This window comes from Bradyrhizobium sp. C-145 (genome assembly GCF_023375135.1).
In the GTDB taxonomy this organism is placed as follows: Bacteria; Pseudomonadota; Alphaproteobacteria; order Rhizobiales; family Xanthobacteraceae; genus Bradyrhizobium; species Bradyrhizobium zhanjiangense.
This window is the reverse complement of the sequence record NZ_CP088150.1, coordinates 5085754-5140766: the sequence shown is the minus strand read 5'-3', so window position 1 is coordinate 5140766 and position 55013 is coordinate 5085754. Positions and strand designations below refer to the sequence as shown.

Below are 55013 nucleotides of genomic sequence, written 5' to 3'. Positions count from 1 at the left end.
TCCGCCATCGGTCCGCCGGCATGGCTCTTGGCATTGCGGCCGCTTTGCAGATATTCGGTGATATCGTCGGCGCTCCACGACTTCAGCCCGGTGCGCGCGGCGCCGTCGAGCCTTGGTGCATACCAGCCGCCGATCTCGCTGCCGGATAGCGCCTGCGCCTGCTTGTCCACGCCAAAATAGTTCTTCGGCGTATGGCAGGCGCCGCAATGACCGAGACCGGTGACGAGATAGCCGCCTCTGCTCCACGCGGCACTCTGGCTCTGGTCGGGCTCGAACAGGCCGGGCTTGAAGTACAGATAGTTCCAGACCCGCATTAGGCCGCGATAGCCGAACGGCCAGCGCAGCTCCGGCGGCTTGTTGCGGTTAGCTAGGGGCGCCAGCGTTCCCAGGTAGGTGCGGATCGCCAGCGTGTCGTCCTTCGTCATCCGCGTGAAATAGGGATAGGGAAACGCCGGATAGTAGTTCGAACCATCAGGCGCGACGCCATAGCGCACGGCGCGCGTGAAGTCGGCATCGGTCCAGGCGCCGATCCCGGTGTCGCGGTCAGGTGTGAGGTTCGGCGCATAGATCGCACCGAAGGGCGTATCGATGCGCTTTCCGCCCGCGAACGGCTTGGCCGGATCGGCGGTGTGGCAGCCCGCGCAGCCACCGGCCTCGACCAGCGTTTTGCCGTAAGCGATCAGCTCCGGCGAGGGCTCGGCGGCGCGGGCCGCGCTTCCAACTGCACTGCACAACGCCAAACCCACGAGAGCCGAGCCAACCAGAATCGTCCGCATCGAAAGCCTCTCCTGCGACCAATCGCCCGCATCCGGCATGACGGGGCATCAATTCATTTCGCGACGGCGGGGGTATGGTGACACAAATTGAAAATGCCTAGCGTGTTTCAGGCCACGAAATTGCGATTTTTACCCCGCGCTTCGTTTGGCCGAGATTTGTGATGCGGAGCGTTAAATATCCGACATAAAGTGGCGGAGGTGGTCGGCGCGCCCTAGCTAAAAACGACGGGCAGGCAACGGCTTAAGTGGCCAAACGCCAAGAAGGGTGGAAGAGGACAGCATGGGCATCAACCAGGGTCCGATCAGTCTCGATCAGAAATATACCCAGCAAACTGGACACGTCTTCACCACCGGCATTCAGGCGCTGGTGCGCCTGCCCATGGCCCAGATTCGGCGCGATCGCGCCAATGGCCTCAACACCGCGGGCTTCATCTCGGGCTATCGCGGCTCGCCGCTCGGCGGTTATGACCAGCAGCTCTTCGCGGCGCGAAAGCATCTCGAACAGTACAACGTCAAGTTCCAGCCCGGCGTGAACGAGGACCTCGCGGCGACCGCCGTGTGGGGCTCGCAGCAGCTCAATCTCTCGCCCGGCGCCAAATATGATGGCGTCGTCGGCATCTGGTACGGCAAGGGCCCCGGCGTCGACCGCTGCGGTGACGTGTTCCGCCACGGCAATGCTGCCGGCTCGGCCAAGAACGGCGGCGTCTTGTGTCTTGCCGGCGACGACCACGGCGCAAAATCCTCAACCGTCCCGCATCAGTCCGACCATGCCTTCATCTCGGCGCTGATGCCGTATCTCTACCCCTCGAGCATTCACGAGATGATCGAGATGGGTCTACTCGGCATCGCGATGTCGCGCTACTCGGGTTGCTGGGTCGGCATGAAGGTGATCACGGAGACGGTGGAGACCACGGCCGAGATCGACCTCACCGACGAGATGAAGCCCTTCATCATCCCCTCCGATTTCGAGCTGCCGCCCGGTGGCCTCAATCTGCGCTGGCCCGACGACCGTTTCGAGCAGGATCGCCGCCTGCAGGACTACAAGGGCTTTGCCGCGATTGCCTTTGCGCGCGCCAACAGGGTCAACCGCGTCACCATGGATTCGCCGAACGCCCGCTTCGGCATCATGGCATCGGGCAAGAGCTATGAGGACGTACGGCAGGCGCTGCGCGAGCTCGGCATTACCGAGGAGGTCGCCGCCAAGATCGGCCTGCGCCTCTACAAGATCGGCATGCCCTGGCCGCTGGAGCCGGAGGGCGTTCGCAACTTCGCTGTGGGGCTCGAGGAGATCTTCATCGTCGAGGAACGCCGCGAGATCGTCGAGAACCAGGTCAAGCAGGAGCTGTTCAACTGGCGCGACGACGTCCGCCCGCGCATCGTCGGCAAGATGGACGAGCACGACAAGCGTTTCCTCACCTTCGCCGCCGAGCTCAGCGTCGCCTCGCTTGCGACCTCGCTCACAGAGCGGCTGCTTCGACTTAATCTCAACCCTGAAATTGCGGAGATGCTCCGCGTCAAGGCCGACTGGTTCAACGGCCGCCAGGCCACGCAGATGCAGGCGGTCGCGCCTGTCTCCCGCACCCCCTATTTCTGCTCCGGCTGCCCGCACAACACCTCGACGAAAGTCCCCGAAGGCAGCCGCGCGCTTGCCGGCATTGGCTGCCACTTCATGGCGCTGTGGATGGACCGCTCGACCGAGACCTTCACGCATATGGGCGGCGAGGGCGTGCCGTGGGTCGGCATCGCGCCGTTCACCAACGAGAACCACATCTTCGCGAATCTCGGTGACGGCACCTATTTCCATTCGGGCATTCTCGCCATCCGCCAGGCGATCGCCTCCAAGGCCAACATCACCTACAAGATCCTCTACAACGACGCCGTTGCCATGACCGGCGGTCAGCGCCATGACGGCGATCTCTCGCCGCAGCAGATCACCCAGCAGCTCTACGCCGAAGGCATCCGCGAGCTCTATCTGGTCTCGGAAAACCCCGACGCTTACCCGGCCGACACCATCGCCCCCGGCGTGAAGAAGCATCACCGCGACGAGCTCGACAACGTCATGAAGATGTGCCGCGAATACAAGGGCACGTCTGCGATCGTGTTCGTGCAGACCTGCGCGGCCGAGAAGCGTCGCCGCCGCAAGCGCGGCCTGATGGAAGATCCGGCGCGCCGGGTCATGATCAACCCGGCGGTCTGTGAAGGCTGCGGCGACTGCTCGGTGCAGTCGAACTGCATCTCGGTCGAGCCGCTGGAGACCGAGTTCGGCCGCAAGCGCGCCATCAACCAGTCCTCCTGCAACAAGGACTATTCCTGCCTGAAGGGCTTCTGCCCGTCCTTCGTCACGATCGACGGCGGTGCGCCGCGCCACCGTGCACCTAGCGAACTCGCTGATATCGGCGAGCTGCCCGAGCCGGCCTCGCGTCCGGCCCTCGACAAGCCCTATAACATCGCGGTCGGCGGTGTCGGCGGCACCGGCGTGCTCACTATCGGCGCGCTGCTCGGCATGGCCGCGCATATCGAGGGCAAGGCCTCGATGATCCTCGACATGTCGGGCCTCGCGCAGAAGGGCGGGGCGGTGCTCAGCCATGTGCGGCTATCAGATCATCCGGCCGAGGTGACCTGCTCGCGCATCGTCACCGGCACGGCCGATCTCGTGCTCGCAGCCGACGAGGTGGTCGCGGTTGCCAAGGATACGATCTCACTCTGTGACTCCAGCCGCACGCACGGCATCATCAACAGCCACGTCATCCCCACCGCCGACTTCATCCTCAACCGCGATTTCAACTTCCAGACCCGCAAGCTGAACGCGGTGCTGGAGACGGCGCTGCACAAGGACTCCGTATTCTTCGACTTCACCAGACCGGCCGAGCAGCTGCTCGGCGATGCCATCGCCACCAACATGATGATGATGGGCTACGCCTATCAGAAGGGGCTGTTCCCGCTGTCGGCGGAGTCGATCGAGCAAGCCATCGAAGTCAACGGCGTCTCGATCAAGATGAACAAGGAGGCCTTCCGCCTCGGACGCCTTGCAGTCGCCGACCCCAAGCGCCTTGCCGACATGCTGAAGGGGACGAACGAGGTCGTCGCGCCCAAGACGCTGGAGGCGATGACGCTGGACGAGGTCATCGAGCATCGCGCCAAGCACCTCACCGCCTACCAGAACAATCGTCTCGCCAAGCGTTATCGCAAGCTGGTCGACCAGGTTCGCGATGCCGCCAAGCAGGGCGGCTATGGCGATGCACTGCCGCGCGCGGTCGCGGTGAACTACGCCAAGCTCCTGGCCTACAAGGACGAATACGAAGTCGCACGCCTCTACAGCAATGGCGCCTTCGAGCAGCAGCTCCGCGACCAGTTCGAGGGCGACTTCAAGTTCAGCTTCAATCTGGCGCCGCCGATCCTCAGCAGCGGCGTCGACGCGCTGGGCCGTCCGAAGAAGCGCGCCTTCGGCCCGTGGATGCTGAACGTCTTCCGCGTGCTGGCAAAATTCAAATTCCTGCGCGGCACCCCGTTCGACATCTTCGGCCGCAGCGCCGACCGCAAGCTCGAGCGCGATTTGATCGCCGGCTACGAGAAGGACGTCTCAACCGTGCTCGGCCTTTTGTCGCCGGTCACGCACGACACCGCCGTCGAACTGCTCTCGCTGCCCGACCGTATCCGCGGCTACGGCCCGGTGAAGGAGAAGGTGGTGAACGACGCCAAGGCCCGCTACGCCCAGCTCGCCGCCGACCTCGCCAACCCACCGCCGGCGCCACGGCAGATCGCAGCCGAGTAGGCAGTCCTGTAGGGTGGGCAAAGCGAAGCGTGCCCACGTCTTCAGGATTGATCTCGGCGAGATGGTGGGCACGGCGCGTTGCGCCTTTGCCCACCCTACGGCACCACCCCTTGCGTTGCCCGTCGCGCAAAACACTCATGCCATGGGTCAATCCGCTAGCGGAAAAATATTCCACTTTACCGAAATTCGGGATTATCGTAGCTGTCGCTCACCTCATCCCAGTCACAGGGGCGTATCGCGATCGTCACGAAACGCGGGGTGAGCGGCGGTGGACGCGGGCTGCGTCGCACGGGGATTGTCTCGCGTGCACGACGGGCGCGGTCTCGCGTACGGCAAAATCGTGTGGTCCTGGCGCCCGGGGTCTGTGCGTCAAGTCTTGCGATCACTCGCAAGGCGACGGGGGCAATAGTGCATCGCTCCCCGGGGAGAGCGCGATATAAGCCGTAAAGCCACTGCGCAGGGAAGGCCGGATGTTTGGCTTCACCTGTATGCCGCTGTGCATCTGTTCTTCGCGCATTTCGCGCACAGCGGACCGTGGGTGCCCAGCCGGCACCGGGTCTTCCCTGCGCCCTCTGTTTTCCGGAGGGAGCAAGACGGGAGCAAAACTCGGGCGAACCCGCCGCGAGGATGCGGGCGTGTGTCTGCGATTTAGTTGTGAATGGAAAGAGCGACGTCGCTATCCGCGAACTCCGTCATTGCGAGCGCAGCGAAGCAATCCAGAATCCTTCCACGGAGGGACTCTGGATTGCTTCGTCGCAAGGGCTCCTCGCAATGACGACGCGGCAGGCAGGTTAGCTTCCTATCCGCGGCCGGGATTTCGGCTGGACTCCAGTTGCGCCCACCCGCTGCCCTCTCGCCCGACGGAATATTTCCGCGCTTGCCAATCAGGCCGGTGCGGTTCAGAAAAAAGAGCCAAGAAGAAACGCGAGCGGAGACCTGAAGTTTGACCATCAAGGGCAAGGCCTACATTGTCGGGATTTTTGAACACCCGACCCGGCATGCGCCGGACAAATCCACCGCGCAGCTCCACGCCGAGGTCGCCAAGGGTGCGATCGAGGATGCCGGGATCAGCAAGGACGATGTCGACGGCTATTTCTGCGCGGGTGATGCGCCAGGCGGCGCCTGGCCGATGGTCGACTATCTCGGCCTGAACACCAAGAAGCTTCGTCACGTCGATTCCACCGAGACCGGCGGCTGTTCCTACATCATCCATCTCGGCCATGCGGCCGAGGCGATCGCCGCGGGCAAGTGCTCGATCGCGCTGATCACGCTGGCCGGCAAGCCGCGCACCGGGGTGATGCCGCCGCGTGCGGCCGGCGCCGAGGTCGACTTCGAGTCCGCTTACGGTGCGACCACGCACAATGCCTATGGCATGTGTGCCATGCGCCACATGCACGACTATGGCACCACGAGCGAGCAGCTCGCCTGGATCAAGGTCGCGGCCTCGCACCACGCACAATACAATCCGCATGCGATGCTCAAGGACGTCGTCACCGTCGAGGACGTCCTGAACTCGCCAATGATCTCGGATCCCCTGCATCGCATGGATTGCTGCGTCGTCTCCGATGGCGGCGGCGCGCTGATCGTGACAACGCCGGAGATTGCGAAGAGCCTGAAGAAGCCGCTTGTGCGCCTGATCGGCCATGGCGAAGCCATGAAGGGCCCGCGCGGCGGCAAGGATCTCGACCTCACATACTCCGCGGGCGTCTGGTCCGGCCCGCGCGCGTTCGAGGAGGCCGGCATCACGCCGAAGGACATCAAATACGCCTCGATCTACGACAGCTTCACCATCACCGTCTTGATGCAGCTCGAAGACCTCGGCTTCTGCAAGAAGGGCGAGGGCGGCAAGTTCGTTGCCGACGGCAATCTGATCTCGGGCGTCGGCAAGCTGCCGTTCAACACCGACGGCGGCGGCCTGTGCAGCAACCATCCCGTCAACCGCGGCGGCATGACCAAGATCATCGAGGCCGTCAGGCAGTTGCGCGGCGAGGCGCATCCGAAGGTGCAGGTCAAGAACTGCGATCTCGCCATCGCCCACGGCACCGGCGGCCTTTTGGGTGTTCGCCACGCCGCCTCGACCGCCATTCTGGAGCGCGTGTGATGGTAGATGCAAAAAAATATCCGGCCCCGGTGACGAACCCGGAGACCGCGGCGTTCTGGAACGCAGCCAAGGAAGGCAAGTTCATGATCAAGCGCTGCACCGCTTGCGGCGAAGCGCATTACTTTCCGCGCTCGATCTGTCCGTTCTGCTACTCCGAGAAGACCGTGTGGGAGGAAGCATCGGGCGAGGGCACGATCTACACCTACAGCCTGATGCGGAAGTCGCCGACCGGTCCTTACGCGATTGGCTACGTCACGCTGAAGGAGGGGCCGTCGGTGCAGACCAATTTCGTCGACTGCGATCTCGAGACGCTGAAGATCGGCCAGAAGGTGAAGGTGGTGTTCAAGCCGACCGACGGCGCACCGCTGCCGTTTTTTACGCCGGCTTGATTACTTTCTTCCTTCTCCCCTTGTGGGAGAAGGTGGCGCGAAGCGCCGGATGAGGGGTCTGTCTCCGCGGAGAGAGATTTCAACGCGGAAGCAACCCCTCACCCAAATGCGTATGTGGCCGGCACCTCGTGGCCCTCTCCCACAAGGGGAGAGGGCACATTGATGAGCGCCGGTGAAATTCGGGAGGAAGACAAACAACATGTCCGCCAGATACGAAGAACTCAAAGCCCTCAAAAACCTCGGCCAGAAATATGCGTATACCGATCGCGAAGTCATGCTCTACGCCTACGGCATCGGCCTCGGCGCCGATCCCATGGACGAGAAGGAGCTCGCCTTCGTCAACGAGGGCACGCTAACGCCGCGGCCGCTGAAGGTGGTGCCTACCTTTGCTTCCGTCGCAGCATGGGGCTCCGGCCCCGGCGAGATGAACCTCAACCGCGTGATGGTGGTCGACGGCGAGCGCGACATCACCTTCCACCAGCCGCTGCCAGTCGTCGCGCACATTACCGCCGATTCCTCCGTGCTCGAGGTCTACGACAAGGGCAAGGACAAGGGCGTGGTGATCAGTCACCAGACCGTGCTGAAGAACGAGAAGGGCGAGAAGCTGGCTACTCTGGTGGCCTCGCGCTTCGCCCGCGGCGATGGCGGCTTTGGCGGGCCGAACCTGACCCAGCCAGATCCGCACAAGATTCCGTCGCGCAGCCCCGACAAGACCATCGACATCACGACGCGTCCCGACCAGGCGCTGGTCTATCGCCTCTGCGGCGACCGCAACCCGCTGCACTCCGATCCCGAGTTCGCCAAGAAGGCCGGCTTCCCGCGCCCGATCCTGCACGGCATGTGCACCTACGGCATCACCTGCCGCGGCGTGCTGCAGACCTATGCCGATTACGACGCTTCCGCCTTCCGCCAGCACGTCGCGCGGTTCTCTTCGCCGGTCTACCCCGGCGAGACCGTGACCATGGACCTCTGGAAGGACGGCAACGTGATCTCGTTCGAAGCCAAGGTGAAGTCGCGCGGTGTCACCGTGATCAAGAACGGCAAGACGGTGCTGGGTTAGGGACGCGGTACGGCCGCCGTCTCCCTAGCCCCGCTCTTGCGGGAGAGGGCGGGGTGAGGGGCTCTCACCACGAGAAGGGACGGTATTGAGACCTGTACCCCCTCACCCGGATCGCAAGGGCGATCCGACCTCTCCCCGCAAGCGGGCGATGTGGAAGAAAAAGCAAACAGGGAGAAGCCACCATGGGACTACTCGACGGCAAGGTTGCGCTGATCACCGGCGCGGGCGGGGGGCTCGGTGAGGCCTATGCAAAGCTGTTCGCGCGGGAAGGGGCGTCCGTCGTCGTCAACGACCTCGGCGGACCCCGCGACGGCTCCGGCGCTGACAAGTCCATGGCGCAGCTTGTGGTCGATGCGATCAAGGCGGAGGGCGGCAAGGCGGTCGCCAACGGCGCCGACATCTCCACCATGGAGGGCGGTCAGTCGGTGTTCGACGACGCCATCAAGCACTTTGGCCGCGCCGACATCCTCGTCAACAACGCCGGCATCCTGCGCGACCAGACCTTTCACAAGGCGTCTGAAGCCGACTGGGACAAGGTCATCAAGGTGCATCTGAAGGGCACTTTCTGTTGCACCATGCCGGTGTTTCGCTGGATGCGGGAAAACGGCGGCGGGGTCATCGTCAACACCTCCTCGACCTCGGGCCTGATCGGCAATTTCGGCCAGACCAATTACGGCGCGGCCAAGGGTGGCATCTGGGGCCTGTCCAACGTGCTGGCGATCGAAGGGCGGAAGTACAACATCCGGATCTGGACGCTGGCCCCGGGCGCGCTGACCCGCATGACCGCAGACCTGCCCCGCTATAAGGAGAACCCCTCGGCGGCGCTGGGGCCGGACGGCATCGCGCCGGCCGTGCTATACATGGTCAGCGATTTGTCGGGCGACCAGACCGGCAAGGTGCTGGGCGTGTCCGGGCCCCGCGGAGTGCGCGAAATGCGGATGATGGAAATGGAAGGCTGGAAACCGCCGCACACGGGCTGGAAGGCCCAGGACATCGTCGATCACGCCAAGGAGATCTTCTTCTCCGAGGAGCAGATCAAGATGGGGGCGCGGCGGTTTTAGCCATAGACAGAGAGAAACAAGGAAGACGATGAAACTCACCGCCGACGCCAAGGGCACTTTCGCAATCGCGCCGACGCCGTTCCACGACGACGGCCGCATCGACGAGCGCTCGATCGACCGCCTGACCGATTTCTACGAAGAGGTCGGCTGCGACGGCGTCACGGTGCTGGGAATCCTCGGCGAGGCGCCGAAGCTCGATGCCGCCGAGGCCGAGCAGGTCGCGGTGCGCTTCGTCAAGCGCGCCAAGAAGATGCAGGTGATCGTTGGCGTCTCCGCGCCGGGTTTTGCCACCATGCGCTCGCTGGCGAAGGCCTCGATGGATGCGGGCGCCGCCGGCGTCATGATCGCGCCGCCGCCGAGCTTGCGCACCGACGACCAGATCGTCGGCTATTTCAAGCAGGCCGCCGAAGCGATCGGCCCGGATGTGCCCTGGGTGCTCCAGGACTATCCGCTGACCCTCTCGGTGGTGTTCACCCCCGCCGTGATCCGCAAGATCGTCACGGACAATGCGAATTGCGTGATGCTCAAGCACGAGGACTGGCCGGGGTTGGAAAAGATCTCGACCCTGCGCAATTTCCAGAAGGACGGCTCGCTCCGTCCGCTCTCGATCCTCTGCGGCAATGGCGGGCTCTTTTTGGATTTCGAGATGGAGCGCGGCGCCGACGGTGCCATGACCGGCTATGCCTTCCCGGAACTCCTGATCGACGTCGTGCGCCTCTCCAAGGAGGGCAAGCGCGACGCCGCGCATGATCTGTTCGACGCGCATCTACCGCTGATCCGCTACGAGCAGCAGCCGGGCGCCGGTCTTGCCGTGCGCAAATACGTGCTGCAGAAGCGCGGCATCATCGCTTCCAGCGCGCAGCGCAAGCCTGGCGCGACCATCACCCCGGCGGCGAAGGCGGAGGTCGAGTATCTCCTCTCGCGCGTCGCCCGTGTCGACAAGCGCGCCAATCTCGGCCCGCAATCCAGCGCCGCAGGTTAGTCGCATGGCTGAAGCTGCCGCATCACGCCCTGCCTCGACCATTCTCCTGCTGCGCGACGGTGCGGGTGTCGACGGCAAGAGCCGCGACGAGATCGAAGTCTTCATGATGGTTCGCCATCATCAGATCGAGTTCAACTCGGGCGCGCTGGTGTTTCCCGGCGGCAGCGTCGATGCCGGCGACAAGGAGATCGTCGCTCGCGCCGATCTTTATTCGGGCGGCGAGGGCCTCAGCGAAGCGGACCGCGGCTTTCGGATTGCCGCGATCCGCGAGACCTTTGAAGAAAGCGGCATCCTGCTGGCGCGATCGAAGGATTCGGGCGCGCCGGTCGACGCCAAGCGTGCCGGCGAGATCGCGGATGCGCATCGCGTCGCGCTCAACGAGCATAATATTAGCTTCCTGAAAATCCTCGAAGATAACGGCCTCCAGCTCGCGCTCGACACGCTCGTGCCGTATGCGCACTGGATCACGCCGGAGGGCATGCCGAAGCGCTTCGACACCTGGTTCTTTCTTGCGGCAGCACCGCCCGATCAGCTCGGCGCCCATGATGGTCGCGAGTCCACGGATTCGATCTGGGTCTCGCCGCGCGAGGCGGTGGAGGGCGGGGAGAGCGGCCGCTTCAAGCTGCCGTTCCCGACCACGCGCAATCTGATCCGGCTCGCCAAGCAGCCAAACGTGAGTGCCGCACTGGAGCACGCCCTTGGGATGTCGATCGTCACGGTCATGCCTGTGATGACCAAGACTGAAACCGGCCGCCAGCTCCGCATTCCCCGCGAGGCCGGCTACGACGGCGAGGTGTTCGAGGTCGGGGCGCTCGGCTAGGATAGTTCGACACCAAACGAAGTATCGGCGGCTGCGGACGCGCTAGGTTCCGTTCATCGCGAATGGACGGGACGCAACGCATGAACAACCGGCAGGGTACCAACATCGCCGTCGAGCTGGCGTTGCTGGTCGCGTTAGCGACGCTCTGGGGCGGCTCCTACACCTTCATCAAGCTCGGCGTCGCCACCATCCCGCCGATCACGCTGATTGCGGCGCGCACCGCCATCGCGGGCCTGTTGCTGCTTGTCGTCATGCGGGCGCGCGGCATCGGGATGCCGACGGATGCGGCGACCTGGCAGCGCTTCGCGTTTCAGGCGGTGCTCAACAGCGTGATCCCCTGGACGCTGATCGCCTGGGGCGAGCGCCATGTCGATGCCGCGCTCGCCACCATCCTCAACTCGGCCGGGCCGATCTTCACGTTCCTGCTCACGGCGCTGATCACCCACCACGAGGCGACGACGCCGCGAAAGCTGTTCGGCGTGATCGCGGGCATGGCCGGCATCCTGCTGATCGTCGGCGTCGATGCCTTCCATGACATCGGCAGCGGCCTGCTGGCGGAGGCGGCGATCGTGGCCGCCACCGTCTGCTATGCCTGCGCCGCGATCTTAGGCCGCAGTTTCAAGGGACTCGATCCCATGGCGCCCGCCGCCGGCTCGCTGCTGGCGGGCGCGGCGGTGCTGATCCCGGCCTCGCTCGTCGTCGAGCAACCCTGGACGCTGTCGCCCTCGCTGGCGTCCGTGTTGGCTCTGCTGGCGCTCGCGGTGTTCTCGACCGCAGCAGCGTTTGCGATCTACTTCCGCTTGATCCAGACCCTAGGCTCGGTCGGGACCACCGCGCAGGCCTATCTGCGCGTCCCCATCGGGGTTGCCATCAGCGTCGCCTTCCTCGGCGAGACCTTGAGCCGGACCGCCTGGATCGGGCTGGCCTGCGTCGTCCTCGGCGTTGCCGCCATGACGATCCCGGCCCGGCGGCGGACAAGCCTCAAAGGCTCATAGTCCGAAACGGAGGAGGGGCGGCAGGCCCGATATTAAGGATATTCGGCGGCCAGAGGCATGTTCCCCCGGGGGCGCAATACGTCGTATATTGGACCTCCAATAGCCCGGTCCCCCAAACACCAATGTCCGCCGAATTGACGCCGACCCCTGAGAAAAAGCGAACTTTTTCGCTCTCCATCGGCCAGCTCACCTTCGGCAGCTTCCTGTTGGTGCTGGCGGTGATCATCGTCACCTCGACCGCGAGCGTGATCGCGATCCGGCATATCGACACCACGTTCGCCGAGCTGCAACGGCTCCAGAGCGTTGGTGACCTCGCCGAGGACATCGACCGCCGCATGAACGAATTGCGCCTTGCCGCGCGCGACTTCGTCACCGATCCCGGCGCCGGCATCCAGTTCCAGCAGGTCGGTGAGGCGGCTTCCGCCTTAAGTGACATCCTGAAGAAGACCCGCATCGAGCTCGCGCCCGAGCAGCAGGACATGATCGACGGGGTCACCGAGCGGCTGGCGACCTACCGGACCGGCCTGGAGCGGATCTCGACCCTGATCGACCGCCGCGCCCAGCTGCTCGCCGGCCTGCCGCCGCTGCGCGACCGGTTCGACGCGGCCGTCGCCGGCACTGCGGACCGCGAGCTGGCCTCCCGCCTGTCTGAGGCGCAGAGCCGCATCGCGCTCGGACTGCTGGCGCGCAACCCGTCCGCGGCCGAGCAGGCCGCGGAGGGAATGCGGGCGATGGACATCGCCGATGGCAAGCTGAGGTCGGCCGTCAACGATTACGCCGAGGCGATCATGGCGGTCGCCGTCCGCGAGCGGCAGATCGCCGACATCGACCGCGAGGTGCTGGGCACCGAGGGCCGGCTGATCGGCCGCGTCACCGAATTGCTGCGCGAGGTCAGCGCCCGGCGCGGCCACGTGCTGTCGCGCGATTTCGCCCGCACGCTGACCGAGGCGCGGTGGCAGAGCATCGTGCTCGGCACGGTCGGCGTGCTGATCGGCATCGGCGCCGCGCTGTTCGTGGTGCGCAGGACCGTCCGTCCGCTCGCCCAGATCGCGCGCTCCATTCGCGCGCTTGCGGCGGGCCAGAAAGACACGTCGATCCCGTCCGCCGACGTCGACAACGAGATCGGTGACATCGCACGGGCGGCCGAGGTGTTCCGCCGCGCGCTCGAGGAGGCCGACACCGCGCGCGAAGCGGCGGTGCGCGCGCTTACCGAGCAGCGCCTCGCCGAGGAGAGCTATCGCAAATTGTTCGAGGGATCGGTCGATGGCATCTACGTGACGACACCGGCCGGCGACCTCCTCAACGCCAATCCGGCGCTGGCGCGGATGATGGGCTATGACAGCCCGCAGCACCTCATCGACAGCATCAACGACATCGCCCATACGATCTACGTACACCCCGAGGCGCGTGCCGAATATCAGCGGCTGATGGCGCGCGACGGCATGGTGCGCGAGTTCGAATATCAGGTACGCCAGCGCAGCGGCAACATCCTGTGGCTCTCCGACAGCGCCACCGGCGTGCGGGACGAGCAGGGCAACATCGTCCGCTATGAGGGCACGCTGCGCGATATCACCGACCAGAAGCGGGCGGAAGACGCCATCGCCGAAGGCCGGCGCCTGCTCCAGCAGGTCATCGACACCGTGCCCGCGGTGATCAATGTCAAGGACCGCGACCTGCGCTACGTGCTGATGAACCGCTACATGGCCGGCATCTTCGGCATCGAGCCGGGCGACGCACTCGGCCGCACCACGGCCGACCTGATGTCGCGCTACGGCGCGGCCAAGTCCGACGAGAGCGACAAGCGCGTGCTCAAGTTCCGCAAGGGACTCGGCTTCTATGAGGAGGAGTACAAGGACGCCTCCGGCAACATGCGGCAATGGCTGGTCAACAAGCTGCCGCTGCTCGACGCCGAAGGCGAGATCGAGCGCATCGTGACCGTCGCGCTCGACATCGGCGAGCGCAAGCGCGGCGAGCAGGAGATGCGCAAAGCCAAGGAAGCCGCCGAGACCGCGCTGCGCAATCTGCGCGAGACTCAGGCCTCGCTGATCGAGGCGGAGAAGCTCGCCGCGCTCGGGCGCCTGGTCGCCGGCGTCGCGCACGAGGTCAACAACCCGGTCGGCATCAGCCTCACGGTCGCTTCCGCGCTGGAGCGCAAGACCGCGATGTTCACAGCTGAGGTCGAGCGCGGCGAACTCCGCCGCTCCACGCTCAACGACTTCCTCAACACCAGCCGCGATGCTTCCTCGCAGCTGGTCTCCAACCTCAACCGCGCCGCCGAGCTGATCCAGTCGTTCAAGCAGGTCGCGGCCGACCGCAACTATTCGGACCAGCGCAGCTTCGACCTCGGCGACCTCACCGAGCAGGTGGTGATGAGCCTGCGACCCGGCCTGCGCAAGCACAATCTGACGCTCAACGTCGAGTGTCAGCCGGACCTCACCATGAACAGCTATCCCGGCCCTTACGGCCAGGTGCTGACCAACCTGTTTCTCAATTCGGTGGCGCACGCTTTCCCGGACGGCCGGCCGGGGACCATCGACATCCAGGTGCGCGAGTCCGGCAAGGACAATGTCGAGATCATCTTCTCCGACAATGGCTGCGGCATGTCGCTCGACGTCCGCCGCCGCGCCTTCGATCCGTTCTTCACGACGCGACGCGACCAGGGCGGCACCGGCCTCGGCCTGCACATCGTCTACAGCATCGTCACCAACCGGCTCGGCGGCCGGCTCGATCTCGATTCCGAGCCGGGCGGCGGCACGCGCATCCAGATGATCCTGCCGCGCATAGCGCCGCTCGAACAGGCGGCGGAATAACCAGGTCGCGGACTCATTAGCGCGCGGCGCTTCGGCGATCGTTACCCGCGAACGAGAGCCGCGCCCAGGATGAGACACCCGGCGCCCAAAATGCGTGTCAACGTGATCGGATGGTGCGGCAGGCTGAACATCCCGATGTGGTCGAACGCCAACGAACCGAGCAACTGACCCACGACGATCAACGTCAATACCGTCGCCACGCCGAGGCGCGGCACCATGAGGATGCTGGTCGCGATGAAGATCGCGCCGAAGATTCCCCCGGTCCATGCGATCAAAGGAGCTCGTCCGACCAGGGCGGCAGCGGGTATCGGCTCGCGCACGGCGACCAGAACCAGCAGCAACGCGATTGTCCCGCCAAGATAACTCACGAACGCCGCCCACCTCGCTGATTGCATGGCGTTGCCAAGGCTGGCGTTCAGCACCTGCTGAAAGGCGAGGCTCAGGCCTGCGGACAGGACCACGAAAGGTGCCAGGAGGTTCATGCGCGGCTCGCAGTGGCATGGAGAGGTGGAGCCAGCTTAGCGCCCGAGGCCAATTCACGTCTGGAACGAAATCGACCGTCTCAATCCGCGAACGCTGAACGGTAGGCGGCAGGCGTTGCGCCGTAAGCGCGTCGAAACAGGCGACCCAGGTGGCTCTGGTCGGAGAACGAGCCGGCATAAGCCACGTCGGCGACGGTGTCGCCGCGCTTCAAACGCGAGCGTGCCCACGCCAGTCGCAGCGCAAGACGATAGGCGGCGGGGGTCATTCCAACCTCTCGCTTGAACAGCCGAATGAAGCCATCTGTCGATCGACCCTGCCGTGCCGCGATCGTGCGGATGGCGAGATCGTCGCACGAAACCAGCTCCGTCAGCGCGGCACATCGGGCCGGCCGCGTGAGACGTCTCGGGCACGAGCCGATCGCGTCGAGCATCTCGTCCGGCAAGGTTGCCCGCGAGTTGCGGATACAGAGCGGCCCAGAGATCCCTCTCACCGCCGCATGATCGCTCGATAGATAGAGATGGCTGACGATCGAGCCGGCGCCGCCGTGCGAGGCGTGCGGTACGTCCGCCGGGATGACGACGATATCGCCAGCGATGGCGCGGAACTCTCCGACCGTGGTCACGTACATGCGCCATCCTTCGCTGACGGCGGCAACCTGGACATCCGGATGTACGTGACAGGCGAGCGCGACTGACTGAGCCGCCGCGAGGTGGCCGAGCTCGATCGCCGCGTCACGTGCCCATGGGCGATATGTCCACGATCCAGGCATCCCTACTGCATACGATCTATTGCTCAGGATGTCAGGGGCTTGCTGCGGACTAGTTTTGGCCGTGCGTCGTGACTTATGGCGGCACGCCCTAATCGACGTCAGCGAGCCTGTGCAGCGTCGCGCCGAAGATCTGGCTCGCCTTGCCGACCAGCGCCGTGCCAGTCATCTCCCCGCGCGTCTCCGTGAAGGTGCCGCTGACGCCGATGCCGACGGGGGCGGGGCCGCCGAACAGCGGATTGTCGTCGCCGCGCGGCGAGGTGTGGCGCTGCACCAGGACCTCGCCTTTGAACGTGCTGTTGCCCTTCACCGTGTAGCTGCCGGTGTAATAAAGGTAGGCGTCGCCGCCAAGGATCTTGCCGTCGCGGAAGAGAATGACGCCACTGCCCTTGCCGACTCGACCGTCGAGCAAGGTCACGTGAATCGAATAGAGGCCGTTCTTCATAACGTCCCGCAGGTCGGCCGCCATCGCCCAATGGCGTAACCGGTAGAGCATTTATGCCAAAGCGCGTCCGCCGGCGCAACGCGTCACTTTTGCCGGTTAGCGGGAGCCTGCCGTCGCGACCGTAGTTGTCCCGGCTTGTGCGTGACGCCGTCATGACGGTCTGATGATGAGGCGAGGCCGAACGTTGCGAATCGGAGTTGGCCCGCGAAATGCATAACCATTGTTGCACTGGCCGCGGAGTGCTGGAGCAAGACGAACGTGAGCAACTGGATCGATTCCGGCGGCGATGAGCCGCGTCTGTACGGTGCGCGTCCCACGAATTGCAAAAGCGAACGACGGCGGATCGGCAGCGCGACACGCTGGCTAAGCGTGACAAGGCTGGCGTGCGCCTTGGGCCTGATTGCGCTCGCGGCTCCCTTCGGGCACGCGCGTGACCGTGGCCAGTTCGTCAACACCAATGCGGATTTGAAGGCCTGGTTCGACGGTCTGCGTAGCGGCAAGGGGCCGTGCTGCTCCGACGCCGACGGCTCGGCGCTCTCGGACTCCGACTGGGACAGCAAGGACGGGCACTATCGTGTCCGCGTCCCGCGCTATGGCTCCGCCATCGACGGCCAGCCGCAGGAACTCGTCTGGGTGGACGTGCCGGAGGAAGCCGTGATCTCGGAGCCGAACCGGGTCGGACGGACCATGGTCTGGCCGATCTACGGCTACATGGGCGTCACCATCCGCTGCTTTATGCCCGGTAGCATGACGTAGGCCCACCGGGGCAGCGCTTCGCCCGGAGGGCCGATGCCTGATGCCGTTCGGGCCGCGTCAGGTATACTTCTTGTCGCGCTCGAGCAGCTCGATGGAGATGCCTTCGGGGCCGCGGATGAAACAGATGCGTACGCCGGGCCTGATCGTCGTCGGCTCGCGCGTAAAGGTGACGCCCTTGGCCTTGATCTCGGCGGCGACGGCGTCGATGTCTTTTACCGTCAGACCAAAATGATCGAGGCCCTGATGCGGATGCGGGGGCGGTGGGCTTACGGCGGCGTCGCCCTCGAGCGGCGCGATGAAGACCCTGGCGCCGCCAAGGTTCACGTCGATCCGTCCCGGCGCGCGCACGATCTCGCCACCGAGGATGTCCCGCAGCCAGGCCGCCGTAGCCTCCGGATCGGGGCTGCGCAGATGGACGTGATCCCAAGTGACGACTGGCATTTCATTCTCTCCCAACGCGGTCTTTCGATGTTGCGCCGCATGTTTAACGGCCCCAGCCGGCGATCGCCACCGTCTTTGCTGATTCGCACCGGGCCGGGAACCTTAGTTCGTGTTCCCGATTAAGTGAAACGGTGGCTTAGTCCGTCGTAGGACGTGCTTCAGCCGCTGTCGGTGATGAAAACCATGAACGTTAGGCTTGACCGGTTCGGGTTGGGGCGTTTCGCCGGGACTGGCGAACGATTGGCGCGGGCCGTGACGGTTGCGAGCGTCTCGTTTGGCCGAAGCCTGCTGTGGCTGCTGGCAGCGATCATTGTCGGCTGCGGAATCTGGATGCTACTGCCTCTCTCCAAAGGCAATAGCGCGCAACCGGTGACCACCGGCCTGGCAGCCGTCGAGACGGCTCCTTCAGGCGATGCGGCAGCTGCGGGCTCGCCGTCTTCCGCAGCTCAGGCGCCGGCAATGGCAGAACTTGGTCGTCTCAGGATTTCATCGCAGACCTGGCGCCGCGGCGGCCTCGGCTCGAAGGCGCTGGTGACGTTCACGCTGCGAAACGACAATGACTATGCCGTAAAGGACGTCGAGATCGTCTGCGTGTTCGCGCGGCGCGACGGCAGTCATCTCACTGATCGCAGTCGTGTGCTGGCGGACGCTGTCAGCATGAAGAGCCGCAAGACCTATGCGCATATTCCCGTCGGCTTCGTCAATGTGAATGCCGACCAGGCGAAGTGTTCGCTGGTTGCAGCACGCCGCGCCTAAAGGGCGGCATTTTTCCGGATAGCGCAAAAGTTACCATCCGCAGGTCTTGGCCAAAATACTTGGCGTTGCCATTTGAACCAAAGGGGCAGGGCCAGGAACCAACTAGAGAATCGCCTGTTAAGGCGAAGAGCCCACGCGGGGATGCGGGGGGCGGAGCGCGGCCAATGCCCATCTTTCGGTATTTCATCTTTGTCGGTGGAGCTTTGCTCACACTGTTGTTTGCGGCGGATTTCATGCTGCCGGCAGCACCCGTGGCGCAAGCTGTTGCGACCGCGAGCAACGACCAGCCGCTGATCCGAATCCGGTCCGATCGCCATTTGCCTGAACGTGTCGTGCTCGACACCAGCCAGCCGACGATCGCCGCGCCTGCGATGAAGACCGCCGTCGTTGCGCCTCAGCCGCCAGTGCAGGCTGGCATGTCGCCCGCATTGGCCGAGATGTCGGCCAAGGTGCGGGTCCGCGAGACGTTCGCCCAGTTCACGCCGGGCCCGAAGGCCGATACCGCCGCCGCAGCCCGGAAGACCGAGGCCCAGGTTCAGGCTGCCGCGGCTTCTCCGGCCCAGGCTCAGCCCAAGCGCAAGGTCGTTAGGACGCATCGGGCGCCGCAACAGGCACAGCCGATGATGATGGCCCAGCAGCCGTATTTCGGCCTTTTCAACACGACCTGGTGAGGGCGCCTTCGACTCGTCTCGAACGGAGGCGGGTGGGGCTTTTTATTGGTCGGCCTCTCTGCTAATTCGAACCCATCCGAACGCCGTCTGCTGCGCGGAGTCGCCAGCAGTGGATAAGCGCGTCTCGGTTGCGGCCCAATGCTGGGCCAGGGCGCTCGTAGCTCAGCTGGATAGAGCATCGGATTTCGATTCCGAGGGTCGGAGGTTCGAATCCTTCCGAGCGCGCCACCCCTGTCGTTGTCCAGCCCGGACACATAGGTAACAGGTCGTACCTAAGACATGGGTGACAACCTCGTGCCGAACGGGTTGTCGAGGGGTTGCAGGGTCACTCACTCCAAGCATTCATGGCACAGCCGCATTGTTGCTCGGCACGCGCGTTCGCCGTCAACCCCGCGCGCCAAAGGCGCGCCCCTGCGGGCTGCGGGGGTTGACCGCTCAGCGCGGCCGAGCCAAGGGCTGCCGTGCCAAGAATGAGCAAGACTGCCTCTCGGTCAAAGCGAGGATGTCGTACCGGAGACATCGGTGACGGGCTTTGGGCCGAATGGGTTGTCGAGGGGCTGCAAGGTCTTTTGCTCCAGGTCGAAGTAGCCCAGATCGTAGTGCATGAAGCTGACGAGCCAAATGCCGTCGTCGACCTCCTTGATGCCGAGCTTTTGGCCGGCCAGCACGACGGAGATATTGATTTTCTTGCGGTGCAGGCAAAGGCGCCCACAGGATGTGATGACGACGTCGCGATCGTGGAAGGGATAGGTCAGTTCGGGCAGGCCATCGTAGCGGCGTGCTGAAGCTGTGTAGAGGTCTGCGGGACGCTTCATATCGAGAGCTTCGTGAGGGCGTTCCTCATTGAACTCGTGCCGGAAGCTATCAAAGCGATCCTGCTGCTGGAGGCTGTTGAACCCCGGCGGTCTGGTGGCTTCCCTTTTGAGCGTGAGATGCATGCGCTCATGACGGCCGTTCTGCTGCGGATGGCCTGGCTTAATGCGCTCGATCGCAATGCCGAGCCGGAGCCACCACACTGACAGCTTCGAGAGATTGAACAAAGCATTGGGACTGGCAAAGGGGACGCCATTGTCGGAGCGGATGGCAAACGGCAGGCCGCGCTCGCGGAACAGCTGCTCAAAGGCTGTGAGGGCAGCGTCTTCGCGCGTTGAGTCCAGCGCTTCGCAGAGCAGCAGAAAGCGCGAGGCATGGTCGGTAACGGTCAGTGGATAGCAGTATCGGCCATTGCCGAGCTTGAACTCGCCCTTGAAGTCGGCGCACCACAGATCATTGGGGAGCGTGCCCGGCGACAGCGGCGTGCCGTGCGCATGGTGGCGCGGCCCGCTGCTGCGCTTGACCAGACCGTGGCGGTCGAGCACCGCATGAATGGTGCTTTTGGCGGGAACCCTGATGTCGCCATCGAGCCGGCGTACCAGCAGTTCTCGGATCTTGCGGGCGCCCCAGTGCGGCTTCTCGGCCTTGAGCTGGACAATCAGGGTCTCGACCTGTTGCGGGAGCTGATTGGCGTAGCGTATGGGCCGCCTGGAGCGGTCGCTCAACGCCCCAAGCCCTTGCTCCTTGTAGCGGTCGAAAATCTTATAGCCGGTCTTGCGGGAGATGCCGAACTCGCGGCAGACCTCGGTCATGGCTTCCCCATCCAGAAGCCGGGCGACAAAGCGCAGGCGCTCTTCCATTACCGAACTCACTTTCCACGGCATCCACACCTCCCGCAGAACAAAAGCGGAAAGTGTAACCCATGTGTCCGGTACGTTCTGTCACCTATGTCTCGGGCCGCTCATCCTTCGTTCTAGATCTGTTCTGTATCAGCACTGATGCCGGTCACCATCGCTGGGGCTGGCGGCGTCAGCCTGCCGACACTCGGATTTGCCGGCCACGGGCCAGCGTGTCCGAGGGCGCCTCGTGGAAGGTCGCGCGGTATGCTGCGGCGAACTCACCGAGATGATGGAAACCCTGGGCGCGCGCGCATGTAGCGACGGTGGCGCCGCCGCCTTTGAGGAGGCGGGCGCGGGTCGCCCACAGTCTTTTGAGGCGAATGTACTGGTGCAGGCTCATGCCACGCACCTTGCTGACCGCCCCGCCGAGCGTCCGGATCGAGACGCCAAACTCGCTGGCAAGATCGGCCGTATAGATCGGAGCGGTCGGATAGGCTGCGACGTAATCGTCGATCTGCTGAACGAGTTTGATCGACCGCTCGCTGCGAACGGAGGTGCTCCGATCTGACAGGGGATCGATCCGAAACAGATCATCGAGCGCGAGCAGCAGGCCTTCCTGGAGATGGGCGGCGACCTCGGTAGTCTCGAACAGGCGCGGCTGCACCGATGCGGTTCGCAGAATGTCGAGCAGGAGCTGACGTGCGTGGAGCAGGGCCGGCCGGTTCGCGACCTGGGCCCGCAAATCGTCGGCACGATCGAACCAGCCCCGGTCTCGCAAGATAGGCGAGAGGATGATCATCGCGTGATGATTGGTCTGGGGTTCGACGTAGTGGCATTCATCGTTACCGCGCAGTGCAACGAAGAAGCGGGCGTCGAGATCCACACCCCTGAAATTGGCCCGAAGGTCGTCGGTCATCGCCAGGATCACCATCCCGCCCGGCATCCGATAGGCGGTGTCGAGGATGCGCGCGAACGACCTCATCACGACGATGCGGCATGCCGGCAGGGAGACGACGGCGCGGGCCGCCGCGAAGTTCGCAACGTCGAGCGGAATGCTCCTCGCGTCCTCCATCGACTCGATCGGCCGAAACGCATCGACGTCGGCAAAGCCGATCAGTTGGAGCGCGGAGGACGGGACGAGGGCGTCGAACAACATGCGTCTGGGCGGCTGCTGCAATGTGACAGCAAATGGATGTCGGTGCATCGCCATCAATGGCGAAACATCATGCTTCAGTAAATCGGATTTCGTGCCGTAGTATTGCGGACCTCATGCCATGAGCCACGGCAGATCAATGTCGCCGTCAACCTTCTCTGCTGATCGGTTGGCCGGAGGCGAGGTCGATGAAATGCAGGCGCGTGCACGCGGGACAGGCAAAGGACGCAAAGCTCCGACCCTCCTGTCTTTGCCCCTTCTCCAAATGCGTCTGCACATTCATGCCCGTCTGGGGGCATCGGAAAACGATCAAATCGGCCATCCCCGTACAATGACGAAGTGACGGATTTCATCTTTGATCTAGATCAGTTTTGGAATTGCTCCAGGCTAGCCGCGCAGGTGGTCGGGGCAAGCGGTCTACGGTCTCGCAAAAGCGAAGGGGCCCCGAGGGCCCCTTCGATATCACCAGCGGCGATAGCCGTAGCCATAATAGCGTGGGCCGTAGTAGCGCGGCGCATAATACCGGGGGCCGTAGTACGGCCGCGGTCCGTAATACCCATAATAGTTCGGACGCCACCAGCAGCGTCCCCAGGCGTTGCAGACCATGCGGACCTGCTCGACGTCGGAGACTTCTGGCGTTGCAGGTGCGGGCGCGATGGGCATGGCGGACGCCGCCGGCGATGCCGCGAGGGCACCGAACAGGGATGCGGCGACGAGGCCAATCTTGAGCTTCATGATGTCTTCCTCCGCTGACGCGATGCAGGATATCGATGAGGTTCTGATCAAATTGTGGCGGAACCGAAATGTAATGCTGATGAACAAATCTTCAGCGAGCCCGCCGCAGGCGTGACCTTAATGCGCCAGACTATTCCAGGTTCGAGCGTCTGACCAATGTTGCGCTGGCGCCGGCAGGTGCCGCACGACATGCCGCCATCCTTGATCCTGCGCAATTCGTCGGCGCGGCTTCATCCCTAGTCTTGCCGCACGGCCAGCCCTTCGAGGAATTCGAAGGGCAGGCCCATGGGTTGCTTGGAGCTGTGCAATGGACAAGATGAGACTGGACAAGGGTGACTGGCTGGTCGTGTGCGACGGGCGCAAGGCGCTCATTCTGGAAAATCTCGGCGACGAGATGTTTCCGAACCTTCACACCAGGGAAGTGCATGAGCAGCCCAACCCATCGACCGGCGCGCTAGGGACCGATGCGCCGGGCCGATTGCATGGGGCGGCCGGCGGGGCGCGCAGCTCCGTCGAACAAACCAATTGGCACGATGAGGCTGAGCGCGCCTTCCTGCGGAGCTTGGCCGGCCGTCTCGATGCCGCCGTCAGTGCGGGAGAGACCTCGGCACTGACTATGGTGGCCTCACCGCGTGCGCTGGGCATGATCCGCGCCGACTATTCCGACGTGGTGCGCAAGGCGCTTCAGTGCGAGGTCGGTAAAGACCTCGTCAAGCTGCCGGTCTACGAGATCGAGAAGCAATTGCTCTGGTCGGGCGCCGCGAGATAGGGGCGCCCGCGGGGAAGGACGCGCGGCGCCTCAGTAGCAGGGGTGCCGGCGGCCGTCCTGGCCGATATAGGCGGCCGCGCCCCGGTAGCAGTGGTTGGTCGACGGGCCGTCGTAATAGGCGAAGGTCCCGGGGGTGATGCCGGGCCCGTAATTGTGCAGATAGCTGATCGGATAGGGCAGCGGGTTGGCGTAGGAGCGGTGATACCGGTGATGTCCCCGCGCCTCCGCGAGGCCAGGGGCTAGGATTGCAGCCGACAGGGCAGCAACTGCGGCTACAAGCTTCAACTTGCTCATCTCGATTCTCCGGAACCCGCGAATAGGTCGGCCATTTATAGCAATTTCGGGTGGCCAGGACATCGGTTCGGAGGCGCGGAATCAGGCCCAACCCCGCAGATTTCCGGGTGGGTGTGACAGAATTGCCGGACATGCGGTCGAAAGCTGCCCATTTTTGGCCTTTTCGGGATGCTTAACGAATTCCCCACACAAGTATGACCAAAGACTATTCGGCTAAGAATCTTGCTGCCGGCCCTTGGGGGGCTCCTTCGAGGCCGGTCCATTCCTGAAGGCTTTCGCCGTCACGTCGCCATGCGCATCCCGCTTTTGAGCCTGCTGTCGCTCTGCCTCGCCGCCGCTACGCCGGCGCGCGCCGAGCTGCACATCACCCGCGACCACGGCGGCTATGTCGAGGAGTACAAGGCCAAGTACAAGCGCGTGCGTGAGAAGGGCGAGCGCGTCATCATCGACGGCATCTGCAATTCGGCCTGCACGCTCGTGCTCGGCATCGTGCCGATGAACAAGATCTGTGTGACGCCGCGCGCCAGCCTCGGCTTCCACCAGGCCTACTACGACAAGGCCTTCACCTTCGGCATCAAGGTCACCAGCGCCGAGGGCACCTCCGATCTGATGTCCTACTACCCCGACAAGGTGAAGGACTGGATCCGCCGCAATGGCGGGCTCACCACCGACATGAAGAAGATCAAGAACGGGGTCGAGCTCTGGAAAATCATCGATCCCTGTCCGGAAGAATGGTGAGCGGTTAAACCGCGGCTTCCGCTGCCCGTCGCAGCGCAGCATCGCTCGTCCGGAAATTCGTATTGCCGCATAGGGCCCCATCGGGCAATGAGGCGGCAATGAACCACAATCCGGAAGCCCTGACCGCCCGCGCGGCGCCGATCCTGTTCGTCCTGCTCTGGAGCACCGGATTCATCGGCACGAAATACGTCGTCAACAATGCCGATCCCTTGACCTATCTCGCCATCCGCATGGCGATCGTGGTTGGCCTGATGGCGATCATCGCAGGCATCGCGCGGCCGAAATGGCCTGATGGCACCGGCACTGCGCATAGCGCGGTCGCCGGCATTCTGGTCCACGGTTTCTATCTCGGCGGCACCGCGATCGCGATCGCGCATTCGATTCCGGCCGGCCTGTCCGCGCTGATTCCGGGCCTGCAGCCGATCCTGACCTCGACCATCGCCAATCGCTGGCTCGGCGAGAAGGTGACGCCGCTGCAATGGGCCGGTCTCGTGCTCGGCCTCGGCGGGGTCGTGCTGATCCTGCACAACCGCCCGATGACCGGCGAAGCCGGGCTCGGCTGGCTCGCCTCGGTGGTCTCGCTGATCAGCATCACGCTCGGCACGCTCTATCAGCGCCGCTACTGCAATCACATCGACTGGCGCGCCGGCAATCTCGTGCAATACGTGTCCGTCACAATTTTCTTCGCGATCGGAGCCTTTCTGTTCGAAGACCGCGTGGTGCACTGGACGCGGGAATTCGTGCTTGCGCTCGCCTGGCTGGCCGTGGCGCTCTCGATTGGATCGATCGGGCTGTTGTACTGGCTGATCCGCCACGCCGCGGCAACCTCGGTCGCGAGCCTGTTTTATCTGGTGCCGGCCGTGACGGCGCTGATGGCCTATCTGCTGTTCGGAGAAAAGCTGGACGCAATTGCCATTGTCGGCATGGCGCTCTGCGCCGCAGCGGTCTTTGTGGTCAATCGACGCTCTTAGCGATATCCAGCGCGCACAGCCCTGACGTGTGTCGACTGTTTTCGTGCTAGGGTGGGGCATTCAACCTATTTCTTTTTCAGCGCGGTGATGTCCATGAAGAAGGCGAGGCGTGCATATGGGGTCGCTTGAGGCGCCGTTCTCGATGACCGAGGGCGGCTACGTGATCAAGAAGTTCAACGGCAGGCGGGTGATCAAGCAGTTCGGCTCACCGGAAAAACGGCGGCGCTTCAACGCCGAGGACCGGCGCGGCCATCGCAGTGAATTCCGCGATCCCAAGGGCAAGCATCATCCTGGCCGGCGCGCAGCCAAACGGCGAGGGTAGGCTGGCGCTGGAGCTGTCTCCGGGCGCGCCCGCGCCCGGAGATCTGCTCTGAGTGCGATCAGCGCTTGGCCTTCTTGGCCTTCTTCTTCGACTTGGCGGCTTTCTTGGAGGCTTTCTTGGCGGCCTTTTTCGCGGCTTTCTTGGACGATTTCTTTGCGGCCTTCTTCGTGGTCTTCTTCGCAGCCTTCTTGGCAGTCTTCTTCGGCGCTACTTTCTTCGTAACCTTCTTGGCGGCTTTCTTCACCTGCTTGACGGCGGTGACCGCGGCGTCCTTGGTCGCTTCCACGGCGGTGGTGATCGTGCCCATCGCCTGCTCTGTGATCGGCTTATCGTCGTCCATGTCGTCCCCCATTGTTTGAACGAAGCGATGACGATAGCGGGTTTCAAAATTGTGTCAAAGCAACGCTCAACCTTTGCGGATCTTTGCGTAGGCGGCGAGCGCTCGCATCCCTTGGCATGATCGACGATCAGCTGCGGGCATGATGCCCGCGCTCGCAAGCTCGATCGGCGTTGCCTGCCACGGCGGGTGGATCAGCTTCGCCGGCCGGTCCTTCAGCTCCGGCACCCAGCGCTAGGCTTTCGATGGCATCGCTTGCGAGGTTCGGTGGAGGACGCAGCTCCTTCGATGCGGGCAGGGGGCGCCAGGCGCCAGCACGGGCGGCTGGTCAGGGGTGTCCTCGTTTACGATTTGGAAAGCATGCCGCGGGCCGCGGTGCGAACGGTCGTTAATGAGGCCGTAAGCCGATTGCACGAATATGCAGGAATTACGGGGGTCATTTCATCCATGTCCAACCTTCTCACGGCGAAGTTCCTGCCGCAGTTCAAGCTCGGCACCAAGGCCGTCCTGTGCGCGGTACTGCTGATCGCCATGAATACAGCGCTCGTGGTCGGCGCCGGCTATTGGTCGCTGACATCCGCCTTCAATGATCGAGCGCTCCGCGACATCGAGGTCAATCTGCGCACGCTGGCGCTGGCCTTTGCCGAGACCGTTCCAGACGTCAAGATCACGATCCGGGATGGCGCCGTCCAGCGCGCCGAGATTCCCAAGATGCCCGACCTCAGGGATCACGCCATCGTCGATCGCGCGGTGTCCTATGTCGGCGGCAATGCGACCCTGTTCGTGTTCGACGAGGCGAGCGGGCAATTCGTGCGACGCTCGACCAACGTGAAGAAGGAAAATGGCGACCGCGCCGTCGGCACCCAGCTTGCCGCCGATCATCCGGGGCAGGCGCCGCTGCGTCGTGGCGAGGCCTATAAGGGGCCGGCCACGCTGTTCGGTAAGACGTTCATGACCGCCTATTTCCCGATTCTGGACGCGACCGGCAAGGTCGCCGGCATCCTCTATGTCGGCATCCCCATGGCCCAGTTCGAGAGCATGCTGTCCCAGGCGATCGAGAGCATGGCCGCCGCCGCGGGTCTCGCCGCGCTCCTGGTCCTGATCCTCACCTTGGTGATCGTCCGCCGGGTCACGAAACCGCTCACCTCGGTCACGCATTCGCTCACGGCGCTTGCCAACGGCCAGAGCGACGTTGCGATCGAGTGCGAGGACCGCGCCGACGAGATCGGCGAGATCGCCCGCACGGTCGCGGTGTTCAAGAGCAATTCGCAGGAGCGGGCACGCTTGCGCAGCGAACAGGCGGCGGCAACGACCGCCGCGGCCGAGCAGCGCAAGGCGGAACTGCGCAACTTCGTCGAGGAGTTCCGCGGCAGTGTCGGCGGTATCCTCGACAAGGTGCTGACATCATCGGGCGAGTTCGAGCGCGTGGCTCGGCAGCTCACCGATGTCGCGCGCTCCACCGCCGATCTGTCGGCGCGATCCGCCGGAGCCTCCGAAAGCGCCTCCGAGCACGTGCGTTCGGCGGCCTCGGCCTCCGACGAGCTGTCTCAATCGATCTCCGAGATCACCCGCCGGGTGCAGGAATCCAACGAGATCTCCGCCGAGGCGGTGCGGCAGGCCTAGGCGACCGACCAGCGCATCGCGCAGCTCTCGGAAGCCGGCGCGCGCATCGGCGACGTCGTCAAGCTTGATCACCTCGATCGCCGAGCAGACCAACCTGTTGGCGCTGAATGCCACCATCGAGGCCGCGCGCGCGGGCGATGCCGGCCGCGGCTTCGCGGTGGTGGCCCAGGAGGTCAAGACGCTCGCCGGCCAGACCGCCAAGGCGACCGACGAGATCTCGAACCAGATCGAGAGCATGCAGCTCGCGACCGAGGAATCGGTCGCTGCCATCAAGGCGATCAGCCAGACCATCGAGCGCATCAGCGGCATCGCCGGCTCGATCTCGGCTGCGGTCGAGCAGCAGAAAAGCGCGACCCACAACATCGTGGCCAGCGTTCGCGCGGCGGTGTCGGGCACGGCCGATGTCGCCGTCAATGTCCGTCACGCCGCCAAGGGCGCGGGCGAGACGGGCGAGACCTCGAGCCGGATGTTTGCCTCCGCCCAGGCGTTGTCGGGCGAGAGCCTGCATCTCAAGGCCGAGGTCGACGGCTTCCTCGACCGCGTCCACGCGGCGTAGGGGCTGGCGTGTAACCTGACACCGTCATCCCGGGATGGTCCGAAGGACCAGACCTCAGGTGCGCAATTGCGCACCAGAGTTCGGTCCTGCGGACCGCCCCGGAATGACAGTTGAGTTATTTCGGCTGCGGCACGATGCGGATGTAGGGCTTCGGCTCCTTCCAGCCCTGCGGGTAGATCGTCTTGGCCTCGTCGTTGGAGACCGAGCCCGCGATGATGACGTCTTGCCCTTGCGTCCAGTCGGCCGGCGTCGCGACGCGATGCTTGGCGGTGAGCTGGAGCGAGTCGATGGCGCGCAGGATCTCCTGGAAGTTTCGCCCTGTGGTCATCGGGTAGACCAGCACCAGCTTGATCTTCTTGTCCGGCCCGATGACGAAGACGTTGCGGACGGTCTGGTTGTCGGCCGGCGTGCGGGTGAGGGGATCGCCCGAGGTCGAGGCCGGCAGCATCTCGTAGAGCTTGGAGACGTTGAAATCGGTGTCGCCGATCATCGGATAGTTCGGCGCAGCGCCTTGCGTCTCCTTGATGTCCTCCGACCATTTGGAATGGCGGTCGACCGGGTCGACCGAGAGGCCCATCAGCTTGACGCCGCGCTTGTCGAACTCCGGTTTCAACTTGGCGAGAGCGCCGAGCTCGGTCGTACAAACCGGCGTGAAGTCCTTCGGGTGCGAGAATAGCAGGGCCCAGCTGTTGCCGATCCAGTCGTGGAACTTGATCTTCCCTTCGGTGGTCTCGGCTTCGAAGTCGGGTGCGGTGGCGCCGATCGGAAGTGTCATGGTTCTACCTCATCTCATTGAATTTACTTTAGAATTCAGCTTTTGCCGTCATCGTCAGTATAGAATGCCGGAGAGGCCAAGTGAACCGGCTCAAGTAAAATGTGAATTCCTTCTTTGAAGAGCCGATTTTCTAGCACCTTTCTGTTACAGCGGCGCCTGCGGCGAAACATCTCCATCCGGGGTCACACGGTCGCGATTGCCCCGAGAATGCCTTTTATGACTTTCATCACGCTCGCCCGGCGCTTCCTAGAACCAGAATGGTCCTAACAGCGACCAATTGGCAACCATCTAGAAAAGTCGCGATCCCCGTATCGAATCGTTAACCACCCCTTTACGTCGGCATGAAAATGCTGGCCGATCAGAAGAAATCTGGAAGTGAACTATGTCTGCCGCTGCGCCTAAGCCTACCGACTCGCCGTCCCTCGAACCGTCCTGCCGCGATACCGCGGCCCATGCGCTGAGCATCGTGCGCGACGGCGTGATCACGGGGGAAGGCCCGACCACCAAGGGAAGGGTGCATTTCTCCCGTTCGCTCGATGCCGATGACACCGCCTGGTGCGTACGCATCCTGACCGCCACCGCCGTCAACGACCAGCCCGTGAGCCGCACCGAGGCCGAAGTGCTGTTCGAGATCAACGAGGCCGCGACCGAGCGCGCCGATGGTGGCCGGTTCGATGACCTGCTCGCCAAGGCCGTCGCCCATTATGCCGCCAGCGCCTCGGGCCTGAAGGTGCCGCCGCGCAGCGTCGCGCTGTCGGCCGACACCGAGATTGAGAGCTGGGCGCCGTCCTATGCCTCCAAGGTCAACAGCGAGATGCTGGAGTGGATCGCCGGCCAGATGCGCGGCAAGCGCCACAACAACCGTCGCCTGATGGCGATGGTGGCGACCTTCCTGGGCGCCACCGCGCTGCCTCTGGCAGGCCAATTGCCGAACGTGTTCGACATCGGCATGTAAGATTTGCGCTTGTAAATTTACGCGTCTCAATCGAGGACGCGATGAAGCGGCGGGGTTATTTCCCCGCCGTTTTTTGTTTGCCGCCCTCAACCTCGAGCCCGAGCGTGCGGCCGGGGAAGCCGGCGGCATCGAAATAGCGCTGGGTGCCGACGCGCTGGAAGTTCAGCACGGTCATCAGGCCACCTTCGGCCGGTTTGGACTTCAGCGTGCCGGCATAGGCCTTCGGCACCGTGCCGTTGGGCATGGCCTCCGACATCACGCGGCCGACGAGATCGCCATTCTGCGCGCCGCGCAGGTCCATGAGCCGGGCAGCGGTCATGCCGACGTCGGCATTGCTGACCGGGATCTCGTCGACATAGCCGGCTTTGAAGTCCGGACCGATGGCGGCCATGAAGTTCATGGTGTCGCCGCGGCTGAAGCTGCCATGCATGCCTTGGCCCTGGCGCAGCACGGTGTCTGCGACCTGCACCGAGCAGTTGGTCGGCGCCTCGCCGCAATCGCTGGCATAGGAGCGGAAGTTGACGACGATCGACGGCGTCGGCGTCGCCGACTTGCCGCGCAGATTGATGCTCGACAGCGGCAGGGTGCCGGGGAAGCGGCCGAGCGAATCCTCGACGAACAGGCCCGAGACGTAGTCCTGCTCGAGCAGCGCCTTGATCGTCTTCGCCGCCAGCTTCTTGTCCTTGCTCGGCAGATAGATCAGGTCGGAGCCGCCATTGGTGGCGACGACGAGATCGGGCTTGGTCGGATCTTTGCCGAGCACGCCGTTGCCGGCCTTGGGATGCTTGTTGCCCTCGATCTTCGCATTCTTGTCGTTGGGGTCGAACAGCGGCAGGTCGAGCGCTTTCGCAAGGTCGAGCGCCAGGAAGCCCATCGGCAAAAAGTCCTTCGGTGTGTCATCATAGCTGATCTTGGCCGAGGGGCTGGTCTTGCTCTCCTTGGAGATGGTCGAGAAGCCGTGGTCGGCCGAAACGATGATGTTGGTCGAGGCGGCTAGCCCGAGCTCGTCGAGCGCCTTGCGGAGCTGGGCGAGGTTGGTGTCGGCATTCTTGATGCCGGCCATCGAGGTGGGGCCGTTGATGCCGGGCTTGATCTGATTGAGGCTGTCGCCGGTATTGTGCTGGCTGCCGTCGGGGTCGCGCGACCAGAACACCAGCACGAATGGCTTGTTGCGTGCCTTGAACATGGGTAGCACCACCTTGGTGGCGACATCGGCGAAATAGGCCTGCTGCGCGACGTTGGCGACCGTGGTGCCAGGGGTTTTGGCATCGCCCGCCTTGGAATTGTCACCGCGCGGCGGCGTGGCGGTGGGCAGGCCGGCCTTGGTCAGCGCGTCCTTCACCTCGTCCGAGAGCGCCACGCCGATCTTGCCGCCGGTGGCGTCGTCGAACACGATCGAATGCAGACCGGCCTTCTCGGGCTTGTCGGTGTGATCGAACTGGTAGGTGGGACCATGTTTGCCCAGCGCGGCAGTGCTGAACCCCTTGTCCCGGGCCATCTTCAGGATGGTCTCTTCGTTCAGATAGTTGCCCTTGAAATGCTCGTCGATATCGCCGAGCACGGCGTCGTTCTCGATGAAGGGGACCACCGTGTCGCCGGCGGGGCCGGAGGTGTAGTTGGTCCAGATCGTGTTGGAGAACACGCCGGTATCGCCGAGATAGTGTCCGGTCGACATCGCCGAGCCGTTGGCCATGGTGAAGGTCGGGAAGAGCGAATGCGGGTTCTTGAAGTTGACGCCCTTGTCGCGGACCTCGGCCATTGCAGGCGCCGTCTCCGGTGTGACCTTCAGCGCGCGAAGACCGTCCGGAATGAACAGGATCAGGTTGCGTGGCGTGTTGTTCTGGGCGGAGGCAAGTCCGGTGGACAGGATGGTCAGTCCGGCGGACAGCAACACCAGTGAACGGCGCATCAAATCTCTCCCTGCGGTGAGGCGGCTCGGCCGCTGGCGGCGGCCCCGGCTTCGTTTAGTTTCGCTGCATGACCGTTTTGTTACAAGAGCGAGAAGCGTGCAAAGAAGGGCAGAGCACTCGCGCATCCCGGACGCGCTGCCAGGAGGGCGGCGCGTTTCGCTGTTGCATGGGCCCCGGCTCTGCAGCGCACCGCTAAGAAGCGCTGCGCTGCGTCCGGGGCACGAGAGCGGAGTTTGACGCGCAACTGCCTCAACATCGTCATTGCGAGCGCAGCGAAGCAATCCAGACTGCCACCGCGGAGGCAGTCTGGATTGCTTCGTCGCAAGAGCTCCTCGCAATGACGGAGTTTGAGGCGGCATGGTCGCTCATCAATCCCATTTCAATTGCAGACACACCTTCTCATCCTCGCGGCTTGTTCGCCCGAGCTTTGCTTCGATGCCTTGCCCTCAATGAAAGAGGGCGCAGGGAAGACCGGGAGCCGGTTGGCTCCTATGGACCGCCATGCCAAGAGCAGATTGCGTGTGCTTCAATGCATAGCGGGAAACAGGGCAACCGGAGACATCCCGGCCTTCCCTGCGCAGTGGTTGGAACGGCTTATGTCGCGCTCTCCTCGGGGAGCGATGCACTATTGCCCCCGTCGGCTTGCGGATGGCTGATGCGCGCGTCCGGTTGGACGACACACATCACCGCCAGACTTGGCGCACAGAACCCCGGGCGCCAGGACCACACGATTTGGCCGTACGCGAACCGCACCCGTCGTTGGCGAGACGCTTTCGCTCACGGTTGCCCGCCCTGCGAAGCCTTTCGCGCCGGTGTGGTCCATGTCCACCGCCGCCCGGCCCGCGTTCGTGACGATCGCGATACGCCCCTCTTCCTTGGGCCGGGTTGCGCGACACATACGTCATTTCCGAATTTCGGTAAAGCGGAATATTTTGGCCGCCGCGCATTGACCCATGGCTTGCGTGTTTTGCCCGACAGGCAACGCAAGGTCTTGTAGCCGGATGGAGCGCAAGCGTAATCCGGGATTCCATCCGTGCGGACCCAGCGGTCCCGGATTACGCTGCGCTCCATCCGGGCTACGGCCATTATCGCGCAGCCGGCGGCAACGGCGATTCTTCAGCTCACAATACGTAGGCCGCAAAAGAACAACCCGCCGCTCGATGAAGGCGACGGGTCGTGCAAATGAAGCCCTGTCGCTACCAGCGATAGCCGCCGGTCAGCGTGCCGTTGTTGTTGCCGTCAGGGCCGACGTCGCCCTGCGTCGAGCTCGGGGTCGGATGGCGGATGCCGTAGTACGCGCCATACGGTCCGGCGACGTCAGGATAGTACGCGCGCGGCTGAACCGGTTCGTAGGCGGGCGCGTCCCAACCCACGCGCGGTCCGTTCCAATCGTAATAGCCCTGCGCCGATGCGGCTGTAGCGCCTGCGACGAGCGATGCCGTGACCAGGCAGAGGAGTTTTGACTTGTTCTGCATTCGAGTGCTCCTTGCTTGTGTCGGGGCCCAACGGTTGCAATGCGGGAGCGTTCCGGACTTATGGGCCAGGAGCGATCAACTCCGATCAACTGGTTATGAATCGCGTGGCGCGGAACGAAGTCGCTCAAACGGGACGGGAAATCCGGACGTTCTGCCGCACCATGTTCCCCGTTAATCCCGTGTCTTAACCAATAATTAATTATACGTTTGCGGGCGGGCGACAGCCCGGCCTAGCGTGCGGTGGGGAGCCGCTACCTGCGAAGCCAAACGAGTTGGTGCGTATCATGATGTCGAGATCACAAGGGGCGCTATTCGCCTCGCTCAGCGCAGCCGCGCTGCTCCTTAGCGCCAGCGACAGTTTTGCCAGACCCGGCGGCGCCGCGCCGCATGGTGTCACCGCAGCTCCGTCAGGAGCAATGGCACGTGCGCCGATCGGGCCGGGAGCCCGGTTCCACCGGCGCAGCAATCCCTGGGTCTACTGGCCGGGCGGGGGCGGGTTCTTCTACGACGGCGCGACGTACAGCCAGCCTTTCGGCGAGGCGGCGCAGCCGCTCTCCAATGACGTGCGCTACACCTATACGTATGACGTTCCCTGGGATTGGGCGCATCGCTTCCCGCCGAACGTCGTGCCCTCCGACCGGCCCTATGTGCCGAGCTGCCCGACCGAGCAGGTGACGGTGCCCGGGCGCGGCGGCGGCGAGCACACCGTCAACATCATGCGCTGTTACTGAGCTAGCCCAGTTCGAAGCTGGTCACGCCGAAGACGCGGTCGATGCGCAACGGCGGGATCGGCCCGGTGTACATCCGCGCCGTCTCGAACACCGGCTTGAGCCCGAGCTCGCCCGCGAGCGCGATGGCCTCGCGATTGACGGCGGGGACATCGAGAAAGACCTCGCCGCCGTCTGCGTTCGACAGCAAAGCTTGCACGATCGCTTCCGCCGCCGCGCGATCGTGCGCGACGAGCGGGCCGATCTTGTGGCCCGTCCGGCACGGCCGGATCACGCCCCAGGCGGCGAGCTTGCCATCGCGCAGCAGCGCGCGGCCGACATGGCCCGATGTGTTGATCCAGGCGCGCAGGAAGGCGCTGCGCGGCGCAGGGAAGACGGTGGCGTCATCAGCTTCAACAAGTGCAAACGGGATCTTGTCGAGGGCGACGACCTCGGCGGGCGGTTTCGGTGGTGCGGTCACGATGCCGCCATAGCGGATATTGGCGTAGGCGAGCTGGAAGCCCGATTTCCTGTAATTGTCCTGCTGTGCGACCACGCCATCGAGCCCGATTACGCGGGCGCCCGCATGCGCGATCGCCGCGTTCCAGATGCGCAGGCCGTGGCCGCTGCCGCGAAAGTCTGCACGCACGATGTAGAAGCCGAGGAAGGCGAAGCGGTCATCGTAATTGACGCAGGAGACGGTCGCGACCGGCTCGCCGTCGATCTCGCCGACTAAGAAACCTTGCGCGTCAGGGATCGCGAAGCAGGCAGCATCGGCCAGGCCCGGATTCCAACCCTCCGCCGCGGCCCAGTCGATGGCGACGGCGATCTCCTCGGGACGCAAATTGCGGATCTGCAAATCACTCATGACGGATGCTCTCGACGGTGGACCTGACAGCGGGTCCGGCGGTAGAAGGCCTCATGATAGGCTGGGCCTGTGGCTCGCCTCAACGATATCACAGAGGATGAATCGCTCATGGCGGACAAGGTTGCACTCGTCACTGCGGGCGGCAGCGGCATGGGCGCGGGGGCCGCGCGGCGGCTGGCAGCGGACGGGTTTCGCGTCGCGATCCTGTCGTCCTCCGGCAAAGGCGAGGCCCTGGCTGCCGAGCTCGGCGGCTTCGGCGTCACCGGTTCGAACAAATCCAATGATGATCTGAAGCGTCTCGTCGACGGTGCGCTGGCCAAATGGGGACGCATCGACGTGCTCGTCAACAGCGCGGGCCATGGGCCGCGCGCGCCGATCACCGAGATCACCGACGAGCAATGGCATACCGGCCTCGATACGTATCTGCTCAACGTGATCCGTCCCACCCGGCTGGTCACGCCGGTGATGCAGGCGCAGAAGGGTGGCGCCATCATCAACATCTCGACCGCCTGGGCGTTCGAGCCGAGCGCGATGTTCCCGACCTCGGCGGTGTTCCGGGCGGGCCTTGCCGCCTTCACGAAAATCTTCACGGACACCTATGCCGCTGACAATGTCCGCATGAACAACGTGCTGCCGGGCTGGATCGACAGCCTGCCGCAGCTAGACGCGCGCCGCGACAACGTGCCGATGAAGCGCTACGGCAAGGTCGAGGAGATCGCGGCGACGGTCTCGTTCCTGGCATCCGACGGCGCGGCCTACATCACCGGCCAGAACATCCGCGTCGACGGCGGGCTGACGCGCTCGGTCTAGAGCATGATCGGTTCTGATTGGATCAGAACCGAAGCTCTAGATTCTTGTTTTGACGCGTTTTCTTCACGCGAACCGGTATCCACTTCGCTCGAAAACGCTCTAAAGGCGGCGCCTCAATGTGAGGCGACCAGCCGCGCCAGTTCCGGCAATATCTTGTAGCGCGCAACCTCGTGCGGATATTCGCCGCGATTGGCCAGCAGGACGATGCCGAGCCGCCGCGCCGGCACGAGGCCGATATAGCCGGAGGCGTTGTTGAGGCCGCCCGGCTTGTCCACGACGGTGACACCGGGCAGGCGTACGGTTTCCCAGGCCATGCCCTGTCCGAATTTCTCGTCGACGCGGAAGGCCTCATGCTGCGTCATCCGCAACGCCTCGCGCAGATGCGGATCGACCGAGCGGCCATCGACGCAGGCAGCAACGAAGCTCGCGAGATCCCGCACCGAGGAGAACATCTGGCCGGTGCCGGAAAAGTCAAAATAGCTCTGCTGGTTGCCGATCGGGCCGATCGCCATGCCCTGATCCGAATAGCCCTGGACCACGCGCCGCATCCAGGCCTCGTCCATGACGGCGCGGTTGTCTTCGGCGCGCTCGGGGACGCAGGTGGCGGCCATGCCGAGCGGCGCAAGGATGCGCTGTTCGAACAGGGCCGCGGTCGGAGCGCCGTAGCGGCGCTCGAGCACGAGCTGAAGCAGCACGTAGCCGGCATGGGTGTAGATGCGCTGCCGGCCGGGTGCGACGCCGGGCGGCGGCACGAAGGTGTTTAGCATGGCTACGAACTGGTCGCGCGTAAACTGCTCGTCCGGCCAGGGCGGATGATCGGTCGGCAGCAATAGCCCGGAGGTGTGCGTGGCGAGCTCACCGACGGTGACGCCGCGGATGTAGTCGCCGCTCAGCTCCGGCAGGTATGTCGGCAAATGGTCGTCGAGCCGCAGCTCGCCGCGCAGCGCGCCGAGCGCCACGAGGGTCGCCTCGAAGGGTTTGCGCAAGGAGGCGAGATTGAACAGCGTGTCCGGCGTCACCGGCCGTTTGGCGGCATCATCGGCAAGACCGTAGGTGAAGAACTCGACATGGCGGCCGGCATAAAGGGCGGCGGCAAGCCCGCCTGAATAGTCCGGCGTCGCGGTCGGCGCCAGCTCGTTCGCGACGATGTCGCGCATCTGCGCGATCATGTCGGAATCCGCCAAGGCGCGGCGGGACCAGGCAAGGGCGAGCGGAGCGAGCGCTGCCCGGCAAAGCGCCCGCCGGGTGAGGTGTGATGAGGTGACAACGGACGGCACGGCTCTGACGCAAGATGCGATGTGCCCCCGAGCCCCTCTTAACGTGAACGAGCGCGCGCCCCAATTCACGATTGCGCGTTGTGGGTTCCCCCGTGTGGGGCTCGCGACAGATTCACTTAGCCCGTGAGCTAACAATTGTTGACGCCGGATGGCGGCCGCGCTATAGTTAGCTTCATGGCTAACCAATTGTCCCGGCTCGACCAGGTTTTTTCCGCGCTCGCCGATCCCACGCGGCGGGCGATCGTGATGCGGCTCTGCGCGGGCGAGGCGTCAGTCGGCGAGCTCGCCGATCCCTTCGACATGGCGCTGCCGAGCTTCATGAAACACATCCATGTGCTGGAGACGAGCGGGCTCGTGCTGTCGGAGAAATCCGGCCGCGTGCGCACCTGCCGCCTCAGCCCGAATGCGCTTCTCAGCGCGGAAGACTGGTTCCAGCAGCAGCGTGCGATCTGGGAGGCGCGGCTCGATCGGTTCGAAGCCTATGTGATGAAGCTCAAGAAAGAGAAGGAGAGGGCGGCCGCCAAGCGTCCGTCCCGAACAACCAAACGGAAAGGTTCCGAGTGATGACGAATTCTGCCAATGCTGCCTTGTCGCAATGGTCCCTCGACCGCGAGATCGTGATGTCGCGCGTGATCGACGCGCCGCGCGATCTCGTGTTCGAGGCCTGGTCCGACCCGAAGCATCTGCCGCAATGGTTCGGGCCGAAAGGGTTCAAGGTCGAAACGTTCGAGATCGACGTGCGCGTCGGCGGCGTCTGGCGCTTCAACATGATCGGCCCCGACGGCACAGTCTATCCGAACCGCATGCGCTTCCGGCGCATCGAGCGGCCGTCTCTGATGGAGATGGATCACGGCGTCGACCAGGACGAGGATCCCGGCATGTTCCGCTTCACCGTCACCTTTGCCGAGCAGAGCAACGGCAAGACCGTGCTGATGATGCGGCAGCTGGCCTCGAGCACCGAGCAGCGCGATGGCATGATCGGATTCGGCGCGGTCGAATACGGTTACCAGACGCTGGACAAGCTGGCGGCGTATGTGGCGGGGATGAAGCGGTGAGATCGCGTTCGCAAAGATTTCTCGCGGCCACTTGAACGTGTCTTAAGTTCATCGCTCAGCCGTTCAAAAAAACGAATGCGGCTCCGGCGCAGAGGACGCGCCGAGGCCGCACTCATGCGCGCCACTTGGTCGTGTCGATTTTCGAAGGGGCCTGATCATTGCTCCCGCTAACGACGCGGGGGGCCGCCGGACGATGGGGTCGTCTCGTTGCGCATGCCTTTAGGACTGGAGGCGCCTTGTCCGCCACGCTCCACATGCGTGATACCGCCGCCGCCATCCGCACTGCTGGCGCCTCCGCTGCCTCCATCGCCCGAGCCTGCGCCTGCTCCGGCACCTGCGGCGCCAGCGCCACCACCGGCTCCGCCGCCAGCGCCTCCAGCACCGGCGCCGCCGCCGCCCGCACCTTGTGCGAATGCTGCGCCGATTAAAGCGCCGGCCAGCATCGCGGCCGTGAAGATCGTCAGAATCGTCTTACGCATGTTGTTGCTCCCAAAGATTTACGAGGGGACCAATCACGCGCGTTGCCAACCGTTCCTACGCTCATCGATGTGAAGGCGCGGCGATCTCGTCGCATCGTCCGGTCCGAAAATCGGAACACCGGATCGTGCACCAGGCCGGTAGGAACGATAGTGGCCCTCCGGCTTTGGCAGTGATGACGCACATTATCTTCAGCGATTACCGCAATCCCGCCGCCGAGCAGGCCTTCGAGATCGCCTGGGACTTTCTCGCGCGCACGGACGCCATCAGCGACGAATTCGAAGCCTGCGTGTTCCTGGCGCAACGTATCGCCGTGATGGTGGAGGAGGGACAGACGAACCGGATCCGCATGGCCAATCGCGCGATCTCCGAATATCAGCACCACGTCGACGAACGCGACGACTTCATCCGCAGCGGCGGCCGCCGCGCCGGAGGGCACTGAGCGCCGCATCGATCGTCATTCGCCCTTGAGGCCGGCGTCGCGGATCAGCTTGGTCCATTTCTGCGTTTCGTTGTCGATGAATTGGCCAAACTCCGCCGCGGTGCCGGGCCGCACTTCGAGGCCCTGCGCGGTCAGCTTGTCCTTGATTGCGGGTTCGGCGAGTGCGCGCAGCACCTCGGCCTGAAGCTTGTCGACAATCATGCGTGGTGTCGTCGATGGCGCCATGAAGCCGTACCAGCCGGCGGCGGCCACGTTCGGAAAACCCTGCTCGCGCAAGGTCGGCGCCTGCGGGTAGAGCGCGCTGCGCTCGGGCGAGGCGACGCCGAGCACGATGAACTTGCCGCTCTGGATGTAGGGCAGGGCGGTCGGCAGCGCGGTCAGCGTGGCGTCGACGCGGCCGGCGAGCAGCTCGGTGTAGGAAGCGGCGTCGCCGCGGAACGGGATGTTGAGGCCCTTGACGCCAGCATCCCGGAACAGGAGCTCGCCGGCAAGGTGCGGCTGCGAGCCGGCGCCGGGCGAAGCGAAGGTGAGGCCGTCGGGCTTCGATTTGCCATAGGCGATCATTTCGGGGAGCGTCTTGAACGGCGCGTCGGCACTGATGATCAAGAACAGCGGCGCGATCACCGCCATCGCGACGGGTTGCAGATCCTTTCGCTCGTAGGTCAGCTTGCCGAACAGCGCTTCGGCGGTGGCATAGGGAGCTGCGACATAGAGAAAGGTGTAGCCGTCGCCCGGCGCGTGCGCGACCATATCGTTGGCGATGCGCGTGCCGGCGCCCGGCTTGTTCTCGACGATGAACTGCTGATGCAGGCTGCGGCCGAACTCCTCCGCCAGGAGGCGCAGCGAGATGTCGTTGGAGCCGCCGGGTCCATAGGGTGAGATCAGCCGCACCAGGCGTGACGGCCAGGCCTCCTCAGCGCGTGCGCAAAATGGCGGGCTCGACAGGGATGCGGCAAGGGCGCCCAGCAATGTTCGGCGTGTGATGGTCATGATGGCCTCCCGGACGTGGGGCGCCAGCTTGCTTGTTCATGTCCGGGCGCCCTTCTTGTTTTGCTTGCGTGTCGCGGCTGCCGGCTCCGCCGCCCTGACGATGGCGCGGATGCTGTCGGCGAGCGCGGCGATGCGCGGGCCGATCTCGCCCTCCAGCTGGCCCGGTTGCAGCCGGAACGCGGGGATGCCGCAATTGATCGAGAACGACTGCTTCGCTTCGCGCGCGTGAAACAACGGCGCGGCGACGGCATGGATCGAGGCGATGTACTCGCCCCAGCAGGTGCAGAAGCCGCGGCTTGTGCATTGCGCGATTCCGGCCCGGTATGTGTCGCGGAAGGCGGACCACAGCGCGGCGTCTTCGGCCGCGATCTGCCGTTCGAGCCGGTCCGCATCCGCCGGCGGCAAGGTTGCCGCCGCGGCGCGGCCCATCGCGGTCATCACAACAGGGATTGGCATGCCGATGTCGGGAACGTGCGGGCCGACGTCGCCGGAGCGCGCGGTCTCGACATAGATCATCGAGGTCGCATCGAGCAGGCCGATCGACACCGTGCCGCGGACACTCTGCGCGAGCTCCTGCATCATGGGCCGCGCCACCTGACGAAATTGCATGTCGGCGAGCAGCGGATGCACCATGCGCAGCGCCCGCGCACCGACGCGATATTTCGCGCGCTCGGCGTCGTAGCGGAGATAGCCGAGCTCGGCCAGCGTGTGCGTCAACCGCGCCACCGTCGGCCGCGGAATCCCGGTCAGCGTCGACAGCTCCATGTTGCCGAGCAACGTCGTCCCGGCCTTGAAAGCCTCGAGCACCACGAGACCTTTCGCCAGCGTCGTCGCGAACGCGGCATCGTCGGTGCTCGAAGCCAGCACCGCGGCGGCGGTCGAGGAGGTGAGGGACGGTTTGGAGACGGCTCGGGCCATCCGGGTTTCATGAACCCGAAGGGACCTGTTGTCCAATAGATTCAGAGAATGTGCAGTTATCGTCCACTACGCGGACGCGATGACCCGGGCCAAAGCTGCGCGGAAAGCGCCCCCGCACACAGATTTTTGTCGTGATTCCATGGCGTCTTGTGACAGGATTATTACGAATACATGTCACATCGATTACAGCGGAGCGATTCATGTTGCAGTGGCAGGCACGGTCAAATCCCCTCGCGTGGTGGTGGGGGTCCCTGACGCTGGTCAGCGCTGCCAACATCCTCGTTTGGTTCATGCTGTACCGCGAGTTCTACCCGACCGTTGCGGGCAGTGTCAGTGGCGGCTCGGATATCGGCCTGATGTTCCTGCTGTGCGCGGCCTATGTGTTCGGCTGCGCCTTCCGCTCGGTGCTGCCGCGCGCCGATGTGCAGCGCATCTGCCTGTTCGACACCTGGCTGTCGAGCGTGTTCGTCGGCCGTACGGTCGCGACCGTCGCCGAAGTCTGCTTTGCCGCGCAATGGGCGATCATCCTGCATCAGCTCGGGAACATGACCGGTGCGGAGACCGCGGTGAACATCGCGCTCGTGATCGTGCCGATCATCATCATCGCGGAGTGCTTCTCCTGGTACGCGGTGGTGACAACCAACTTCCTCTACAATGCGATCGAGAACTCGCTGTGGGCGGTGACCTTCTTCCTCGCCGGCATCGCGCTGTGCCGGCTGATGCCGCAATTCCAGGGCGTGGTGCGCTGGGCGTTGATCGCCGGAATCGTCGGCATCGCCTGCTTCCTCGCCTTCCTCGTCACCGTCGACGTGCCGATGTATCTCAGCCGCTGGCGGGCAGGGCACGCCGAGGGCGGCAGGTTCTTGGGCTTCCTCGAAGGCCTGCACGACGTCGCGACGCGCTGGGTCGTGACCCACGACATCGCGCACTGGAAGGGCGAGCTGACCTGGATGTTCCTGTATTTCAGCGCCGCGGTGTGGTCGAGCCTCGCGCTCTGCGCGCTCTACGCCATGGAAGGCTATCTCACGCGCTATCTCGCCTGACGGTTACTTGCCGACCAGGCCGCACTTGCTGCGGTCGAGCGGACGGAAGGCCTGGTCCGGCGGGATCGTTGCGACCAGCTTGACGAAATCCCAGGGACCCCTGGATTCCTCCGGCGTCTTGACCTGCACCAGATAGAGGTCGTGCACCATGCGCTGGTCCTCGCGGATACGGCCGTTGGGGGTGTAGGCATCCGATACCGGAGTTGCCTTCATCTTGGCCATCACGGCGGCGCTGTCGTCCGAGCCGGTGTCTTTCACGGCCTGCAGATAGTGGCGTACGGCAGAATAGACGCCGGCCTGGATCTGCGAGGGCATTGCTTTCCTGCGCGCATAGAACGCATCGGAGAACTTCCGGGCGGCGGGCGAGACGTCCTCGAAGAAGGAGGTGACGATGAGATCGCCGCGCGTGGCCTTGAGCCCGACCGCCTCGATGTCGACGTTCTGAAACGACATCGGCACGATCTTCATGCCTTGGCTGGCGAGCCCGAATTCCTCGGCCTGCTTGATCGCGGTGGCGTTGTCGCCGGCGACGTTGATCGCGAGGATCTTTGCGCCCGACGACTGCGCCTGCAGCAGGAACGAGCTGTAGTCGGGCGTGCCGAGCTGCGCCTTGACGCTGCCGGCGACCCTGCCGCCGAGCGCGGCAATGCGCTCGCGCGCGGTCGCCTCGATCGAGTGGCCAAAAGCGTAGTCGCCGGTGATGAAGAACCACGGTTCCTTGCTGGTCTGCATGATACCGGAGACCACCGCGGTCGCCGTGGAATAGGCGTCCTGGGTCCATTGCACGCTGGTCGGCGCGCAGGCTTCATCGGTCAGCTGGTTGGCGCCGGCGCCGGAGACGAGAAAGATCTTGCCGTTGCCGCGCACCGCGAGTGCGGCGCCGGAACTGCCACCGTCGGCGATCGCCTGCACGCCGTCGCTGAACCACTTTCGCGCGAGGGAGGCGGCGAGATCCGGCTTGTTCTGGTGATCGGCCTGCAAAATCTCGATCGGCTTGCCGTTGATCTTGCCACCGAACTCCTCCACGGCCATCCGCGCCGCCTCGACCGAGCCGGGACCCATGGCGGTTGCGAAGACGCCGTTCATGTCAGTGAGGACGCCGATGCGGATCGCATCGCCTTTGATCTCGGCGCGCGCAGTTGCGCCTGCAAGCGCCAGCGCGGACAGCAGGATGGCGGTGGACGTTGTGCGGATTGTGGCCATGGCGTTTCCCGATTTTATCGTTGATCGATGGTGCTGGCGGTCAGGCCGGTTCGGCGATGACCTTGTTGCGCAAAGTACCGATGCCGGAGATCTCGACCTCGACGGTGTCGCCGGGGCGCATCCACAGTGGCGGCGTGCGCTTGGCTCCGACGCCACCGGGCGTGCCCGTGACGATGACGTCGCCGGGCACGAGCGGGCAGATCGTCGAGATGTAGGCGATCAGTTCGGGGATGGCGGTGATCAGAAGATCGGTGGTGGTGTCCTGCACGACATTACCGTTCAGCCGCGTCTGCAAGGAGAGCTTCGACGGATCGGGGATCTCGTCCGCAGTCACCAGCCAAGGCCCAAAACTGCCGCTCTCGGCAAAGGTCTTGCCAGAGAGGAACTGGCTGGTGTGGCGCTGCCAGTCGCGGACGCTGCCTTCGTTGTAGCAGGAATAGCCCGCGATATGGTCGAGCGCGCTGCTCGCCCGGATGTGGCGGCCTTTTTTGCCGATGACGAGCGCGAGCTCACCTTCATAGTCGAAATCGTCGCTGACCTTCGGCTTCACAAGGGGCTGGAGATGGCCGACCTGGCTACAGGGAAATCGGACGAACAGTGCCGGCTTCTCGGTGACGGTGCGGCCGGTCTCGGCGACGTGGTCACGATAGTTCAGGCCGACGCAGATGATCTTGCCGGGATCGGGGATGACGGGTGCGAAGGTGATCTTATCGAGCGCGTGATCCGGCCTGGCGGAGCCGGCGAGATTCGCGGCCTCCGCGAGATGGCCCTTTTCGACCAGCCGGCGCAGCGTGGTGCAGTCGTCGCCGGCCATGCGCGCACCGAGATCGACGACGCCGCCATCCTTGACGGCACCGAAGGAGGCGCGACCATCGGCGAAAAATGAAAGCAGCTTCATGAGGTATCCTTTGAAAAGTTCGGTCAGGCCGCGGACGGCACGTGGGTTGAAGGCGTGATGGCGGCGATAAGCCGGTCGAGCTCGGCATCGTTGCGGGCGGTGCCGCGCACGTAACGGTCGGGCCGAACGAGCGCGGCGATGATGCCGTGCTCGCGAAGCCAGTGGCCGACACCTTCGGCATCGTCGCTGGACAGGATCTTGATCCCTGCCTGTGAAGGATTGAGAGATGACGACAACGTGGCCGCGCTCGCGACGAGGAGCACATGGCTGTAGCCGATCTGGTCGTCACTACGGCCACCGTCGCTCAAGATGAATTGCGGCGCGAGATGTCCGGCGAGAGGCAGGTCGCTGAGCGCAAGGCCCGGGCCGAGCAGGGGCTTATTCACCTCGAGCCTGACCGGCGCATTCTCGCGCGCTTTGCCTGCGGCAAGGCCGGCTTCGATCGCCTTGGTGTTGATGACCCCGCCGAGGCGAATGGCGAGCTCAATGAACTCGCGCACATGCGGCTGGCGTTCGCTCTGATAGGTGTCGAGGAGGTCAGCTGCAGCGTCGCCACGGATGATCGCGCTGAGCTTCCAGGCGAGGTTTGCAGCATCGCGGATTCCGGCGCACATGCCCTGGCCCAGGAAGGGCGGTGTCTGATGCGCGGAATCGCCGGCGAGCAGCAGTCGAGCGCTGCGCCATCGCTGCGCGATGATGGAATGAAACATGTAGACCGCGGCGCGCTCGATCGCGGCATCATCCGGCGTGATCCAGCGCGACAGCAGCTCCCAGACCTTGGCAGGTTGCGCTACCTCCTGAGAGTCCTCATCGGCAAGAACCGTGATCTCCCAGCGCCGTCGTGTGCCGGTGCCGCGCACGTAAGTTGCGGGCCGCCGCGGATCGCAATGCTGGAGGCTGTAGTCGCCGAGGTCGTCGCGCTCGCGCTTGAGCAGGACGTCGATCACCAGCCAGCGCTCGTGGAAGCCGAGATCGTCCATCCCCGAGCCGATGAAGCGTCGCACCAAGGAGCGGGCGCCGTCGCAGCCGATTACGTAGCCGGCGCGGACCTCGCTGAGCCTCCCGTTGGAGAGGTCCTCGTAGCGGATGCGCACGCCATGCTGATCCTGGTCCAGTGCGAATACATCGCAACGATTGCGCAAGGTTACGTGCGGCCATCGCGCGAGGCCGCCGATCAGCGCGTCCTCCAGATCGGGCTGATGGAAGCGATAGCTCAGATTCCAGCCCATCGGGGTGAGCGTCTGCGGCCGCGACCAGTCCAACAGCATGCGGCCATCGACGTCGAGGAAGAGCATCCCAGGGCTGAGGATGGTTTGCGGCAGGATCGCCTCGGCAAGGCCAATGGTCTGGAACACGCGCATGCATTCGTCGTCGAAATGCACCGCGCGCGGCAAATGATAAGTCCGTGCCTCGCGCTCGAGCACCAGCGTGCGCACGCCGCGCAGGCCGAGCAGGTTGGCGAGCGTGGCGCCGACCGGACCACGGCCGACGATGACGACGTCGAATTCTTCGGGGGCGGATTTATCTTGCATGGGGCTATCTCTTCCCCAAGCAATGCCATCCCTTCAACGCCGCCGCGCCAAGTGTCCGCCCAGCGGACGGCGGCTAGACCTCGACAGGAATGGCTGACGCGGTCTGCTGAAGCTGGCCCGCGAACTGCGCCACCCCTTCCTCGATGCCCAGCGCGGAGCGAATCCAAATGATTGAGATGCAGCCAAATACGGCGCCGTTCCGCACGATGGGGACGGCAATCGAAGCCGTCTTGGGATTGTATTCACCCTCGCTGCGGATCGCGTAACCACGCGCGGCGGTCTCGGCGATCATGCGATCGAGCCGGCCTTGGTCGAGGAAGGGGCGGTCGTCGGCGTCGTCGATGCGGCGCAGATGGGCCACGATCAGATCGCGCTCGCGCGCGGGGCAGGCGGCGAGATAGGCGCGGCCGGCTGAGGTGCGCAGCATCGGCAGGCGCTTGCCGATCATGCCGCGGTCGATCGAGAGGGGACTGCGCGAATGGGTCGTTTCCTGCACCACCATCGCGGCGTTCTCGTAGGTGGAGAGATCGACCGGCCAGACCAGGGTCTTGCTGAGTTCGGCGAGATAAGGCGCTGCCGCCTGGCAGATCACCACGCCGGGATCATAGCCGTCACCGAGGCTCAGCGCCCGCCGGGTCACACGAAAACGGTCGTCGCTGGCGCTGCGCGCGACATAGCCGAGTTCCTCCAGCGTTTCGAGCAGGCGATAGACGGTGGGGCGGGGCAGGTCGAGCGCGCGCGCAACGTCGCCGGCGCGGATGCCGCCGGAGCGGTTGACCTCCTGCAGCACGTCCAGCCCGCGCTTGAAGGCACGAACGCCTTCCGACTGACGGGGCTGGCCGTTCCGCGTCCGCTCCTTGGACACTTCGTATTTCCTCCCTTGTGGCGCACGGTCGCGCGATTATCGTCGTTGCGAACGCGAAGCGATAGCGGGACTCCACCGTAGGATCGCGCGCGGCCGGTATCAAGTTCGCCGCACTGCGGCACATGCGATGCCTTCGGGAGGACGTCGATGGAAATCACCGCGCTCGGCTATATCGGGATCAATTCATCCCAACTCGACTCGTGGAGCCGGATGGCGACCAGGCTGCTCGGCATGCAGCAGGTCGACCGCGGCGGCAAGATGCGCGCCTTCCGCATGGACGACCGCAAGCAGCGCCTGATCGTCGATGGCAGCAGCGATGCCGGACTTGCGGTGATGGGCTGGGAAGTTCACTCGGCCGCCGAACTGGACCAGCTCGCTGGCAGGCTTGAAGGGCAGGGCGTCAAGGTCGTCCGCGGGTCACGCGCACTGGCTGACGAGCGGCATGTCACCGAGCTGATCACGTTCGCCGATCCAGCCGGCAACCGGTTGGAGGCGTTCTGCAAGCCGGAGCTTGCAACCGAACCGTTTAGGCCCGGCCGACCGATCTCGGGTTTCCGCACCGGCGCGCTCGGCATGGGACACGTCGTGCTCAATGTCGAGGACGTCGAACCGCTGTTGCCGTTCTATCGCGACGTGCTCGGTTTCCATGTCTCGGACTTCGGCCTCAAGCCCTACGGGCTCTATTTCTTCCACGTCAACGGCCGCCACCACTCCTTTGCGATGGTCGGCTCCGGGCGCAAGGCGCTGCACCATTTCATGGTCGAGCTCGGCAGTCTCGACGATGTCGGGCAGGGCTATGATCTCGCGCAGATGGACGACGGCAGCGTTGCCTATACGCTGGGGCGGCACACCAACGATCACATGACCTCGTTTTATGTGAACACCCCGTCCGGCTTCTTCATCGAATATGGCTGGGGCGGGCGCGTGATCGATGCCGAGACCTGGCAGCCGCACGAGACCTTTGACGGCCCGTCGCTGTGGGGTCACGAGCGGCTCCATATGCCCGAAGAGCAGCGCAAGCGGCTGCGCGACATGCGACTCGATGCGGCGGCGCGTGGCGTGCGCGTCGCCGACCCGCGCGTGCCGCCGCTCAACTGCGCGTGGCTGGATTCGCTGATCGCACGCGAATGATCCGCGGCCACGCAGCGTCAGGCCTCGCCGAGATCGACCTCCGTCAAGAGTCCCTGGCGTAGCGCCAGCCGCACCAGCTCGATGTCGGAGCCGACGCCGAGCTTGTCCTTGATCAGCGAGTGCAGGTTTGCCACCGTCTTCGGGCTGACATGCAGGGTCTCGGCGATTTCCTCCGTCGTGTTCTCGGCGAGCAGCAGCCGCAGCACCTCGAATTCGCGCGGTGTGAGCACGTCGGCGGCCGAACTCTCGCCGCTGATACGGCTGAGCGCAAGTTCGTGGTCGATGTCGGGGCTGATGGCGATCTTGCCGGCGAGCACGTCCTTCACCGCGCGCACCAGCGTCTCGGGCGGATTGGTCTTGGTGACGTAACCCCTCGCACCGGCGCGGATCGCCTGCACGGCAAAGCCGGCATTCTCGTGCATGGTGAAGACCAGGATCCGTGCGCCCTTGTCCCATTGCCTGATCCGCCTGACGGCCTCGATGCCGCCGATGCCGGGCATGCTGAGGTCCATGATGACGAGGTCGGGCGCCTCGGATTTGTACAGGCGGTAGGCTTCCGCACCGTCGGCCGCCTCGGCGACGACGCGTAAGCCCGGCTGCTTCTGGAGCACGGAGCGATAGCCCTCGCGGACGACGGAATGATCGTCGACCAGCAAGATGGTCGCATCAGTCCCGCTCATGCCGCGTGCTCCAGCGCCTGCCCATCGGCGGCCGCGAGCGGAATGACCACGCGCAATGCCGAGCCATGGGGACCGGTTTCGAAGCTCAGCCGGCCGCGAAGCGCGGCGACGCGCTCGCGCATGCCGAGCAGGCCCATGCCCGATTTGACGGCCGCCTCGTTCGGCCGGCCGTCGTCCTCGATCGCGAGCGCGATCTCACTTTCGGCCATCGTCAGACGCAGGCTGACCTTCGTTGCGTCGGCGTGCTTGGCCGCGTTGGTGAGCGCCTCCTGCACGATGCGATAGAGATTGGCGCTGACGGAGGCGGGCACGCTCTCGAAGGCGCCCTCGAACCGGATTTCGAAGCGGGTCTGGCCGCGGCTGCGGCCGTTCCAACCCGAGACCAGGCCTTCGAGGCTCGCGACGAGGCCGAGCTCGTCGACATCGGGTGGCCGCAACCGGAACAGCGCGCCACGCAGCGTCTCCATCATGCCGGTCGCGGTGCGGGCAATGCTGTCGCACTCTCCCAGCAATCCGGGGCAGTCCTGCGCCGCAGTCTGGCGGGCGGACGCGGCAAGCGCGCGGATTGCGGCGAGCGACTGGCCGAACTCGTCATGCAGCTCGCGCGCGAGATGGCGCCGCTCCTCGTCCTGGAGCGCGATCAGCTTCCGCGTCAGCTCGCTGCGCTCGGCAAGCGCGGTGTCGAGGCTTTCGGCAAGGTGGTTGAAGACATCGCGGATGGCGGAAAGCTCGGCGAGGTCGAAGGGCGGCAGCCGTGTGGTGAGGTCACCAGCGGCGATCCGCTCGAGGCCGTTGCCGATCATGCCGGTGGGGCGCAGGGCGCGGGCGAGTGCGGCATAGACCAGCGCGCAGAGCAGCGGCAGCGCAATCGCAAGCGCGATCATCAGGCGGCCAGCCTCGTGCCAGGCCTCCGCCGTCTGCACCGCCGGATCGACCGAGACTACGGTCTCGCCGAGCTTCGTTCCGCGCACAATCACGGGCCGCGCCGCCTCGCGGCCGGGGTCGAACAGGCTGCGATAGAAGGCGGCGAAGGCTTGCGGCGGCGGGTTCGCCGGGGCAGGCGCGCCACTGCAGAAACGCTGGAGCATGTCGCCGCTCGCGCTCCGGAATCCAAGACACAGGCCGGGCGTCATCACATGGGCCGAAACCGGGTCAAGGTTCGGAAAGTCGGAGCGCGGGCTGGCCACCCACTGGATCTTGCCCTGTTGCAGCTCCAATGTCTTCGCCACGATGGCAGCGATACCGTCGATGCGCGCGTGCGCGGCGCTGTCGGCGGTAACAAGGAAATAGGCGGAGATCGCGGCGAAGCAGGCGGCCGATACGGCGGCCACGCGCAACGTCAGACGGACCTTGAGATCGAACCTCGGGCGATTCCACATCGGCGGGTACCTGGTGCAAACGGATTTGTCGCTCCCGCATTAAACGGCAGAACGCAAGCGGCGGGAAGCGTTCCCGCCGTACCGCAGTGCAACGTCGTGAAATTTTCCCGGCGCTCGTCGGGACAGCCACGGCTGCATGGTCTCAGGCGACCCGTCCAGATTTGCGGGGCCGCTCCATCCCACGAGGCCCGTTCATGCACCGCTCCCGGTTGATTCTGTCTGCTTTTCTCCTCTTCGTCCTTTCTTCGCGAGCCGATGCCGAGCCTGCCATTGGCGTTGCCATGGACGATTTTAGCTATACCGACACGTCGGCCGAGCCGGCCAACCAGACCGCCGCCCACGAGCAGCGGCTATCGGCGTTCATGGCCGCGCTTAGACGGGATATCGGCGCGGACCGGCGCTATCGGCTGGTGCCGTCCGCCCAGGACGGTGCGGCGTTCAAGGTCATCGGCGGCATCCAGAAGACCAGCACGCTGGTGCAATGGGCCAAGGTCGCTGTGATCGACGTCGGCGCCAAGAAGCTGGTGATGGACAAGCTCTACACGTTCCGCGGCGACAATGATGAATCTTGGGAGCGCGCCGAAATTTTTGTCTCGCGCGAGGTCATGGCTGCGCTCGCAACGCCTGCGCCGGTCGCGCTGGCGGTGTTCGATTTCGAGCTCGAGGACATGACGGCTGCTTCCGCGACCGCCTCGGCCGCTTCGGACGCCTCGTACCTCGCCGAGGTCACTCGCGGTGTGCGCGAGGCGCTCGGCCAATCCGGTCGCTATCGCATCGTTGATGTCGGCGGCGAGGCGGCGAAGGCGCGCGCCTTGCGCGACTGCGGAGGCTGCGAGGCGGCGATCGCGCAGAAGCTCGGCGCGGATCAGTCGCTGATCGGCGTGGTGCGGCGTGTCAGCCGCACCGAATACACGCTCGGCTTCCAGGTTCGCGATGCCAGGACCGGCGCGGTGGTGGCCCGCGGCGACAGCGGCTTGCGCCTCGGCGCGGACTATTCGTGGAAGCGCGGCGCCGTGCGGCTGGTCAGCGATCGGCTGATCGAGAGCCAGCAGGCCACCGACGCACCTAAAGCGCGATGAGATGAGGACGAATCGTCATCGCGCTTTAGGCTATTGTTTGAGCATGATCTTGTCGGAAAGCCGCTGCCCACTTTTCCGGATCATGCTCTAGAAGGTAAGCTGCACCTTCATCGACTGTGCGCGGTCGCTGGCGAGCTCGAAGGCGGCGACCGCGTTCTCGAACGGCATGGTGGCCGTGATCAGCGGCTTGACGTCGATCAGGCCTTCACCCATCAGCCGCACCGCGAGCTCGAACTCGGGATCGAAGCGGAAGGTGCCGCGGAGCTGCAATTCCTTGGCGACGATGCTGTTGATCGGCAGCGTCATCTCACCGCCGAGGCCGAGCTGAACCAGCGTTGCGCCTGGCCGCAGCACGTCGAGCGCGGTGCGGAGTGCGGCCTGGTTGCCCGAGGCTTCGAACAGGGTGTCGAACACGCCCTTGCCGGCGCGCCAGGGATCGAGCGCAGTGGCGTTGGTCGCGACATTGATGGCGTGGGTGGCGCCGAGCTTCTTCGCAACCGCGAGCGGTGCGTCCGCGACATCGGTCACCACGATCTCGGCGGCACCGCCGAAGCGCGCGACCAGCATCATCAGCGCACCGATCGGGCCGCAGCCGGTGATCAGCACGCGCTTGCCGAGGAGGGGGCCGGCCTGCTTGCCGGCATGCAGGCACACCGCCAGTGGTTCGGCCACCGCGGCTTCCGCCAGCGACAGCTTGTCGGCGATCGGCACGGCCTGCGTCGCATCGACCGTGATGAATTCGCGAAAGCCGCCTTGCACATGGGGAAAGCGCATCGCGCTGCCGAGGAAGCGCATGTCGAGGCACTGGTTGCGCATGCCTTCCTGGCAATGCAGGCACTGGCCGCACGGCTTGCTCGGATTGACCGCAACGCGCGTTCCCGGCTTGACGCCGGTGATGCCATCACCGACGCAAGCGACCACCCCGGCGATCTCATGCCCCAGCGCCATCGGCTGCTGGATGCGGACCACGCCGAAGCCGCCGTGATGGTAGTAGTGCAGATCGGAGCCGCAGATGCCGCCATTGGCGATCTTGACGCGGACCTCGCCCGGGCCGGGCTCCGCATCGGGATAGCTATCGATCCGCAGGTCTTTCGGGGCGTGGATGACGACGGCGCGCATGAGCTTCTTCCTTCGGCGGTTCGCGGATCACATCGCGGCGATCATGCCGCCATCGACATAGATGATCTGGCCATTGACGTAAGTCGAAGCGTCGGAGGCCAGGAAGATCGCCGCGCCGACCAGCTCATCCGGCTTACCCCAGCGTTTCGACGGGATGCGGCCCATCAGCCAATTGTTGAAATCGGTGTTGTTGACCAGCGCCTCGTTCATGTCGGTCAGCATGTAGCCGGGGCCGATCGCGTTGGCCTGAATGCCGTGCTGGGCCCATTCCACTGCCATCGAGCGGGTCAGATTCTTGATGCCGCCCTTGGCGGCGGTGTAGGGCGCGATGGTCGGGCGCGCGAGCTCGCTGCCGAGCGAGCCGATATTGATGATCTTGCCGTGCCTGCGCGGGATCATGCGCTTGGCCGCCTCGCGGCCGATCACGAAGGCGCTGGTGAGGTTGGTCTCGATCACCTTGCGCCACTCGTCGGTCGTGAACTCCACCAGCGGCTTGCGGTGCTGAATGCCGGCGTTGTTGACGACGATGTCGACGGCGAGAGCCTTTTTGTCGAAATCGTTGAAGGCAGCGACGATCGCGGGCTCGTCGGTGACGTTGAACGCGGCGCCTTCGGCCTGGTGACCGGCGGCGCGAAAATCGGCGACGGCCTGCTCGACGCGCTTGGGATCGACGCCGTTGACGATGATTTTGGCGCCGGCCTTGGCCATGCCTTCGGCAATGGCGCGGCCGAGGCCGCGGGAGGAGCCGGTCACGAGCGCGGTGCGGCCGGAAAGGTCGAAGAGGGCGGTGCTCATCTCAGGAATCCTTAGACGTTGGAGCGGCGCACGGTCAGATCGGAGCGGTCGAATACGGCGGGCAGAAGATCGACGCCGAGGCCGGGGCCTTCCATCGGATAGACAAAACCGTCCTTGATCGTGGGCATGGTGGTGACGAGCTCATTGTACCAGCCCTTGTAGAAGGCGCGCACCGATTCCTGGATCAGCGTGTTGGGCTGGCTGAACGACATGTGGATGGCGGCGATGAAGCCGATCGGTCCGATGCAGTCATGCGGTGCAAAGGGCCGGTGGTAGGTCTCGGCCATCGCGGCGATCTTGCGGCCCTCGGTAAGGCCGCCGGTCCAGCACAAATCCGCCATCACCACGTGCATGGCGTCGCGGTCGAGCATGTCCTTGTAGGGGAAGCGCGAGCCCAGCGTCTCGCTGGCGCAGACCCAGACATCGGTCGAGCGCGCATATTCAGCCAGCGCCTGCGGCGAGTTCATGCGGATCGGGTCCTCGTACCAGGTCGGCTTGTATGGCTCGAGCGCACGCGCGATCTGCTTGGCGGTCGGCAGATTCCACAGCGAGTGGAGCTCGACCATGATCTCCATCTTGTCGCCGACCGCTTTGCGGATCTTCTCGAACGGTTCGATCGCCTGCTTCATCTGGGCGGCGGTGATGTAGAGACCCTTGTTCTCCTGGGCCGCCGGATCGAACGGCCAGATCTTCATCGCGGAGATGCCGCTTTCCAGAAGGCTTTCGGCGAGCGCATCGGCGCGATGCATGAAGCCGTCGAGATCCTCGTAAGGCCCCTTGGAGGCGCCGAGATTCCAGTTCGCGACCGGGCTGATATTGGTCGAGCGGACATATTGCGTGCCGGCGCAGGTGTTGTAGATGCGCTGCTTGTCACGGCAGAGGCCGCCGAGCATCTGGTGCACCGGCTGGCCGCAGACCTTGCCGAACAGATCCCACAGCGCGATGTCGATCGCGGAGGCCGCGCGATATTCGACGCCGGTGGATGACTGCGCCATCGGCAGGTTCAGCATGTCGCGGTGGATGGCTTCGATGTGCAGGGGATTGCGGCCGAGCAGGCGGCCGGCAAAGGTGTCGTGGATCTGTGCCTCGACCGCGCCCGCGCCATAGAAGGTCTCGCCGAGCCCGATCATGCCCGTATCGGTGTGGATGCGTACCCAGATGACGTTGGAGAACTCCTCGGTGCGCAGGGTCTCGATCGACGTGATCTTCACGGCAACAATCCTCCCGTCGGGCCCATAGCGCCCGTTTTGTTTGTCATTTCTGCGCCGCCATCCGACGGGCAGGTCCAGTCTTACGCCCGCTTGTAATATATCACAACATGTTTTAAGGATATCACAAACAAGACGCCGCCTCGCATCGCGAGCGCTGGCTGACGGGAGGACGACATGGCACGGCGCAAGCGCGCGCTCGAGGTGGTGAGAAACGACGATGACGGCGAGGGCAGGCCCTCCCGGCGCAATCGCCTCAACTTCTTCGAGCTGGCCTATCAGAAGATCGAAGAGCTGCTCGTTCATTGCGAGCTCAAACCCGGCCAGTTCATGACCATGCTGGAATTGCAGCAGATCACCGGGTTCGGCCGCACGCCGGTTCATCATGCCGTCAATCGTCTCTCGGCCGACACGCTCATCATCATTCGTCCGCGGCACGGCCTGCATATCGCGCCGATTGATCTGGCGCGTGAGCGCATGCTGCTGGGTTTGCGCCGCGACATGGAGCGCTTCGTGATCCGCCTTGCGGCCGATCGCGCCAGCCTGTCGCATCGCAATCAGGCACTGCACATCGAACGCCTGCTGCGCGAGCGCCGCGCCAGCCTGACCCTCGACGAATTCAACAGCATCGACCGTCGCATCGACGCGCTGGTGCTGGAGGCCGCCGGCGAGCCTTTCCTCGCCCACACGCTGCGGCCGCTGCACACCCTGTATCGCCGCATCGGCTTCATCCACCATCGTTTCATGCCGGGACAGACCGAGCTGTCGGGCACGATCGATTGCCATCTCGCCATCCTCGCTGCGGTCGCCAATCGCCGCGTCGAGGATGCCGTGAAGGCAAGCGATGCGCTGATCGACTACATGGACGCGATATTCACCGGCATGGAGGCGGGCATCGACCCGCGCCTGCTCGATTGCAGCATCGAGCCGCTGCTCGGCACGTAGAGAGTTTTGAAGAGAGGACCAAGCATGTCAACGATGGCGATGCCACAACCGATCGCGAGCGAAGCCGCGGTCCGCTACCTCATCACGAACTACAGTCCCAAGGGCAACAAGGTCGGCTGGCTGATGATGGCCTCGATCCTGGTCGAAGCCTGGGATCTCTATTCGATCGCCTTCGTGCTGATCTTCATCAAGGAGCAGTACAACCCCGATCCGCTGATGCTGGGCCTTGCCGCGGCCGGCACG

Annotated in this window: 53 protein-coding genes, 1 tRNA gene and 3 pseudogenes (2 of these 57 only partly in view); 29 read left to right on the top strand and 28 right to left on the bottom strand. The window is 64.5% G+C overall.

All coding sequences use genetic code 11. The annotated features are described in order from the left end of the window. Window positions 1-776, bottom strand: the 5' portion of a protein-coding gene (locus tag LRP30_RS24095; RefSeq protein ID WP_249756519.1) for a c-type cytochrome. The gene continues 451 nt to the left of window position 1, outside the view; the window shows 776 of its 1227 coding nt (coding positions 1-776); its start codon is at window positions 774-776; the stop codon falls past the left edge of the window. Between the two features lie 280 nt (window positions 777-1056). Here LRP30_RS24095 and LRP30_RS24090 point away from each other — a divergent pair, with 280 nt between their 5' ends. The 9 genes from LRP30_RS24090 to LRP30_RS24050 all read left to right on the top strand — a co-directional run bounded on the left by LRP30_RS24090 (window position 1057) and on the right by LRP30_RS24050 (window position 14766). Continuing rightward, the gene (locus LRP30_RS24090) at window positions 1057-4548 is read left to right on the top strand and encodes an indolepyruvate ferredoxin oxidoreductase family protein (protein WP_249756518.1); all 3492 of its coding nucleotides are present in this window, start codon (window positions 1057-1059) and stop codon (window positions 4546-4548) included. Between the two features lie 943 nt (window positions 4549-5491). After that, window positions 5492-6649, top strand: a complete 1158-nt coding sequence (locus LRP30_RS24085) for a thiolase domain-containing protein (RefSeq protein ID WP_249756517.1) — start codon at window positions 5492-5494, stop codon at window positions 6647-6649. Next, a complete protein-coding gene (locus LRP30_RS24080; RefSeq protein WP_249756516.1) occupies window positions 6649-7038 on the top strand; it encodes an OB-fold domain-containing protein in 390 nt (129 codons plus the stop codon). The genes LRP30_RS24085 and LRP30_RS24080 overlap by 1 nt, the downstream gene beginning before the upstream one ends. 199 nt (window positions 7039-7237) lie before the next feature. Continuing rightward, a complete protein-coding gene (locus tag LRP30_RS24075) occupies window positions 7238-8098 on the top strand; it encodes a MaoC family dehydratase (RefSeq protein ID WP_249756515.1) in 861 nt (286 codons plus the stop codon). A 182-nt stretch (window positions 8099-8280) separates the two neighbouring features. Next, on the top strand, window positions 8281-9159 hold the full coding sequence (locus LRP30_RS24070) for an SDR family oxidoreductase (RefSeq protein WP_128933170.1): 879 nt from the start codon (window positions 8281-8283) through the stop codon (window positions 9157-9159). Window positions 9160-9187: 28 nt separating this feature from the next. Continuing rightward, window positions 9188-10141 (top strand): dihydrodipicolinate synthase family protein, encoded by a 954-nt coding sequence (locus LRP30_RS24065; protein ID WP_128941202.1) that lies wholly within the window; start codon window positions 9188-9190, stop codon window positions 10139-10141. A gap of 4 nt (window positions 10142-10145) precedes the next feature. Beyond that, window positions 10146-10961, top strand: a complete 816-nt coding sequence (locus tag LRP30_RS24060; protein ID WP_249756514.1) for an NUDIX hydrolase — start codon at window positions 10146-10148, stop codon at window positions 10959-10961. Between the two features lie 80 nt (window positions 10962-11041). Next, complete coding sequence (locus LRP30_RS24055) at window positions 11042-11956, top strand: EamA family transporter (protein ID WP_249756513.1); 915 nt, start codon at window positions 11042-11044, stop codon at window positions 11954-11956. A 122-nt stretch (window positions 11957-12078) separates the two neighbouring features. After that, window positions 12079-14766, top strand: coding sequence for a PAS domain S-box protein (locus LRP30_RS24050; protein ID WP_091889788.1), 2688 nt, complete (start codon window positions 12079-12081; stop codon window positions 14764-14766). A gap of 41 nt (window positions 14767-14807) precedes the next feature. On the opposite strand, the gene LRP30_RS24045 is transcribed toward LRP30_RS24050, so the two are convergent. The 3 genes from LRP30_RS24045 to LRP30_RS24035 form a co-directional block, all read right to left on the bottom strand. After that, complete coding sequence (locus tag LRP30_RS24045; protein WP_249756512.1) at window positions 14808-15248, bottom strand: DMT family transporter; 441 nt, start codon at window positions 15246-15248, stop codon at window positions 14808-14810. A gap of 80 nt (window positions 15249-15328) precedes the next feature. Next, entirely contained in the window at window positions 15329-16018 is a 690-nt protein-coding gene (locus LRP30_RS24040; protein ID WP_249756511.1) for an AraC family transcriptional regulator, read from the bottom strand. A gap of 88 nt (window positions 16019-16106) precedes the next feature. Then, the gene (locus LRP30_RS24035; protein ID WP_249761820.1) at window positions 16107-16460 is read right to left on the bottom strand and encodes a GrlR family regulatory protein; all 354 of its coding nucleotides are present in this window, start codon (window positions 16458-16460) and stop codon (window positions 16107-16109) included. A 258-nt stretch (window positions 16461-16718) separates the two neighbouring features. Here LRP30_RS24035 and LRP30_RS24030 point away from each other — a divergent pair, with 258 nt between their 5' ends. Next, window positions 16719-17216, top strand: coding sequence for a hypothetical protein (locus LRP30_RS24030; RefSeq protein ID WP_128933178.1), 498 nt, complete (start codon window positions 16719-16721; stop codon window positions 17214-17216). A gap of 57 nt (window positions 17217-17273) precedes the next feature. Here the strand turns inward: LRP30_RS24030 and LRP30_RS24025 are convergent, their stop codons facing one another. Further along, on the bottom strand, window positions 17274-17657 hold the full coding sequence (locus LRP30_RS24025; RefSeq protein ID WP_128933180.1) for a VOC family protein: 384 nt from the start codon (window positions 17655-17657) through the stop codon (window positions 17274-17276). 183 nt (window positions 17658-17840) lie between these two features. Between LRP30_RS24025 and LRP30_RS24020 the strand changes: the two genes are divergently transcribed. The 3 genes from LRP30_RS24020 (at window position 17841) to LRP30_RS24010 (ending at window position 19312) form a co-directional block, all read left to right on the top strand. After that, a complete protein-coding gene (locus LRP30_RS24020) occupies window positions 17841-18413 on the top strand; it encodes a hypothetical protein (protein WP_249756510.1) in 573 nt (190 codons plus the stop codon). Between the two features lie 164 nt (window positions 18414-18577). After that, window positions 18578-19084: a hypothetical protein gene (locus tag LRP30_RS24015; RefSeq protein ID WP_249756509.1), complete on the top strand. Its 507-nt coding sequence runs from the start codon at window positions 18578-18580 to the stop codon at window positions 19082-19084. A gap of 151 nt (window positions 19085-19235) precedes the next feature. Further along, window positions 19236-19312 (top strand) — tRNA-Arg (locus tag LRP30_RS24010). A gap of 263 nt (window positions 19313-19575) precedes the next feature. Here the strand turns inward: LRP30_RS24010 and LRP30_RS24005 are convergent. From LRP30_RS24005 to LRP30_RS23995, 3 genes are all read right to left on the bottom strand, one after another. Then, the gene (locus LRP30_RS24005; RefSeq protein ID WP_249756508.1) at window positions 19576-20781 is read right to left on the bottom strand and encodes an integrase core domain-containing protein; all 1206 of its coding nucleotides are present in this window, start codon (window positions 20779-20781) and stop codon (window positions 19576-19578) included. Between the two features lie 145 nt (window positions 20782-20926). Next, entirely contained in the window at window positions 20927-21892 is a 966-nt protein-coding gene (locus LRP30_RS24000) for an AraC family transcriptional regulator (RefSeq protein WP_249756507.1), read from the bottom strand. Between the two features lie 459 nt (window positions 21893-22351). Further along, a complete protein-coding gene (locus LRP30_RS23995; RefSeq protein WP_128933186.1) occupies window positions 22352-22624 on the bottom strand; it encodes a hypothetical protein in 273 nt (90 codons plus the stop codon). Between the two features lie 307 nt (window positions 22625-22931). On the opposite strand from LRP30_RS23995, the gene LRP30_RS23990 reads away from it, so the two are divergent. Then, window positions 22932-23393, top strand: coding sequence for a host attachment protein (locus tag LRP30_RS23990; protein ID WP_249756506.1), 462 nt, complete (start codon window positions 22932-22934; stop codon window positions 23391-23393). A gap of 30 nt (window positions 23394-23423) precedes the next feature. On the opposite strand, the gene LRP30_RS23985 is transcribed toward LRP30_RS23990, so the two are convergent. Then, a complete protein-coding gene (locus LRP30_RS23985) occupies window positions 23424-23687 on the bottom strand; it encodes a hypothetical protein (RefSeq protein WP_128933188.1) in 264 nt (87 codons plus the stop codon). Between the two features lie 291 nt (window positions 23688-23978). On the opposite strand from LRP30_RS23985, the gene LRP30_RS23980 reads away from it, so the two are divergent. The 3 genes and pseudogenes from LRP30_RS23980 to LRP30_RS23970 form a co-directional block, all read left to right on the top strand. Beyond that, window positions 23979-24425, top strand: coding sequence for a hypothetical protein (locus tag LRP30_RS23980; RefSeq protein WP_091889766.1), 447 nt, complete (start codon window positions 23979-23981; stop codon window positions 24423-24425). A gap of 98 nt (window positions 24426-24523) precedes the next feature. Beyond that, entirely contained in the window at window positions 24524-25396 is an 873-nt protein-coding gene (locus LRP30_RS23975; RefSeq protein ID WP_249756505.1) for a DMT family transporter, read from the top strand. Window positions 25397-25508: 112 nt separating this feature from the next. Further along, window positions 25509-25718: pseudogene (locus LRP30_RS23970) on the top strand (hypothetical protein); the annotation flags it as partial. A 58-nt stretch (window positions 25719-25776) separates the two neighbouring features. Here the strand turns inward: LRP30_RS23970 and LRP30_RS23965 are convergent. Continuing rightward, window positions 25777-26058: a histone gene (locus LRP30_RS23965; RefSeq protein WP_164939110.1), complete on the bottom strand. Its 282-nt coding sequence runs from the start codon at window positions 26056-26058 to the stop codon at window positions 25777-25779. Between the two features lie 66 nt (window positions 26059-26124). Beyond that, window positions 26125-26289: pseudogene (locus LRP30_RS23960) on the bottom strand (deoxyribodipyrimidine photo-lyase); the annotation flags it as partial. A 213-nt stretch (window positions 26290-26502) separates the two neighbouring features. On the opposite strand from LRP30_RS23960, the pseudogene LRP30_RS23955 reads away from it, so the two are divergent. After that, window positions 26503-28234 (top strand): annotated as a pseudogene (locus LRP30_RS23955) (Cache 3/Cache 2 fusion domain-containing protein). A 115-nt stretch (window positions 28235-28349) separates the two neighbouring features. On the opposite strand, the gene LRP30_RS23945 reads toward LRP30_RS23955, so the two are convergent. Beyond that, the gene (locus tag LRP30_RS23945) at window positions 28350-29009 is read right to left on the bottom strand and encodes a peroxiredoxin (protein WP_091889756.1); all 660 of its coding nucleotides are present in this window, start codon (window positions 29007-29009) and stop codon (window positions 28350-28352) included. 382 nt (window positions 29010-29391) lie between these two features. On the opposite strand from LRP30_RS23945, the gene LRP30_RS23940 reads away from it, so the two are divergent. After that, entirely contained in the window at window positions 29392-29964 is a 573-nt protein-coding gene (locus LRP30_RS23940) for a hypothetical protein (protein ID WP_164934933.1), read from the top strand. A gap of 55 nt (window positions 29965-30019) precedes the next feature. Here LRP30_RS23940 and LRP30_RS23935 read toward each other — a convergent pair whose 3' ends face one another. Together LRP30_RS23935 and LRP30_RS23930 are read right to left on the bottom strand one after the other, a co-directional pair. Continuing rightward, the gene (locus LRP30_RS23935) at window positions 30020-31873 is read right to left on the bottom strand and encodes a nucleotide pyrophosphatase/phosphodiesterase family protein (protein ID WP_249756503.1); all 1854 of its coding nucleotides are present in this window, start codon (window positions 31871-31873) and stop codon (window positions 30020-30022) included. 1197 nt (window positions 31874-33070) lie between these two features. Next, a complete protein-coding gene (locus LRP30_RS23930; RefSeq protein ID WP_128943283.1) occupies window positions 33071-33349 on the bottom strand; it encodes a hypothetical protein in 279 nt (92 codons plus the stop codon). Between the two features lie 284 nt (window positions 33350-33633). Between LRP30_RS23930 and LRP30_RS23925 the strand changes: the two genes are divergently transcribed. Next, window positions 33634-34080 (top strand): hypothetical protein, encoded by a 447-nt coding sequence (locus LRP30_RS23925; RefSeq protein ID WP_249756502.1) that lies wholly within the window; start codon window positions 33634-33636, stop codon window positions 34078-34080. Window position 34081: 1 nt separating this feature from the next. Here LRP30_RS23925 and LRP30_RS23920 read toward each other — a convergent pair whose 3' ends face one another. Next, entirely contained in the window at window positions 34082-34924 is an 843-nt protein-coding gene (locus LRP30_RS23920; RefSeq protein WP_128941219.1) for a GNAT family N-acetyltransferase, read from the bottom strand. 108 nt (window positions 34925-35032) lie between these two features. Here LRP30_RS23920 and LRP30_RS23915 point away from each other — a divergent pair, with 108 nt between their 5' ends. Beyond that, window positions 35033-35734, top strand: coding sequence for an SDR family oxidoreductase (locus LRP30_RS23915; protein ID WP_249756501.1), 702 nt, complete (start codon window positions 35033-35035; stop codon window positions 35732-35734). A gap of 113 nt (window positions 35735-35847) precedes the next feature. On the opposite strand, the gene LRP30_RS23910 is transcribed toward LRP30_RS23915, so the two are convergent. Further along, window positions 35848-36903 carry a serine hydrolase gene (locus tag LRP30_RS23910; protein ID WP_249756500.1) on the bottom strand — a complete coding sequence of 352 codons (1056 nt, stop codon included), beginning with the start codon at window positions 36901-36903 and terminating at the stop codon, window positions 35848-35850. Window positions 36904-37185: 282 nt separating this feature from the next. Here LRP30_RS23910 and LRP30_RS23905 point away from each other — a divergent pair, with 282 nt between their 5' ends. Both LRP30_RS23905 and LRP30_RS23900 read left to right on the top strand, forming a co-directional pair. Further along, on the top strand, window positions 37186-37575 hold the full coding sequence (locus tag LRP30_RS23905; protein WP_091889742.1) for a metalloregulator ArsR/SmtB family transcription factor: 390 nt from the start codon (window positions 37186-37188) through the stop codon (window positions 37573-37575). Further along, on the top strand, window positions 37575-38066 hold the full coding sequence (locus LRP30_RS23900) for an SRPBCC family protein (RefSeq protein WP_176945700.1): 492 nt from the start codon (window positions 37575-37577) through the stop codon (window positions 38064-38066). Before LRP30_RS23905 ends, LRP30_RS23900 begins: the two co-directional genes overlap by 1 nt. A gap of 167 nt (window positions 38067-38233) precedes the next feature. Here LRP30_RS23900 and LRP30_RS23895 read toward each other — a convergent pair whose 3' ends face one another. Beyond that, window positions 38234-38545, bottom strand: a complete 312-nt coding sequence (locus LRP30_RS23895; RefSeq protein WP_249756499.1) for a hypothetical protein — start codon at window positions 38543-38545, stop codon at window positions 38234-38236. A gap of 173 nt (window positions 38546-38718) precedes the next feature. Here LRP30_RS23895 and LRP30_RS23890 point away from each other — a divergent pair, with 173 nt between their 5' ends. After that, entirely contained in the window at window positions 38719-38985 is a 267-nt protein-coding gene (locus LRP30_RS23890) for a hypothetical protein (RefSeq protein ID WP_128941368.1), read from the top strand. 15 nt (window positions 38986-39000) lie between these two features. Here LRP30_RS23890 and LRP30_RS23885 read toward each other — a convergent pair whose 3' ends face one another. Next, on the bottom strand, window positions 39001-39975 hold the full coding sequence (locus LRP30_RS23885; protein ID WP_249756498.1) for a tripartite tricarboxylate transporter substrate binding protein: 975 nt from the start codon (window positions 39973-39975) through the stop codon (window positions 39001-39003). Between the two features lie 36 nt (window positions 39976-40011). Further along, window positions 40012-40893, bottom strand: a complete 882-nt coding sequence (locus LRP30_RS23880; protein ID WP_249756497.1) for an IclR family transcriptional regulator — start codon at window positions 40891-40893, stop codon at window positions 40012-40014. Between the two features lie 200 nt (window positions 40894-41093). On the opposite strand from LRP30_RS23880, the gene LRP30_RS23875 reads away from it, so the two are divergent. Further along, window positions 41094-41936 carry a hypothetical protein gene (locus LRP30_RS23875; RefSeq protein ID WP_128933206.1) on the top strand — a complete coding sequence of 281 codons (843 nt, stop codon included), beginning with the start codon at window positions 41094-41096 and terminating at the stop codon, window positions 41934-41936. A gap of 3 nt (window positions 41937-41939) precedes the next feature. Here the strand turns inward: LRP30_RS23875 and LRP30_RS23870 are convergent, their stop codons facing one another. The 4 genes from LRP30_RS23870 to LRP30_RS23855 form a co-directional block, all read right to left on the bottom strand. After that, a complete protein-coding gene (locus tag LRP30_RS23870) occupies window positions 41940-43139 on the bottom strand; it encodes an ABC transporter substrate-binding protein (protein ID WP_249756496.1) in 1200 nt (399 codons plus the stop codon). Between the two features lie 40 nt (window positions 43140-43179). Further along, complete coding sequence (locus LRP30_RS23865) at window positions 43180-44037, bottom strand: fumarylacetoacetate hydrolase family protein (RefSeq protein WP_249756495.1); 858 nt, start codon at window positions 44035-44037, stop codon at window positions 43180-43182. 23 nt (window positions 44038-44060) lie between these two features. Then, the gene (locus tag LRP30_RS23860) at window positions 44061-45569 is read right to left on the bottom strand and encodes a bifunctional 3-(3-hydroxy-phenyl)propionate/3-hydroxycinnamic acid hydroxylase (RefSeq protein WP_249756494.1); all 1509 of its coding nucleotides are present in this window, start codon (window positions 45567-45569) and stop codon (window positions 44061-44063) included. Window positions 45570-45642: 73 nt separating this feature from the next. Further along, the gene (locus LRP30_RS23855) at window positions 45643-46434 is read right to left on the bottom strand and encodes a DNA-binding transcriptional regulator (protein WP_128943292.1); all 792 of its coding nucleotides are present in this window, start codon (window positions 46432-46434) and stop codon (window positions 45643-45645) included. A 147-nt stretch (window positions 46435-46581) separates the two neighbouring features. Here LRP30_RS23855 and LRP30_RS23850 point away from each other — a divergent pair, with 147 nt between their 5' ends. After that, window positions 46582-47565 (top strand): VOC family protein, encoded by a 984-nt coding sequence (locus tag LRP30_RS23850; protein ID WP_249756493.1) that lies wholly within the window; start codon window positions 46582-46584, stop codon window positions 47563-47565. A 17-nt stretch (window positions 47566-47582) separates the two neighbouring features. Here the strand turns inward: LRP30_RS23850 and LRP30_RS23845 are convergent, their stop codons facing one another. Continuing rightward, window positions 47583-48245: a response regulator transcription factor gene (locus tag LRP30_RS23845; RefSeq protein WP_128941232.1), complete on the bottom strand. Its 663-nt coding sequence runs from the start codon at window positions 48243-48245 to the stop codon at window positions 47583-47585. Then, a complete protein-coding gene (locus LRP30_RS23840; RefSeq protein ID WP_249756492.1) occupies window positions 48242-49624 on the bottom strand; it encodes a histidine kinase in 1383 nt (460 codons plus the stop codon). Before LRP30_RS23840 ends, LRP30_RS23845 begins: the two co-directional genes overlap by 4 nt. Before the next feature lie 194 nt (window positions 49625-49818). Between LRP30_RS23840 and LRP30_RS23835 the strand changes: the two genes are divergently transcribed. Continuing rightward, window positions 49819-50703: a DUF3280 domain-containing protein gene (locus LRP30_RS23835; RefSeq protein ID WP_249756491.1), complete on the top strand. Its 885-nt coding sequence runs from the start codon at window positions 49819-49821 to the stop codon at window positions 50701-50703. Between the two features lie 87 nt (window positions 50704-50790). On the opposite strand, the gene LRP30_RS23830 is transcribed toward LRP30_RS23835, so the two are convergent. The 3 genes from LRP30_RS23830 to LRP30_RS23820 are packed head-to-tail and all read right to left on the bottom strand — an operon-like array spanning window position 50791 to window position 53828. Then, window positions 50791-51822, bottom strand: a complete 1032-nt coding sequence (locus LRP30_RS23830; RefSeq protein ID WP_249756490.1) for an L-idonate 5-dehydrogenase — start codon at window positions 51820-51822, stop codon at window positions 50791-50793. A gap of 27 nt (window positions 51823-51849) precedes the next feature. After that, window positions 51850-52617 carry an SDR family oxidoreductase gene (locus tag LRP30_RS23825; RefSeq protein ID WP_249756489.1) on the bottom strand — a complete coding sequence of 256 codons (768 nt, stop codon included), beginning with the start codon at window positions 52615-52617 and terminating at the stop codon, window positions 51850-51852. A gap of 11 nt (window positions 52618-52628) precedes the next feature. Then, window positions 52629-53828 carry a mandelate racemase/muconate lactonizing enzyme family protein gene (locus LRP30_RS23820; RefSeq protein WP_249756488.1) on the bottom strand — a complete coding sequence of 400 codons (1200 nt, stop codon included), beginning with the start codon at window positions 53826-53828 and terminating at the stop codon, window positions 52629-52631. A gap of 174 nt (window positions 53829-54002) precedes the next feature. On the opposite strand from LRP30_RS23820, the gene LRP30_RS23815 reads away from it, so the two are divergent. After that, window positions 54003-54770: a GntR family transcriptional regulator gene (locus LRP30_RS23815; RefSeq protein ID WP_128941237.1), complete on the top strand. Its 768-nt coding sequence runs from the start codon at window positions 54003-54005 to the stop codon at window positions 54768-54770. Between the two features lie 24 nt (window positions 54771-54794). After that, window positions 54795-55013, top strand: the start of a protein-coding gene (locus LRP30_RS23810) for an MFS transporter (protein ID WP_346016176.1). The gene runs 1146 nt beyond the window's last position; the window shows 219 of its 1365 coding nt (coding positions 1-219); it begins with the start codon at window positions 54795-54797; its stop codon lies beyond the right edge, outside the window.

What these genes read in the sequence shown, in the direction of transcription:
- LRP30_RS24090 (WP_249756518.1), top strand. Translation starts at nt 1,057, where the DNA reads ATGGGCATCAACCAGGGTCCGATCAGTCTCGATCAGAAATATACCCAG.
- LRP30_RS24080 (WP_249756516.1), top strand. Translation starts at nt 6,649, where the DNA reads ATGGTAGATGCAAAAAAATATCCGGCCCCGGTGACGAACCCGGAGACC.
- LRP30_RS24075 (WP_249756515.1), top strand. Translation starts at nt 7,238, where the DNA reads ATGTCCGCCAGATACGAAGAACTCAAAGCCCTCAAAAACCTCGGCCAG.
- LRP30_RS24070 (WP_128933170.1), top strand. Translation starts at nt 8,281, where the DNA reads ATGGGACTACTCGACGGCAAGGTTGCGCTGATCACCGGCGCGGGCGGG.
- LRP30_RS24065 (WP_128941202.1), top strand. Translation starts at nt 9,188, where the DNA reads ATGAAACTCACCGCCGACGCCAAGGGCACTTTCGCAATCGCGCCGACG.
- LRP30_RS24060 (WP_249756514.1), top strand. Translation starts at nt 10,146, where the DNA reads ATGGCTGAAGCTGCCGCATCACGCCCTGCCTCGACCATTCTCCTGCTG.
- LRP30_RS24055 (WP_249756513.1), top strand. Translation starts at nt 11,042, where the DNA reads ATGAACAACCGGCAGGGTACCAACATCGCCGTCGAGCTGGCGTTGCTG.
- LRP30_RS24050 (WP_091889788.1), top strand. Translation starts at nt 12,079, where the DNA reads ATGTCCGCCGAATTGACGCCGACCCCTGAGAAAAAGCGAACTTTTTCG.
- LRP30_RS24045 (WP_249756512.1), bottom strand. Translation starts at nt 15,248, where the DNA reads ATGAACCTCCTGGCACCTTTCGTGGTCCTGTCCGCAGGCCTGAGCCTC.
- LRP30_RS24040 (WP_249756511.1), bottom strand. Translation starts at nt 16,018, where the DNA reads ATGCCTGGATCGTGGACATATCGCCCATGGGCACGTGACGCGGCGATC.
- LRP30_RS24035 (WP_249761820.1), bottom strand. Translation starts at nt 16,460, where the DNA reads ATGAAGAACGGCCTCTATTCGATTCACGTGACCTTGCTCGACGGTCGA.
- LRP30_RS24025 (WP_128933180.1), bottom strand. Translation starts at nt 17,657, where the DNA reads ATGCCAGTCGTCACTTGGGATCACGTCCATCTGCGCAGCCCCGATCCG.
- LRP30_RS24020 (WP_249756510.1), top strand. Translation starts at nt 17,841, where the DNA reads ATGAACGTTAGGCTTGACCGGTTCGGGTTGGGGCGTTTCGCCGGGACT.
- LRP30_RS24015 (WP_249756509.1), top strand. Translation starts at nt 18,578, where the DNA reads ATGCCCATCTTTCGGTATTTCATCTTTGTCGGTGGAGCTTTGCTCACA.
- LRP30_RS24005 (WP_249756508.1), bottom strand. Translation starts at nt 20,781, where the DNA reads ATGCCGTGGAAAGTGAGTTCGGTAATGGAAGAGCGCCTGCGCTTTGTC.
- LRP30_RS24000 (WP_249756507.1), bottom strand. Translation starts at nt 21,892, where the DNA reads ATGTTGTTCGACGCCCTCGTCCCGTCCTCCGCGCTCCAACTGATCGGC.
- LRP30_RS23995 (WP_128933186.1), bottom strand. Translation starts at nt 22,624, where the DNA reads ATGAAGCTCAAGATTGGCCTCGTCGCCGCATCCCTGTTCGGTGCCCTC.
- LRP30_RS23990 (WP_249756506.1), top strand. Translation starts at nt 22,932, where the DNA reads ATGGACAAGATGAGACTGGACAAGGGTGACTGGCTGGTCGTGTGCGAC.
- LRP30_RS23985 (WP_128933188.1), bottom strand. Translation starts at nt 23,687, where the DNA reads ATGAGCAAGTTGAAGCTTGTAGCCGCAGTTGCTGCCCTGTCGGCTGCA.
- LRP30_RS23980 (WP_091889766.1), top strand. Translation starts at nt 23,979, where the DNA reads ATGCGCATCCCGCTTTTGAGCCTGCTGTCGCTCTGCCTCGCCGCCGCT.
- LRP30_RS23975 (WP_249756505.1), top strand. Translation starts at nt 24,524, where the DNA reads ATGAACCACAATCCGGAAGCCCTGACCGCCCGCGCGGCGCCGATCCTG.
- LRP30_RS23965 (WP_164939110.1), bottom strand. Translation starts at nt 26,058, where the DNA reads ATGGACGACGATAAGCCGATCACAGAGCAGGCGATGGGCACGATCACC.
- LRP30_RS23945 (WP_091889756.1), bottom strand. Translation starts at nt 29,009, where the DNA reads ATGACACTTCCGATCGGCGCCACCGCACCCGACTTCGAAGCCGAGACC.
- LRP30_RS23940 (WP_164934933.1), top strand. Translation starts at nt 29,392, where the DNA reads ATGTCTGCCGCTGCGCCTAAGCCTACCGACTCGCCGTCCCTCGAACCG.
- LRP30_RS23935 (WP_249756503.1), bottom strand. Translation starts at nt 31,873, where the DNA reads ATGCGCCGTTCACTGGTGTTGCTGTCCGCCGGACTGACCATCCTGTCC.
- LRP30_RS23930 (WP_128943283.1), bottom strand. Translation starts at nt 33,349, where the DNA reads ATGCAGAACAAGTCAAAACTCCTCTGCCTGGTCACGGCATCGCTCGTC.
- LRP30_RS23925 (WP_249756502.1), top strand. Translation starts at nt 33,634, where the DNA reads ATGATGTCGAGATCACAAGGGGCGCTATTCGCCTCGCTCAGCGCAGCC.
- LRP30_RS23920 (WP_128941219.1), bottom strand. Translation starts at nt 34,924, where the DNA reads ATGAGTGATTTGCAGATCCGCAATTTGCGTCCCGAGGAGATCGCCGTC.
- LRP30_RS23915 (WP_249756501.1), top strand. Translation starts at nt 35,033, where the DNA reads ATGGCGGACAAGGTTGCACTCGTCACTGCGGGCGGCAGCGGCATGGGC.
- LRP30_RS23910 (WP_249756500.1), bottom strand. Translation starts at nt 36,903, where the DNA reads ATGATCGCGCAGATGCGCGACATCGTCGCGAACGAGCTGGCGCCGACC.
- LRP30_RS23905 (WP_091889742.1), top strand. Translation starts at nt 37,186, where the DNA reads ATGGCTAACCAATTGTCCCGGCTCGACCAGGTTTTTTCCGCGCTCGCC.
- LRP30_RS23900 (WP_176945700.1), top strand. Translation starts at nt 37,575, where the DNA reads ATGACGAATTCTGCCAATGCTGCCTTGTCGCAATGGTCCCTCGACCGC.
- LRP30_RS23895 (WP_249756499.1), bottom strand. Translation starts at nt 38,545, where the DNA reads ATGCGTAAGACGATTCTGACGATCTTCACGGCCGCGATGCTGGCCGGC.
- LRP30_RS23890 (WP_128941368.1), top strand. Translation starts at nt 38,719, where the DNA reads ATGACGCACATTATCTTCAGCGATTACCGCAATCCCGCCGCCGAGCAG.
- LRP30_RS23885 (WP_249756498.1), bottom strand. Translation starts at nt 39,975, where the DNA reads ATGACCATCACACGCCGAACATTGCTGGGCGCCCTTGCCGCATCCCTG.
- LRP30_RS23880 (WP_249756497.1), bottom strand. Translation starts at nt 40,893, where the DNA reads ATGGCCCGAGCCGTCTCCAAACCGTCCCTCACCTCCTCGACCGCCGCC.
- LRP30_RS23875 (WP_128933206.1), top strand. Translation starts at nt 41,094, where the DNA reads ATGTTGCAGTGGCAGGCACGGTCAAATCCCCTCGCGTGGTGGTGGGGG.
- LRP30_RS23870 (WP_249756496.1), bottom strand. Translation starts at nt 43,139, where the DNA reads ATGGCCACAATCCGCACAACGTCCACCGCCATCCTGCTGTCCGCGCTG.
- LRP30_RS23865 (WP_249756495.1), bottom strand. Translation starts at nt 44,037, where the DNA reads ATGAAGCTGCTTTCATTTTTCGCCGATGGTCGCGCCTCCTTCGGTGCC.
- LRP30_RS23860 (WP_249756494.1), bottom strand. Translation starts at nt 45,569, where the DNA reads ATGCAAGATAAATCCGCCCCCGAAGAATTCGACGTCGTCATCGTCGGC.
- LRP30_RS23850 (WP_249756493.1), top strand. Translation starts at nt 46,582, where the DNA reads ATGGAAATCACCGCGCTCGGCTATATCGGGATCAATTCATCCCAACTC.
- LRP30_RS23845 (WP_128941232.1), bottom strand. Translation starts at nt 48,245, where the DNA reads ATGAGCGGGACTGATGCGACCATCTTGCTGGTCGACGATCATTCCGTC.
- LRP30_RS23840 (WP_249756492.1), bottom strand. Translation starts at nt 49,624, where the DNA reads ATGTGGAATCGCCCGAGGTTCGATCTCAAGGTCCGTCTGACGTTGCGC.
- LRP30_RS23835 (WP_249756491.1), top strand. Translation starts at nt 49,819, where the DNA reads ATGCACCGCTCCCGGTTGATTCTGTCTGCTTTTCTCCTCTTCGTCCTT.
- LRP30_RS23830 (WP_249756490.1), bottom strand. Translation starts at nt 51,822, where the DNA reads ATGCGCGCCGTCGTCATCCACGCCCCGAAAGACCTGCGGATCGATAGC.
- LRP30_RS23825 (WP_249756489.1), bottom strand. Translation starts at nt 52,617, where the DNA reads ATGAGCACCGCCCTCTTCGACCTTTCCGGCCGCACCGCGCTCGTGACC.
- LRP30_RS23815 (WP_128941237.1), top strand. Translation starts at nt 54,003, where the DNA reads ATGGCACGGCGCAAGCGCGCGCTCGAGGTGGTGAGAAACGACGATGAC.